41 protein-coding genes (1 of these 41 only partly in view) are annotated in these 43,693 nt (G+C 60.6%); 31 read left to right on the top strand and 10 right to left on the bottom strand.

The window, feature by feature from the left end:
- Nucleotides 1–406 precede the first annotated feature (406 nt).
- Entirely contained in the window at nucleotides 407–3,073 is a 2,667-nt protein-coding gene (gene aceE, locus HU755_RS13495; RefSeq protein ID WP_186633336.1) for a pyruvate dehydrogenase (acetyl-transferring), homodimeric type, read from the bottom strand.
- Nucleotides 3,074–3,248: 175 nt separating this feature from the next.
- Between aceE and HU755_RS13490 the strand changes: the two genes are divergently transcribed.
- The gene (locus HU755_RS13490) at nucleotides 3,249–3,701 is read left to right on the top strand and encodes a MarR family winged helix-turn-helix transcriptional regulator (protein ID WP_186633333.1); all 453 of its coding nucleotides are present in this window, start codon (nucleotides 3,249–3,251) and stop codon (nucleotides 3,699–3,701) included.
- A 246-nt stretch (nucleotides 3,702–3,947) separates the two neighbouring features.
- On the opposite strand, the gene HU755_RS13485 is transcribed toward HU755_RS13490, so the two are convergent.
- The 4 genes from HU755_RS13485 to HU755_RS13470 form a co-directional block, all read right to left on the bottom strand.
- A complete protein-coding gene (locus HU755_RS13485) occupies nucleotides 3,948–5,687 on the bottom strand; it encodes a dipeptidase (RefSeq protein ID WP_186633330.1) in 1,740 nt (579 codons plus the stop codon).
- A 186-nt stretch (nucleotides 5,688–5,873) separates the two neighbouring features.
- Entirely contained in the window at nucleotides 5,874–6,512 is a 639-nt protein-coding gene (locus HU755_RS13480) for a LysE family translocator (protein WP_186633327.1), read from the bottom strand.
- Between the two features lies 1 nt (nucleotide 6,513).
- Nucleotides 6,514–7,284, bottom strand: coding sequence for a 2OG-Fe(II) oxygenase (locus HU755_RS13475; RefSeq protein ID WP_186633324.1), 771 nt, complete (start codon nucleotides 7,282–7,284; stop codon nucleotides 6,514–6,516).
- An 89-nt stretch (nucleotides 7,285–7,373) separates the two neighbouring features.
- A complete protein-coding gene (locus HU755_RS13470) occupies nucleotides 7,374–8,000 on the bottom strand; it encodes an alanyl-tRNA editing protein (protein ID WP_186633321.1) in 627 nt (208 codons plus the stop codon).
- Nucleotides 8,001–8,090: 90 nt separating this feature from the next.
- Here HU755_RS13470 and HU755_RS13465 point away from each other — a divergent pair, with 90 nt between their 5' ends.
- Complete coding sequence (locus tag HU755_RS13465; protein ID WP_186633318.1) at nucleotides 8,091–9,089, top strand: LysR substrate-binding domain-containing protein; 999 nt, start codon at nucleotides 8,091–8,093, stop codon at nucleotides 9,087–9,089.
- Between the two features lie 461 nt (nucleotides 9,090–9,550).
- Here HU755_RS13465 and HU755_RS13460 read toward each other — a convergent pair whose 3' ends face one another.
- Entirely contained in the window at nucleotides 9,551–9,958 is a 408-nt protein-coding gene (locus HU755_RS13460) for a PA2817 family protein (protein ID WP_090285247.1), read from the bottom strand.
- A gap of 88 nt (nucleotides 9,959–10,046) precedes the next feature.
- The gene (locus tag HU755_RS13455; protein ID WP_186633315.1) at nucleotides 10,047–12,494 is read right to left on the bottom strand and encodes an acyl-CoA dehydrogenase; all 2,448 of its coding nucleotides are present in this window, start codon (nucleotides 12,492–12,494) and stop codon (nucleotides 10,047–10,049) included.
- A 247-nt stretch (nucleotides 12,495–12,741) separates the two neighbouring features.
- Here HU755_RS13455 and HU755_RS13450 point away from each other — a divergent pair, with 247 nt between their 5' ends.
- The 4 genes from HU755_RS13450 (at nucleotide 12,742) to HU755_RS13435 (ending at nucleotide 15,909) form a co-directional block, all read left to right on the top strand.
- Nucleotides 12,742–13,401, top strand: a complete 660-nt coding sequence (locus HU755_RS13450; RefSeq protein WP_186633311.1) for a transglutaminase family protein — start codon at nucleotides 12,742–12,744, stop codon at nucleotides 13,399–13,401.
- Between the two features lie 43 nt (nucleotides 13,402–13,444).
- Nucleotides 13,445–14,068: a glutathione S-transferase family protein gene (locus HU755_RS13445; RefSeq protein ID WP_186633308.1), complete on the top strand. Its 624-nt coding sequence runs from the start codon at nucleotides 13,445–13,447 to the stop codon at nucleotides 14,066–14,068.
- Between the two features lie 132 nt (nucleotides 14,069–14,200).
- Entirely contained in the window at nucleotides 14,201–15,133 is a 933-nt protein-coding gene (locus tag HU755_RS13440) for an ABC transporter ATP-binding protein (protein ID WP_186546949.1), read from the top strand.
- Entirely contained in the window at nucleotides 15,130–15,909 is a 780-nt protein-coding gene (locus tag HU755_RS13435) for an ABC transporter permease (RefSeq protein ID WP_039760202.1), read from the top strand. The genes HU755_RS13440 and HU755_RS13435 overlap by 4 nt, the downstream gene beginning before the upstream one ends.
- A 146-nt stretch (nucleotides 15,910–16,055) precedes the next feature.
- On the opposite strand, the gene HU755_RS13430 is transcribed toward HU755_RS13435, so the two are convergent.
- A complete protein-coding gene (locus HU755_RS13430; RefSeq protein WP_186546951.1) occupies nucleotides 16,056–16,574 on the bottom strand; it encodes a DUF2062 domain-containing protein in 519 nt (172 codons plus the stop codon).
- A 135-nt stretch (nucleotides 16,575–16,709) separates the two neighbouring features.
- On the opposite strand from HU755_RS13430, the gene HU755_RS13425 reads away from it, so the two are divergent.
- The 12 genes from HU755_RS13425 (at nucleotide 16,710) to HU755_RS13370 (ending at nucleotide 28,175) form a co-directional block, all read left to right on the top strand.
- Nucleotides 16,710–18,944, top strand: a complete 2,235-nt coding sequence (locus tag HU755_RS13425; RefSeq protein ID WP_186633305.1) for a DNA internalization-related competence protein ComEC/Rec2 — start codon at nucleotides 16,710–16,712, stop codon at nucleotides 18,942–18,944.
- Between the two features lie 101 nt (nucleotides 18,945–19,045).
- A complete protein-coding gene (locus HU755_RS13420) occupies nucleotides 19,046–19,681 on the top strand; it encodes a MotA/TolQ/ExbB proton channel family protein (RefSeq protein ID WP_186546953.1) in 636 nt (211 codons plus the stop codon).
- On the top strand, nucleotides 19,678–20,106 hold the full coding sequence (locus tag HU755_RS13415) for a biopolymer transporter ExbD (RefSeq protein WP_016771006.1): 429 nt from the start codon (nucleotides 19,678–19,680) through the stop codon (nucleotides 20,104–20,106). The genes HU755_RS13420 and HU755_RS13415 overlap by 4 nt, the downstream gene beginning before the upstream one ends.
- Nucleotides 20,106–21,116, top strand: coding sequence for a tetraacyldisaccharide 4'-kinase (lpxK, locus tag HU755_RS13410; protein ID WP_186633302.1), 1,011 nt, complete (start codon nucleotides 20,106–20,108; stop codon nucleotides 21,114–21,116). Before HU755_RS13415 ends, lpxK begins: the two co-directional genes overlap by 1 nt.
- A gap of 22 nt (nucleotides 21,117–21,138) precedes the next feature.
- Complete coding sequence (locus tag HU755_RS13405) at nucleotides 21,139–21,324, top strand: Trm112 family protein (RefSeq protein ID WP_003179363.1); 186 nt, start codon at nucleotides 21,139–21,141, stop codon at nucleotides 21,322–21,324.
- The gene (gene kdsB, locus HU755_RS13400; protein ID WP_186633299.1) at nucleotides 21,321–22,085 is read left to right on the top strand and encodes a 3-deoxy-manno-octulosonate cytidylyltransferase; all 765 of its coding nucleotides are present in this window, start codon (nucleotides 21,321–21,323) and stop codon (nucleotides 22,083–22,085) included. The genes HU755_RS13405 and kdsB overlap by 4 nt, the downstream gene beginning before the upstream one ends.
- Nucleotides 22,085–22,549 (top strand): low molecular weight protein-tyrosine-phosphatase, encoded by a 465-nt coding sequence (locus HU755_RS13395; RefSeq protein WP_186546956.1) that lies wholly within the window; start codon nucleotides 22,085–22,087, stop codon nucleotides 22,547–22,549. The genes kdsB and HU755_RS13395 overlap by 1 nt, the downstream gene beginning before the upstream one ends.
- Nucleotides 22,546–23,565, top strand: a complete 1,020-nt coding sequence (murB, locus tag HU755_RS13390; RefSeq protein ID WP_186633296.1) for a UDP-N-acetylmuramate dehydrogenase — start codon at nucleotides 22,546–22,548, stop codon at nucleotides 23,563–23,565. The genes HU755_RS13395 and murB overlap by 4 nt, the downstream gene beginning before the upstream one ends.
- Before the next feature lie 248 nt (nucleotides 23,566–23,813).
- Nucleotides 23,814–24,284 carry a (2Fe-2S)-binding protein gene (locus HU755_RS13385; RefSeq protein WP_186546958.1) on the top strand — a complete coding sequence of 157 codons (471 nt, stop codon included), beginning with the start codon at nucleotides 23,814–23,816 and terminating at the stop codon, nucleotides 24,282–24,284.
- Complete coding sequence (locus tag HU755_RS13380) at nucleotides 24,281–26,602, top strand: xanthine dehydrogenase family protein molybdopterin-binding subunit (RefSeq protein WP_186633293.1); 2,322 nt, start codon at nucleotides 24,281–24,283, stop codon at nucleotides 26,600–26,602. The genes HU755_RS13385 and HU755_RS13380 overlap by 4 nt, the downstream gene beginning before the upstream one ends.
- Nucleotides 26,602–27,582: an XdhC family protein gene (locus HU755_RS13375; protein ID WP_186633290.1), complete on the top strand. Its 981-nt coding sequence runs from the start codon at nucleotides 26,602–26,604 to the stop codon at nucleotides 27,580–27,582. Before HU755_RS13380 ends, HU755_RS13375 begins: the two co-directional genes overlap by 1 nt.
- Entirely contained in the window at nucleotides 27,579–28,175 is a 597-nt protein-coding gene (locus HU755_RS13370) for a nucleotidyltransferase family protein (RefSeq protein ID WP_186633286.1), read from the top strand. The genes HU755_RS13375 and HU755_RS13370 overlap by 4 nt, the downstream gene beginning before the upstream one ends.
- 191 nt (nucleotides 28,176–28,366) lie before the next feature.
- Here the strand turns inward: HU755_RS13370 and rne are convergent, their stop codons facing one another.
- Nucleotides 28,367–31,612, bottom strand: a complete 3,246-nt coding sequence (gene rne / locus HU755_RS13365) for a ribonuclease E (protein ID WP_186633283.1) — start codon at nucleotides 31,610–31,612, stop codon at nucleotides 28,367–28,369.
- A 699-nt stretch (nucleotides 31,613–32,311) separates the two neighbouring features.
- On the opposite strand from rne, the gene rluC reads away from it, so the two are divergent.
- The 3 genes from rluC to sppA are packed head-to-tail and all read left to right on the top strand — an operon-like array spanning nucleotide 32,312 to nucleotide 34,934.
- Nucleotides 32,312–33,271, top strand: a complete 960-nt coding sequence (gene rluC, locus HU755_RS13360; protein WP_126365426.1) for a 23S rRNA pseudouridine(955/2504/2580) synthase RluC — start codon at nucleotides 32,312–32,314, stop codon at nucleotides 33,269–33,271.
- Complete coding sequence (locus tag HU755_RS13355; RefSeq protein WP_101156199.1) at nucleotides 33,258–33,920, top strand: HAD-IA family hydrolase; 663 nt, start codon at nucleotides 33,258–33,260, stop codon at nucleotides 33,918–33,920. The genes rluC and HU755_RS13355 overlap by 14 nt, the downstream gene beginning before the upstream one ends.
- 24 nt (nucleotides 33,921–33,944) lie before the next feature.
- Nucleotides 33,945–34,934: a signal peptide peptidase SppA gene (sppA, locus tag HU755_RS13350; protein WP_186633280.1), complete on the top strand. Its 990-nt coding sequence runs from the start codon at nucleotides 33,945–33,947 to the stop codon at nucleotides 34,932–34,934.
- A 120-nt stretch (nucleotides 34,935–35,054) separates the two neighbouring features.
- On the opposite strand, the gene HU755_RS13345 is transcribed toward sppA, so the two are convergent.
- Nucleotides 35,055–35,633: a nucleoside triphosphate pyrophosphatase gene (locus tag HU755_RS13345; RefSeq protein WP_186633277.1), complete on the bottom strand. Its 579-nt coding sequence runs from the start codon at nucleotides 35,631–35,633 to the stop codon at nucleotides 35,055–35,057.
- A 105-nt stretch (nucleotides 35,634–35,738) separates the two neighbouring features.
- On the opposite strand from HU755_RS13345, the gene HU755_RS13340 reads away from it, so the two are divergent.
- From HU755_RS13340 to tmk, 10 genes are all read left to right on the top strand, one after another.
- Nucleotides 35,739–36,266 carry a YceD family protein gene (locus HU755_RS13340; RefSeq protein WP_003204262.1) on the top strand — a complete coding sequence of 176 codons (528 nt, stop codon included), beginning with the start codon at nucleotides 35,739–35,741 and terminating at the stop codon, nucleotides 36,264–36,266.
- Between the two features lie 13 nt (nucleotides 36,267–36,279).
- On the top strand, nucleotides 36,280–36,462 hold the full coding sequence (rpmF, locus tag HU755_RS13335; protein WP_003179396.1) for a 50S ribosomal protein L32: 183 nt from the start codon (nucleotides 36,280–36,282) through the stop codon (nucleotides 36,460–36,462).
- Nucleotides 36,463–36,466: 4 nt separating this feature from the next.
- Complete coding sequence (gene plsX, locus HU755_RS13330) at nucleotides 36,467–37,477, top strand: phosphate acyltransferase PlsX (protein WP_186633274.1); 1,011 nt, start codon at nucleotides 36,467–36,469, stop codon at nucleotides 37,475–37,477.
- Nucleotides 37,478–37,600: 123 nt separating this feature from the next.
- On the top strand, nucleotides 37,601–38,539 hold the full coding sequence (gene fabD / locus HU755_RS13325; protein WP_186633271.1) for an ACP S-malonyltransferase: 939 nt from the start codon (nucleotides 37,601–37,603) through the stop codon (nucleotides 38,537–38,539).
- 16 nt (nucleotides 38,540–38,555) lie between these two features.
- Nucleotides 38,556–39,299 carry a 3-oxoacyl-ACP reductase FabG gene (fabG, locus tag HU755_RS13320; protein ID WP_034155354.1) on the top strand — a complete coding sequence of 248 codons (744 nt, stop codon included), beginning with the start codon at nucleotides 38,556–38,558 and terminating at the stop codon, nucleotides 39,297–39,299.
- Nucleotides 39,300–39,494: 195 nt separating this feature from the next.
- Nucleotides 39,495–39,731, top strand: coding sequence for an acyl carrier protein (gene acpP / locus HU755_RS13315; protein ID WP_186546969.1), 237 nt, complete (start codon nucleotides 39,495–39,497; stop codon nucleotides 39,729–39,731).
- Nucleotides 39,732–39,839: 108 nt separating this feature from the next.
- On the top strand, nucleotides 39,840–41,084 hold the full coding sequence (gene fabF / locus HU755_RS13310) for a beta-ketoacyl-ACP synthase II (protein WP_186620762.1): 1,245 nt from the start codon (nucleotides 39,840–39,842) through the stop codon (nucleotides 41,082–41,084).
- The gene (pabC, locus tag HU755_RS13305) at nucleotides 41,084–41,899 is read left to right on the top strand and encodes an aminodeoxychorismate lyase (protein ID WP_186633267.1); all 816 of its coding nucleotides are present in this window, start codon (nucleotides 41,084–41,086) and stop codon (nucleotides 41,897–41,899) included. The genes fabF and pabC overlap by 1 nt, the downstream gene beginning before the upstream one ends.
- 3 nt (nucleotides 41,900–41,902) lie before the next feature.
- Nucleotides 41,903–43,084, top strand: coding sequence for an endolytic transglycosylase MltG (gene mltG / locus HU755_RS13300; protein ID WP_186633262.1), 1,182 nt, complete (start codon nucleotides 41,903–41,905; stop codon nucleotides 43,082–43,084).
- Between the two features lie 19 nt (nucleotides 43,085–43,103).
- Nucleotides 43,104–43,693 carry the 5' portion of a dTMP kinase gene (gene tmk / locus HU755_RS13295; RefSeq protein WP_186546973.1) on the top strand. The gene runs 43 nt beyond the window's last position, so the window shows 590 of its 633 coding nt (coding positions 1–590); the start codon lies at nucleotides 43,104–43,106; its stop codon lies beyond the right edge, outside the window.

Raw genomic sequence — 43,693 nt, 5'->3', positions numbered from 1 at the left:
GGAATAGCTCAGTTGGTAGAGCACGACCTTGCCAAGGTCGGGGTCGCGAGTTCGAGTCTCGTTTCCCGCTCCAATTTCACAAAAACGCCGATCAGTGATGATCGGCGTTTTTGTTTGTGCGCGTTTCCTGGCCCAAGCAATGACTGTAGCGCTATTTCATGCTTCCAGATCCCCTAACGGTAGATGTGAAGTTGGACCAAAGGATGTTTTGCTCTTCGGCAATTCTCGAGGGAACCGCCCCGTCGCCCATCTGCTCGCTTGCGCTCAATTCCAGCATTTGCGAGCAGGCGATTGGAACCAGATCGAGCGACGTGGGGGCAAGAGATCGGGCGGGACTTCCAGCCCGATCAGCGTACATCAGAGGGTCAAAGCAAAGAAACGAAGCCGTAAGCATGATCAAACAGAATCATACCGCTGCGGGATTCTGCTTCTCGGGGTCGATACCATAAAGAACAATCGCCTCGGCCACTTTTTCCCGTGCTATCGCTCCGTCATCGGCCAGCGCCTTCAAAGCCGCCAAGGCAATGAAGTGGCGGTCCACTTCGAAGAACCGACGCAGCGATTCGCGGGTGTCCGATTGGCCAAAGCCGTCGGTGCCCAGGGCCACGAAGCGTCGATTGGGCACGAACGGGCGGATCTGGTCGGCGAATATTTTCATGTAGTCGGTCGCGACCACCACCGGACCCTGTGCACGCTGCAGGCAGCTTTCTACATGGCTGATGCGAGGCGTCTGTTGTGGGTGGAGCAGGTTCCAGCGTTCGGCATCCTGGCCGTCGCGACGCAGTTCGGTCAGGCTGGTGACGCTCCAGACGTCACTGCTGACGTCAAAGTCGCGCTCCAGCAACTGCGCAGCGGCAACGACTTCCTCCAGAATCGAACCACAACCCATCAGTTGCACGTGCTGGCTTTCGGGCTGCGCAGGGTGGCGAAGCCGGTACATGCCTTTGAGGATGTCCTGCTCGACACCTTCGGGCATCGGCGGATGGGGATAATTTTCGTTGAGCAGCGTGATGTAGTAATAGATATCCTCGTTCTCGACATACATCCGCCGCATCCCATCCTGGATGATCACCGCCAGCTCGTAGGCGTAAGTCGGGTCGTAGGACACGCAGCAAGGGATGGTGGAGGACAGAACATGGCTGTGGCCGTCGTCGTGTTGCAGACCTTCGCCCATCAGGGTGGTCCGGCCGGATGTCGCGCCGAGCAGGAAGCCACGGGCGCGGGCGTCACCTGCCGCCCAGGCAAGGTCGCCGACGCGCTGGAAGCCGAACATCGAGTAAAAAATGTAGAAGGGCACGGTCATCACGCCGTGGGTGCTGTAGGAAGTGCTCGCGGCGATCCAGGAGGAAATTCCGCCGGATTCGTTCAGGCCTTCCTGCAGGATCTGACCGTCTCGTGCCTCCTTGTAATAGCTCAGTTGGCCGGCGTCCTGAGGCGTGTACAACTGGCCGACATGCGAGTGGATACCTATCTGGCGGAACAGGCTCTCCATGCCGAAGGTGCGTGATTCGTCGGGGACAATCGGTACGATCAGCTTGCCGATGTTCGGGTCCTTGAGCAGCGTACCGAGGATGCGCACGAACGCCATGGTCGTCGAGATTGCCCGCTCGCCGGTGCCCTTGAGCTGGCTGTCCAGGGTCGCCAGGGGCGGAATCTGCAAGGGCGCCACCGCACCGAAGCGCGCAGGCACGTAGCCGCCCAGTTGGGTGCGTCGGGCTTGCAGATAGAGGGCCTCGACGCTGTCGGACGCCGGTTTGAGGTAGGGCATGTCGCGCAGTTGATCGTCGCTCAGGTCCAGGCCGAATCGATCACGGAACGCCTTGACCGCATCGTCGCCCATTTTCTTCAACTGATGGTTGATGTTCTGGCCTTCACCGGCTTCACCCATGCCGAAGCCTTTCACGGTTTTCGCCAGAATGACTGTCGGTCCGCCAGTGTGGCGCATGGCGGCGGCGTAGGCGTTGTAGACCTTCTCCGGGTCATGGCCGCCGCGGGACAGTTTCCAGATGTCGTCATCGCTCAGGTCACTGACCAATTCCAGCAGTTCTGGGTATTTGCCGAAGAAATGCTCCCGCACATAGGCGCCATTCTGCGACTTGTAGTTCTGATAATCGCCATCAACGCACTCCATCATCCGCTGGCGCAGCAGGCCGCTGCTGTCTCTCTCCAGCAGGGCGTCCCAACCGCTGCCCCAGATCACTTTGATGACGTTCCAGCCTGCCGCGCGGTACAGGCTTTCGAACTCCTGGATGACCTTGCTGTTGCCGCGCACCGGTCCGTCCAGACGCTGCAGATTGCAGTTGACGACAAAGATGATGTTGTCGAGCTTCTCCCGGCCCGCAAGGGAAATCGCCGCCAGCGATTCGGGCTGGTCCATTTCACCGTCACCGAGAAACGCCCAGACTTTACGCCCTTGATGTTCCTTCAGCCCGCGGTTTTCCAGGTAGCGCATGAACCGCGCCTGGTACGCGGCGGTAATCGGTCCGAGTCCCATGGACACGGTCGGGAATTGCCAGAAGTCCGGCATGAGCCTTGGGTGCGGATAGGATGAAATGCCGTCGCGATCCGTCTCGCGGCGGAAATTGTCCAGTTGCTGTTCGCTCAGGCGACCTTCCAGGTAGGCGCGTCCGTAGATACCCGGCGAGGAATGGCCCTGGATGTACACCATGTCGCCCCCGAAATGCTCGGTGCGGCCACGGAAGAAGTGCTCGAAGCCGACGTCGTACAGAACCGCGGCCGACGCGTAGGAGGCGATATGCCCGCCGACATTCGAGTGTTTGCCGGCGCGCAGTACCATGGCCAGGGCGTTCCAGCGAATATAGGCATTGATCCGGCGTTCTACGGCCAGATCCCCGGGATAAGACTGCTGACGGTCGACCGGGATGGTATTGACATAGGGAGTTGTGACGCGCCCGTAAAAATCACCATGGCGGTTGGCGTCCAACTCCAGTATCCGGTCAATAAGGTAGTGGGCGCGAGAACGCCCTTCGACGCTCGCCACCGATTCAATGGATTCGAGCCATTCGCGAGTTTCTTGTGGATCCTCGTCGAGAAAAACGGGTTGTTGTGCCATCGTTGTCGTCTCCTGGACAGTGCAGCAGCACCCAGTCGTCTGGTGCCTGGCGAAGGGGCGTGGATCGACGCCAGCCTTCGAAAACAGTTGTAGTTGCAATTGCAACTACAGGCCAGAACTTAGCCTGTCGCGCGCTACAATTGCAACTAAATCGATTTCATGAAAAAGGTGATGCATGTCTTCAAACGAGCCGGATACCTGGTTCAGATTCGTCAGGGCGCACCGCTGTCTGATCCGCGAAATCGAGCGCCGACTGGCGGCCGCCGGGCTGCCGGCCTACGCTTGGTACGACGCGTTGTGGGGGCTGGAAAGCGGCCCTGACGGCACCCGGCGAATGAACGAACTGGCGGACGTGATGGCCATCGAGCGCTACAACCTCACTCGGCTGGTGGACCGCCTGGAGGCCGAAGGCCTGGTCACCCGCAGTCGCGCTAGCGATGACGGCCGCGGCGCGTATGCAGCCATCACCGGGCAAGGCAAGGCCCTGCGCAAGAAAATGTGGGCGGTCTATGAAGGAGCGGTGGAGGAACTGTTTCTGTCGCAATTCGACGACGCCCAGCAACGGCTTTTCAGCGACGCCCTGGAACGCGCGGCCAGCGCGGCGCGCAGCAGTGGGCGGGCGAAGTAAGGGAACGGCTCATTGGCGCGGGTTGCGATCCATCGCCAGCGAATCGTGGTATGAAGCCGTGACGGGAGTGAGCCGCTCGGACACCAGGTACGCGTCTCTTTGCTCCGCCAATTTAAAAAAAACGCCGATCATTGAATGATCGGCGTTTTTGTTTGTGCGGGTGTTGTAGCGGAAACAGTAAAGGATCCGGTTCTGAGTCCTTCGGCATCTTGAACCCGGTCACAGGCGACCGGGTTCAACAGCGCTTTACAGCTTCGGCAACTGCCCGACACGTCCCATCATTTCCGTGACGATCTGCAAATCGAGCAAGAACTGATCCACGGTTTTGAATTCCCCATCGGTGTGCCCGGTGTATTTGGCCTCAGGCCGAGCCAGGCCGAATTGCACCCCGTTCGGCAATTCGTGAACCGAGGTCGCACCAGCGGAAGTACCGAACTCTGACTTCATGCCGAGGTTTTCGCTGGCCACTGCGAGCAACGCCTTGACCCACTCACCCTCGGGATTGCGATACATCGGTTCGGCCACTGAGTAGTCGAACGCTACAGCGACGCGAGTCTTCTTGCTCCAGGCATCCAGTTTTTCAGCGATCTCAGCCTTGAGTTTTTCTGGAGACTTGCCTTTCGGCACGCGCAGGTTGACCGCCAGCTTGAAGGCTTTGTCATCTTCACCCACATAGGTCAGGGAAGTCGTCAGTGGGCCCATGAACGCGTCCGAGAAGCCCACCGCGAGTTTCTTGCCCAGATAGTCGAGGCCCCAGTTGTCGTCGGCATAGCGCGCGGCGTCGGTGAATTGGTTGTGCTTGAGCGCGACTTTGCCGTCCAGGCTGTTGATGAAGCTCAGCATCCGTGCGACCGGGTTGATGCCCGACTCGGGTTCGGAGGAGTGCGCGGAAACGCCGGTGACGGTCAATTTGACGTCTTTGCCTTCAACTTTTGCAGCAACCTGGAAGTCGCCGCCGTTGGCTTTGGCGTAGGCGTCCCCGGCTTTTTGCAGGCTCGCTGCCAGCTCGGCAGGTTTGTCGGTTACCAGTGTCACCACGGACGCGGACGGAATCTGGTTGGTCGCCTTGCCGCCGGTCATCGACACGATTTCTGCGCCGTTGCCCTCGGCCTTGCGCTTGGCGAAGTTGGCCATGACGGTGCCGTAGCCCTTCTCGGCAATCACCACCGGGTAACCGCCGTCCAGCGCCATGTTGTAGGTGGGCGTCGGGTTACGCTCGAAATAGTAAGGGATGGCGTCGCCCGTGGTTTCCTCGGTGGTATCGACCAGCAACTTGAAATTACGCGCCAGCGGCAGTTTCTCGTCCTTGATCGTTTTCATGGCGTACAGCGCGACGACAATGGCGTTCTTGTCATCCTCGGTGCCGCGACCGTACATGCGATCGCCAATCAGCGTGACCTTGAACGGGTCGAGCCTGGTGCCGTCCTTGAGCACCCAGTTTTCCGGTGTTACTGGCACCACATCGGCGTGCGCATGAATACCGACGACTTCGTCGCCTTTGCCGTCCAGAGAGATTTCGTAGACACGGTTATCGACGTTGCGGAATTTCAGATTGAAGGATTCGGCGAGTTTCTGAATCTCGCCAGCAATCTTGATGAATTCAGGGTTGTCGTGTTGCGCCACGCCGTCCTTGCGGAAGGTCGGAATCTCGACGAGTTGACGCAGGGTTTCCAGCGCGGCCTTGCCGTATTTCACACGGGTGTAGATACCCAGCAGACGATGGATTTCATTCTGCTGTTCGGCATTCAAGGTCTTGTTGTCGAGGAAGGCGCTGACGGACTGGTTGAGGTTGTCCGTTTTGGCCAGGTCGCTTTTCGCCAGGCTGCCGAGGAAGCTGCGGAAGTCCGCTACGGTCTTGCCGTCGAAGGATTTCAGGATCGCTGCGCTCTGCTCGGCAGTGATGTTGGCTTGTGCTGCGCTGGTGAACGAGGCGAGGCTGGCCATGACCAGCGTGGCGGCGGCCAGTTTTTTCAGGGAAAAGACCATGGAACAGGCATTCCTTTGCTAAAGGTTGGAGGAAAATTTCTGACGCTTGCGACAGAAACATTTTGCAACCTAACACCGCGAGGGCGTGAAGAGGGAGCCGGAAATTTGATCTGTCGCACAGAAATGCAAAAGAGGCGCGTATATGAAAAAGCCCCGGCAGGCCATGCCGGGACTTCTTTTTGAGATTTACATCGACAACATCAAGCGCCCGGCGAACAGAATCAGGATCACGCCCATGCTGCGTTCGAACCAGTGGCCCATGCGCATAAACAGCAAGCGCACTTTATTGCTGGAAAAAAACAGCGCGACGATCACGAACCACAGCGCGTTGACGAAGCACATCCACAATCCATAGAACGCCTGGATCTGCAGCGGTGTGCTGGCGCTGATGATCGTGGTGAAGATTGCGAGGAAAAACAGCGTGGCCTTGGGATTGGTCGCGTTGGTCAGAAAACCGGTGCTGAATGCTTTGAACAACGACTGTTCGACCAGCGGCTCGTCAGTGTTTTTTTCGCCTTCGACGCTGCTCTTCGGTTTGCTGCGGATCAGGCTGATGCCCAGATAAAGGATGTATGCGCCGCCGACCACTTTGGCCACCGTCAGCAGCCAAGGCGTGGTGTGCATCAGGGCGCCGACACCGAGCAAGGTATACAACACGTGCACGGAAATCCCCGCGCCGATACCCAACGCGGTGCAAATCCCCACCAGTCGGCCGAAGCGAACGCTCTGGCGAATGGTCACGGCGAAGTCCGGGCCGGGTGCGACCACGGCAAGAAAGTGAATAGTTGCCAGCGCCAGAAACTCGCCCAGGTAGTTGGAAAACATGTCAGCTCCAGAAAGTCAGAGGGGAAGCATTGCCGCGATAGCCGACAAAGAAGGACAGGCTCAAGCGCGGATCCGCCACGCCTGGGGTGACCGAGTGCATACGGCGCGAATTGAACATGATGAAATCGCCGGGCTGCGGTCGCACTTCGAGGGCGGGCGGCCCCAGCAGCGACGGCTCGATGCCGTAGCTGTCGCCACGCATTTCATCGAACTGGTCCGGCGTGATGTCGTCTTCCCACATCTGCAAGGCGCCGCCCTCGGTGGGCATGTTCAGGTAAACGTTGCAGGCGAACTGCGCTTCGAGGCTGCGCGCCTGGAAGCTGTCCGGTGCGTCTTTGGCGAAGATGTCGTGGTGGGCCAGAAAGCACACGCCGGGTTTGACTACGCGGGACAGGCCGACATACATCTTGCGGCCGTAGAGGTTTTCCAGGTGGGCACCGGCCGGCCACGATTCATCGAACATGCAGCGCAGGGTGTCGACCGGGGAAGAGTAGGGCGCGCAGCGATTGCGCAATTCGGCGATATTGCGGGTGGCGCGTTCGAAGTAATCCTCGATCAGTAACGGTTGGTTTTCCGCCTCATAAAATGCCATGCCGATACGGCCGATGCTCGGCGCGTTGATGTAGCCTTCAAAACCCGGCGCGAGAATCTTGTCGCCGAGCTCGATCGCCAGCGGCTCGGGTAAAAAGCTTTTGAGGCGGATGGCGAGGACTTCTTCGTTGGCCAGTTTTTTTATGCACGTCTCATCGAGACGCTCGACGTCTAGCATCATGGTTTAGGTCCATCTATCGATAGTCAACGGAACCTTCGAATGCGGCTCCCCCGGCGTCGGACGCTGCGCGGCGGCAGCGCCCGAAAAGCTCAATCCACGCTATAGTGGACGGACAACGTGCCCTTCTTCTGTGAAAGGGACGCGATCGTGACTGTGCCCAATTCCTTCAGGCTGCGTACATGAGTGCCGCCACAGCCGTAGGCCGGCAGTTCTCCAAAACCGATTTCCCGCGCGCCTTCGCGCAGCGAGGTCAGGCGCGGCAGATCGTGTTCGATCCACTGTTCGATGCCGTGCTGGACGGCTTGCGCCTGTACTTCTTGCGCGGCGTCACCCGGTTTGAACTGGACGCGGCCTTCGTCTGGCCAGTGGTGCGCCTTGACCGGCATCCAGCCCATGGCCTGAATGAAGTGACCGATCAAATGTCCCGCTGAATGCATGCGGGCGTTATAACGACGGCGCTCCTGGTCGACGCGGATCTGCGTCATGCCAAGGCTCACCGGCCGATCGACGTAATGAATGATTCGCTCGGGATCCTGAACCACCCGCAGCACTTCGGCATCACCGATCCAGCCCGTGTCGTAAGGCTGGCCGCCACCCTGCGGATGAAACAAGGTGGCGCGCAGCACCACGGCGAATTCGTTCTCGTAGGGTGTGCAGTCGAGGACTTCGACATTCGCCTTGAGGTCATCGCTATGGAAAAAAAGGCGAAGCGTCATATTCCATGCCCTGATTGAAGTTTCTATTTTTATTATATGAATCGTGCAATAACGTGATAATCCGTTCAAACATCAAAGGACTTGTGCGTTGTGAGCATCAATCTACCGCTGCCACTGCTGGGTGAAATGGCGATTTTCGTCAAGGTGGTCGAGACCGGCAGCTTTTCGGAAGCGGCTCGGCAGATGGGCTCGTCACCCTCGGCGGTGAGCCGCAGTATTTCGCGTCTGGAAAAAGCGCTGGCCACCCGCTTGCTGCAGCGCACCACGCGCAAACTGCGCTTGAGTGACGGCGGGGAAGAGGTGTTCAAGCGCTGCCAGGAAATGGTCAGCGCGGCCCGTTCGGTGATGGAAATCAGTGGCCAGTTCACCCACGAGGCGGAGGGCCTGGTGCGCGTCAGTGTGCCGAAAGCGGTGGGGCGGTTTGTGGTGCATCCGCACATGCCGGAGTTTCTGCGGCGTTACCCCAAAGTGGATGTGGAGTTATTGCTGGAAGATCGCGAGGTCGATTTGATTGACGATCATGTCGACCTGGCGATTCGCATAACCGATCGCCCCCCAGCCGGTCTGGTGGGGCGGCAATTGCTGACCATCGATCATTTGCTTTGCGCCACGCCGCAATATCTGGCCGAACACGGTACGCCGACGCATCCTCACGATTTGCTCAACCACAGTTGTATTTATCTGGGCGAAACGCCGAGCGATGCGCGCTGGAAATTCAAGAAGGGCAGCAAGGCGGTGACGGTGGGTGTGCGTGGGCGATATGCCGCCAATCATACGGGCGTGCGGTTGGGGGCGGTGTTGCAGCATATCGGGATTGGCAGTTTGCCGTATTTCACGGCGCGTTATGCGTTGGAGCAGAAGCTGATTGTGCAGGTGTTGCCGGACTGGACGTTCCTTGCCTCTTACCACGGCGGGTTGTGGTTGCTGCATTCGCCGACGCGTTATTTGCCACCGAAGTTGCGGGTGTTTATTGATTATCTGGTGGAGTGCCTGGAGAAGGAGCCGACGTTGGGCAAGCCTGGGAAATCGGTTAGCGGGAGCAATGCGGCTGTGGCGTATGAGTTGCCTGAGAGTGAGGGATTGCTTTGAGCGTTTTTTTCTGGGGGGCTTGGCGGCCTTAGGGCCGACCAGGCTGCTTGGGTTTTGGGTGAATATCCGTTGCTTCGGGTGGTGCTTCTGGCGGTTTCGCCCTTACGGCGAGTCCCTTTTTCAAACGCCAAAAAGGAACCAAAAGGCTGGGCCCCGGCGTTCGGCCCTTCGCTGAGGCTCAGGGTCCCTTCGTTCCGGGATCGATCCGGGCGCATCGCTTCCGGTTTGCTTCGCTGCACCTCCTTTCGATGTGTACGACTGCGTCGTACGGTCGCTGCGCTCCCACGCCCGGATCAATCCCTACACTCAGCCTGCCGATGGGGCCGGCACGGCAAGATCAAAAGCTACTCGAGCTTGCGCTCATTGTGTTGAGTGGTTAAGAGCGGGCGGAGGGGCTTTTGATTTTGAAAAAAAAGCCCGCATGGGATCTCCATGCGGGCCTTTTCATTGTGTGTTGAATATCAGTGTTTGCTGTCCTGTGCGGACATGGCCATCAGTTGTTTTTCCTGGTTCCAGTCGAAGGGTTCGTCGTTCTGTTCGGCTTCGAAGCGGCGTTCTTCGAGGGCCTGATACAGGTCGATTTCTTCGTCGGACAGGTAGTGCAGGCAGTCGCCGGCGAAGTACCACAGCAGATCGCGCGGGATCAGGTGAGCGATTTGGGGATAGCGGCTGATGACCTGGGTGAGGATGTCCTGGCCCAGGTATTGGCTTTCGATAGGGTCGATCGGCAGGGAGGCCAGCAGTTCGTCGAAGCGCTCGAGGAACAGGGCATGGCTTTCTTCGGGTACCTGTTCGGCCTCACCTACGGCGACCAGGATACTGCGCAGGTGGTCGAGCAAAACAAGATGATCGGCAACGACGTTGGACACGAGATAAGTCCTCAAGAGCAAAACGGGCGCGGGAGTATAAAGCCACCGCGCCCGTTTTTCATAAATAACCGCTAAACGTCAGCACGTCTCAGCGGATTTTTCCTTCGGCCAGCGCCAGCTCCTCTTTGTCGAAATCATCGACGTCGATCACTTTGCGGCGTGCCGCTTCGGCATCACGCAGGCTCTGCGCTTCCAGCGGTTGCAGCACGCCGGCTTCCAGTGCCGCGTCGATGGCGTGTTCGCCCGCAGTCGGTTTGACCTGACCGTTTTTCAGGGCGATGTGGAGTTTTTTGTGCAGCGGTTGTGCAGCATTCAGCAGATCGCTGGCATATTGCAGGGCACCCACCGCATCGTCCGGTGCTTGCGGGCGATAGCAGCCGGCAAGCAATTCTTCCAGCGCGGGATCGCCCTTGGCGCGACCGATGACTGCCGCGACTTCGGCACCGAGTTTGTCGGACGGGCCTTTGTGGCGCCGGCCGAACGGGAACACGATGACGCGCAACAGGCAACCGAACACTTTGTTGGGGAAATTGCCCAGCAGTTCATCCAGTGCCCGTTCCGACTGGCCGAGGCTTTCTTCCATGGCCCAGCGGAACAGCGGCTCCATGTACGCCGGCGAATCCAGATCGTGATAGCGCTTGAGTGCGGCGGAGGCCAGGTAGAGGTTGCTCAACACATCGCCCAGGCGTGCCGACAGACGTTCGCGGCGTTTCAGTTCGCCGCCCAGCAGCATCATGCTGAAGTCGGCGAGCATGGCGAATGCGGCGGCCTGACGGTTGAGCGCACGGAAGTAGCCCTGGCTGATTTTGTCGCCCGGCGCATGTTCGAAGTGGCCAAGGCCGAGGTTCAGCACCAGCGTGCTGGCGGCATTGCTCACGGCGAAACCGATGTGCTTGAGCAGCAGGCCATCGAATTCCTTGAGCGCCTGATCTTTGTCTTCGCGACCGGCGAGGGCCATTTCCTTGAGCACGAAAGGATGGCAGCGGATCGCGCCCTGACCAAAGATCATCAGGTTGCGCGAGAGAATGTTGGCGCCTTCCACGGTGATGAAGATCGGCGCGCCGTTCCAGCTGCGACCGAGGTAGTTGTTCGGCCCCATGATAATCGCCTTGCCGCCGTGCACGTCCATGGCGTGACTGATGCACTCGCGGCCGCGCTCGGTGAGGTGATACTTGAGGATCGCCGACAGCACCGAGGGCTTTTCGCCCAGATCCACGGCGTTGGCGGTGAGCATCCGCGCGGCATCCATCATCCACGCGTTGCCACCGATGCGCGCCATGGCTTCCTGAATGCCTTCGAAAGCGGACAGCGGCACATTGAACTGCTCACGAATCTGCGCGTACTGGCCGGTGACCAGACTGGTGAACTTGGCCGCGCCGGTACCCACCGCTGGCAGCGAGATCGAACGCCCGACCGACAGGCAGTTCATCAGCATCATCCAGCCCTTGCCGAGCATTTCCTGACCACCGATGAGGTAGTCCAGTGGAATGAACACGTCTTTACCCGCGTTGGGGCCGTTCATGAACGCGGCGCCCAGCGGCAGATGGCGACGGCCGATTTCCACGCCGGCGGTGTCGGTCGGAATCAGCGCGAGGCTGATGCCCAGGTCTTCCTTGTCGCCCAGCAGATGATCCGGGTCGTAAGCTTTGAACGCGAGGCCGAGCAGGGTCGCCACCGGGCCAAGGGTGATGTAGCGTTTTTCCCAGTTCAGGCGCAGACCAATGACTTGCTCACCTTTCCATTCGCCTTTGCAAATGATCCCAGTGTCGGGCATCGCGCCGGCATCGGAGCCGGCAAGCGGGCCGGTGAGGGCGAAGCAAGGGATGTCGTCGCCACGGGCCAGACGCGGCAGATAGTGATTGCGTTGTTCGTCGGTGCCGTAATGCAACAGCAGTTCGGCCGGGCCGAGGGAGTTGGGCACCATTACGGTGGAGGCAAGGTCGCCGCTGCGAGTCGCCAGTTTCATCGCCACTTGCGAGTGGGCGTAGGCGGAGAAACCCTTGCCGCCGTATTCCTTGGGAATGATCAGGGCGAAAAAGCCATGTTCCTTGATGTGTGTCCAGGCCTCGGGCGGCAGGTCCATCGACTGGCCGATCTGCCAGTCTGTGACCATCGCGCAGAGTTCTTCGGTCGGCCCGTCGATGAAAGCCTGTTCTTCTTCGCTCAACTGAACCTTGGGATAGGACAGCAGTTTGTCCCAGTCCGGACGGCCGCTGAACAGCTCGCCATCCCACCACACGGTGCCGGCATCGATCGCGTCGCGTTCGGTCTGCGACATCGGCGGCAGGGTTTTCTGAAACCAGTTGAACAGCGGCGCAGTGAAGTGTTTGCGGCGCAGGTCAGGCAGCAACAGCGGCGCGGCAACCACCGCCAGCAGGACCCAGAAGATGAACAGCAGCCAGCCCGGCGCGTGACTGAAAATCCCCATTGCCAGTAAATAGACGGCAACGATGCCCAACGCGGGCAGCGGGGCGATGCGTCGATGGGCGAGATACGCCACGCCGACGATCAAAACCAGTATCCACAACAACAGCATATTCAGTCCTCCGTGAACCAAGGCAAATCGACCCTCCAGAGCTTAGACGGCATCTGTAAAAGCGGGTGGTCAGAGCATGGTGATTGAAATCGTGGGAAACCCCGGATGGTTTTCGTAGGTTCGGTGGGCAACACGTGTGGGAAATCGTTCGTAGCTGCGCAGCTTTGCTTTCAGGTTTGGCCGAAACGTCGTTATCTCTGTGCTCAGGCTGTCGCTAGACTCGTGACTCATCCAGGAGATTGCCGCCATGCACGAGTATCTGAGCCCCGGCCGCTTCATCGATAGTGACCACCCGGCGATGGTGGAGTTCGCCGAGCGGCATCGCGGCGCCAGCCATGATCCGCGTAAGCAGGCGATCAGTCTTTACTACGCCGTGCGCGAGGCGGTGCGTTACAACCCCTACACCTTCAGCCGAGATCCGCAAACCTTGCGTGGCAGCTACGCGCTGGCAGCGGGGGAAAGTTACTGCGTGCCGAAAGCCACGCTGCTCGCCGGTTGCGCGCGGCATTGTGGAATTGCGGCGCGCATCGGTCTGGCCGATGTGCGCAATCACCTGTCGACGCCGCGTCTGCTCGAGTTGCTGAAAAGCGATGTGTTTGCCATGCATGGCTATACCGAGCTGTTTCTCGATGGCCGCTGGGTCAAGGCCACTCCGGCGTTCAATCAGCAACTGTGCGAGTTGTTTAACGTTGAAGCATTGGATTTCGATGGCATCAACGACAGCGTTTTTCACCCGTTCAACCGTGACGGCGCGCAGTTGATGGAGTATCTGATCGATCACGGCCAGTTCACCGACGTGCCGGAAACCTTCTTCTTCGAACACCTGGAAAAGTGCTACCCGCATCTGTTCAGTGAGCAGATGCCCGTGCTGCTGGGTGATATGCAGGCTGATTTGAGTCGCACCTGATCCGGCGTATGCTGGCCGTCCACTCACTTGCAAAGAGGCGGTCATGCTGAAGATCTGGGGACGGAAAAATTCATCGAACGTCAGAAAGCCCTTATGGGCTGCCGAAGAGCTGGGCCTGGCGTACGAGGCCATCGATGCCGGCGGCGCGTTTGGTGTGGTCGACACGCCCGAGTACCGCGCGATGAACCCGAATGGCCGGGTGCCGGTGATCGAGGATGACGGTTTCGTGCTGTGGGAATCCAACGCCATCGTTCGCTATCTGCTGGCCAAACACGCCCCAGACAGCGCTTGGTATCCGGCGGATGCGCAAGCCCGCGCAACGGCGGACAAATGGATGGACTGGACCACTTCCAGTTTCGCCGGGCCGTTTCGCACTGTCTTTTGGGGTGTGCTGCGCACGCCTGCCGAAAAGCAGGACTGGAAGGCGATCAACGCCGCGATCAAGGAGTGTGATGAGTTGTTGAACATGGCCGACCATGCACTGATCAGCCAGCCCTATCTCTCCGGCAATGACATCGGCATGGGCGACATCCCGTTGGGCAGCTTCATTTATGCCTGGTTCGAAATGCCCATCGAACGCGCCGCGCAGCCCCATCTGCACGCCTGGTACGAGCGCCTGAAACAGCGTCCGGCGTACCAGAAAGCGGTCATGACCGCGTTGACTTGATAATTACTATCGACACACTTGACTGTACTTGTGCGGCGACGGCAAGCACCATTGCGCTTCGTGTCGCGGTTGTTTCCCTCGCCGCCCGCCCTTATTTATTCCTTTCCTTCCTTCTTGGTGCGTAAATCAGATATGAGTTCCGCTCTGTCCATCCGGCAGCTAACCAAAACCTACGGCAACGGGTTCCAGGCCTTGAGTGGTATCGATCTGGACGTCGCCGAAGGTGATTTTTTCGCCTTGCTCGGCCCCAACGGCGCCGGCAAATCCACCACCATCGGCATCCTCTCGACCCTGGTCAACAAGACCAGCGGCACGGTGAATATCTTCGGCCATGACCTGGACAAGAACCCGGCGGCGCTCAAGCGTTCGATCGGCGTCGTGCCTCAGGAATTCAACTTCAACCAGTTCGAAAAGACCTTCGACATCGTCGTGACCCAGGCCGGTTACTACGGCATTCCGGCGAAGATCGCCAAGGAACGCGCCGAGCAGTACCTGACCCAGCTCGGCCTGTGGGACAAGCGCGATGTGCCGTCGCGTTCGCTGTCCGGCGGCATGAAGCGGCGCTTGATGATCGCCCGTGCGCTGGTGCATGAGCCACGCCTGCTGATCCTCGATGAGCCGACCGCCGGCGTCGACATCGAGTTGCGCCGTTCGATGTGGACGTTCCTCACCGAGCTGAACCAGAAAGGCATCACCATCATCCTGACCACGCATTACCTGGAAGAGGCCGAACAACTTTGCCGCAACATCGGCATCATCGACCACGGCACGATTGTCGAGAACACCAGCATGCGCCAGTTGCTCAGTCAGTTGCATGTCGAGACCTTCCTGCTTGATCTCAAGGGCGATCTGTCCGCCGCGCCGCAGCTGGTCGGCTACCCGTCGCGGCTGGTTGATGCGCATACGCTGGAAGTCCAGGTCGACAAGTCGATGGGCATCACCGCGCTGTTTGGCCAACTGGCACTGCAGAACATCGAAGTGCTGAGCCTGCGTAACAAAACCAATCGCCTTGAGGAGTTGTTCGTGTCCCTGGTGGAGAAAAATCTGTCGAAGGTGGCGGTATGAGTTCCGAGTTCGGTCCCAACCTTGTCGCCCTGCAAACCATCGTTTACCGCGAGGTCAAACGCTTCATGCGGATCTGGCCGCAGACGCTGCTGCCGCCGGCGATCACCATGGTTCTGTACTTTGTAATCTTCGGTAACCTGATCGGCCGGCAGATCGGCGATATGGGTGGCTTCACCTACATGGAGTACATCGTGCCGGGACTGATCATGATGTCGGTGATCACCAACTCCTACGGCAACGTGGTTTCCAGCTTTTTCGGCAGCAAGTTCCAGCGCTCGATCGAAGAATTGATGGTTTCGCCGGTGTCACCGCACACGATCTTGATCGGCTTCACCATTGGCGGCGTATTGCGCGGTTTGGCGGTGGGTTTGATCGTGACGATTCTGTCGCTGTTTTTCACCGATTTGCAGGTGCATCACCTCGGCGTGACCATTCTGGTGGTGGTGCTGACGGCGACGATCTTTTCGCTGCTCGGTTTTATCAACGCGGTATTTGCGCGTAACTTCGACGATATCTCGATCATCCCGACCTTCGTGCTGACCCCGCTGACCTACCTGGGCGGCGTGTTCTACTCGATCACCTTGCTGCCGCCGTTCTGGCAGACCGTGTCGCTGGCCAACCCGGTGCTGCACATGGTCAATGCGTTCCGCTACGGGATTCTCGGTGTGTCGGATATTCGCATCGGCATTGCCATCACCTTCATGCTGGTGGCGACGGTGGTGCTGTATCTCGGCTGTGCGCGGTTGCTGGTGAGCGGGCGCGGGATGCGCACCTGATTACAGACCGCGTCGCCTTCTTCGCGAGCAGGCTCGCTCCCACATTGGGATGATTTTCTCTGTGGGAGCGAGCCTGCTCGCGAAGGGGCCAGTCCAGGCAGCGTAAAAAAAACGGCCTCCCATCGCGGAGGCCGTTTTGCATTCATTCATTTTTGCCGACTTTTCTTGCGCCGCCGCCATTGCCGCGCCACCCACCAGCGCCAGTACAGCATCACCAGGCAATAGGCGAGGGCGCCCAGCACCAGGCCGACCACCACCGAACCCAGCAGAAACGGCTGCCACAACGTTGACAGTTCACCGCTGATCCATTCCCAGGTCAGCTCATCCGGCAGGTGCCGTGCGGGCACGTCCATCAAGAACGCGCCGGCTTGATAGGTGCAGAAGAACACCGCCGGCATGGTGATCGGATTGGTCAGCCAGACCAGACTCACCGCGATCGGCATATTGCCGCGCACCATCACCGCCAACGCCGCCGCGACCAGCATCTGCGCCGGGATCGGCAGGAAGGCCGCGAACAGGCCAACCGCCATCGCCCGGGCGACCGAATGGCGATTGAGGTGCCAGAGGTTAGGGTCATGCAGCAACGTGCCGAGAAAGCGTAAGGATTTGTGTTCCCTGATGCTCGTCGGGTCGGGCATGTATCGTTTGAATAAGCGCCGGGGCATAAGGCTTCTCGGTCGGTTAAGGCGGCAAGTATGTCTGGATTCTACGAACCACCCATTCAGACTTTGTGACAATTGTTGACGGCGGACGTGCCCGGCACCGGCTATGCCTAGGTGGGGACTCTCAAGGACGGGCATATGCGCACAGGGATGATGGCGCTGGCAGTCGGTCTGCTGGCCCCGGTTTTCATGCCGGCCTTGCCGCCGGTCGGTTTGTTGGTGGTGCTGCCAGTGGTGGCGTTGATGCTGCTGCCCTTTCGCAGCTATCCATTGGCGTGTTTTCTGTTTGGCTTCACCTGGGCCTGCATCGGCGCGCAGTGGGCGCTGAACGATCGCTTGCCGCCGCGCCTGGACGGCGAAACCCGCTGGCTCGAAGGGCGGGTGGTCGGCTTGCCGGAGAGCAGTGACGGGGTGGTGCGTTTCGAGCTGGCCGATGCGCGCTCACGCCATGCAAAGCTGCCGTCGCTGATGCGCCTGGCCTGGTACGCCGGACCGCCAGTGAAAAGCGGTGAGCGCTGGCGCCTGGCAGTGAAGTTGAAGCGCCCCGGTGGCCTGCTCAATCCAGACGCGTTCGATTACGAGGCCTGGCTGTTGGCGCAGCGCATCGGCGCGACGGGTACGATCAAGGACGGCCAACGCCTCACGCCAGCCCGCAATGCCTGGCGCGACAGTCTTCGTCAGCGCTTGCTGGCAGCGGATGCACAGGGACGCGAGGGCGCGCTGGCCGCGCTGGTGCTGGGCGATGGTTCCGGTCTCAGCCGCGAGGACTGGCAAATTCTGCAGGACACCGGCACCGTGCATTTGCTGGTGATCTCCGGCCAGCACATTGGTTTGCTCGCGGCCGTGGTGTATCTGCTGGTCGCCGGGCTGGCGCGCTACGGGTTGTGGCCGCTGCGCTGGCCCTGGCTGCCGTGGGCCTGCGGTCTGGCATTCGCCGCAGCGCTCGGTTATGGCCTGCTCGCCGGGTTCGATGTGCCGGTGCAGCGCGCCTGTGTGATGGTGGCGCTGGTGCTGTTATGGCGCCTGCGCTTTCGCCATCTCGGTGCATGGTGGCCGTTGTTGCTAGCATTCAACGGCGTGCTGTTGCTTGATCCGCTGGCGAGTTTGCGGCCTGGGTTCTGGCTGTCCTTTGCTGCGGTGGCGGTACTGATTCTCACCTTCGGCGGGCGGCTGGGCGCGTGGCGCTGGTGGCAGACCTGGACGCGCGCGCAGTGGTTGATCGCAATCGGGTTGTGCCCGGTGTTGCTGGCCTTGAGCCTGCCGATCAGCGTGAGCGGGCCGTTGGCGAACCTGCTGGCGGTGCCTTGGGTCAGCCTTGTGGTGCTGCCGCCGGCATTGCTCGGAACGTTGTTATTGCCCGTGCCCTATGTTGGCGAAGGGCTGCTGTGGCTGGCGGGCGGCCTGATCGACTGGCTGTTTGTCGGGCTTGCGCTGATCGCCGGACAATGGCCGGCATGGATACCCGCAGCCATTCCATTCTGGGCATTGGCGGTGGGCGGCCTCGGCGCGGTCTTATTGCTTTTGCCCCGTGGCGTACCGCTGCGCCCATTGGGCTGGCCGCTGATGGTGCTATTGGTGCTACCGCCCCGAGAACCAATAGAAGAAGGGCAGGCCGATATCTGGCAACTCGACGTCGGCCAAGGTCTTGCCATCCTGATTCGCACCCGCCACCACACGGTTCTGTATGACGCCGGTCCGCGTGTCGGTGATTTTGATCTGGGCGAACGCGTGGTGCTGCCTGCGCTACGCAAACTGAATGTGCAAAAGCTCGATTTGATGCTGCTCAGCCACGCCGATGCCGATCACGCCGGCGGTGCCCGGGCGGTGAGGCGCGGCTTGCCGGTGGCGCGGATCGTCAGCGGCGATCCGCTAAACCTGCCGGCGGAACTGAACGCCGCAGCCTGTGAAAGTGGCGAGCAGTGGCAGTGGGATGGCGTGCAGTTCCAGCTCTGGCAATGGTTGGACGCTGATGACAGTAATCAGCGTTCCTGTGTGTTGCAAATCGAGGCCAACGGCGAACGCCTGTTGCTCACGGGCGACATCGACACGCACGCCGAACGCCTCCTGCTCGACAGCCCTCTGGCGGTGCCGACGCAATGGCTGCAATCGCCGCATCACGGCAGCCGCAGTTCATCATCGATGGCCCTGCTCAACGCGCTGCAAGCGCAATCGGTACTGATCTCCCGAGGCCACGGCAATGCCTTCGGTCACCCGCATCCGACCGTGCTTGCGCGCTACCGCAAGCAAGGCCTGCGCATCTACGACAGCGCCGAGCAGGGTGCCATTCATTTGCAACTGGGTCGCTTCAAACCACCGTGGACGATGCGTCAACAGCGGCGTTTCTGGCGTGATCCGCCTGCGCCCGGCCGTTGATCGGTGCCAGCATGGATGCCACCTCACGGTCGTCGGGGCAGCGGGTCTTAAACGCCAATCGGTATGGTAAAGTGGCGCACTTTTTCGAGGGGACTGTCACTGTGTGGGAATTGGTCAAATCCGGCGGCTGGATGATGTTGCCGATCATTCTGAGTTCCATCGCGGCCATGGCGATCGTCGCCGAGCGTCTGTGGACCCTGCGCGCCAGTCGCGTCACCCCCGAGCATTTGCTGGGCCAGGTCTGGGTCTGGATCAAGGACAAGCAGCTCAACAAGGAAAAACTCAAGGAACTGCGCGCCAACTCGCCGCTGGGGGAAATCCTCGCGGCCGGCCTGGCTAACTCCAAGCATGGTCGCGAGATCATGAAAGAGTGCATCGAAGAGGCCGCCGCACGGGTCATTCATGAACTTGAACGCTACATCAACGCCCTCGGCACCATCGCGGCCATGGCGCCGCTGCTCGGTTTGCTCGGCACCGTGCTGGGCATGATCGACATTTTCAGTGCGTTCACCGGTTCCGGCATGACCACCAACGCTTCGGTATTGGCGGGCGGTATCTCCAAGGCGCTGATTACCACCGCAGCGGGCCTGATGGTCGGCATTCCGGCGGTATTCTTCCACCGCTTCCTGCAACGTCGTATCGATGAGCTGGTGGTCGGCATGGAGCAGGAAGCAATCAAACTGGTCGAAGTGGTGCAGGGCGACCGTGACGTCGACCTCTCTGAGGGCAAAGCGTGAAATTCCGTCGCAAGCCCCGGGAAACCGTGGACATCAACCTCGCGTCGCTGATCGACGTGGTGTTCATCCTGCTGCTGTTTTTCGTAGTGACCACCACCTTCACCCGTGAAACCCAGCTGCGCGTGGACCTGCCGGAAGCCGTCAGCGGCTCGCCGGCCGAAGACCAGCAGGTCAAACAGCTCGACGTTGCGATCAGTGCCGAAGGCGTGTTCTCGGTGAACAACAAGATTCTGCCGAAAAACGATCTGGCAACGCTGATGGAAGCCATGCAGAAAGAATCCAACGGCGACACCAACATGCCGTTGTCGATCAGTGCCGATGGCAAGGCCCAGCATCAATCAGTGATCACCGCCATGGACGCGGCCGGCAAGCTCGGTTTCAGCCATCTGCGCATGACGACGGTCGAGGCGGCGCCGAAATCCTGATGAGCCTGTCCGATCGTTTGCTCGCTGCGTGGTACCAGGGGCACCCGGCCCTGACGCTGCTGCGGCCGCTGGAAATGCTTTACCGCCGCGTGGTGGTCAACAAGCGTCAGCGCTTTCTCGACGGCGAAGGTGAAATCTATCAGTCGCCGGTGCCGTTGATCGTGGTCGGCAATATCACCGTCGGCGGCACCGGCAAGACGCCGATGATTCTCTGGCTGATCGAGCATTGCCGCCGCCGTGGACTGCGAGTCGGTGTGGTCAGTCGCGGTTATGGTGCCAAGCCATCGCAACTGCCGTGGCGGGTCGAGGCCGGGCACAGCGCCGAAGTTGCCGGTGACGAGCCGCTGCTGATCGTCCAGCGCACCGGCGTGCCGCTGATGATCGACCCTGATCGCAGCGCCGCCGTCAAAGCCCTGCTCGCCAGTGAGCCGCTCGATCTGATCCTCTCCGACGACGGCATGCAGCATTACCGCCTCGCGCGGGATCTGGAACTGGTGCTGATCGATGCCGCCCGTGGCCTCGGCAACAAACGCTGCCTGCCGGCCGGACCGTTGCGCGAGCCGATCGAGCGTCTGCAAAGTGTCGACGGCGTGCTGTTCAACGGTGCTCTGAATGATCGCGACGATGGTTTCGCCTTTCGCCTGCAACCCACCGCGCTGGTCCATCTGCGCAGCGGCGAGCGCAAGCCCCTCGATCATTTCCCGGCAGGCCAGGCCGTGCACGCGGTCGCCGGCATCGGCAATCCGCAACGTTTCTTCAATACCCTCGAAGCGCTAGACTGGCGCGCAGTGCCCCATGCGTTCGCCGACCACGCCGAATACAGCGTGCAAGCCTTGAATTTCACCCCGTCATTGCCGTTGGTGATGACCGAAAAGGACGCGGTCAAGTGCCGTGCCTTCGCTGCGGACGACTGGTGGTATCTGGCGGTCGATGCCGTGCCGTCGCCGGCCTTCGTGGCCTGGTTCGATACACAGCTGATACGCCTGTTGCCGGATCGTCTTTTGCCTTAACTCTTTTTTCCTGGGAATGTTCATGGACACCAAATTGCTCGACATCCTCGCCTGCCCCGTGTGCAAAGGCCCGCTCAAGCTCAGCGCCGACAAGACCGAACTGATCAGCAAGGGCGCCGGTCTGGCGTACCCGATCCGTGACGGCATCCCGGTGATGCTGGAAAGCGAAGCCCGCACCCTGACCACCGACGAGCGTCTGGATAAATGACCACTGCCTTCACCGTTGTCATTCCGTCGCGTTACGCCTCGACCCGTCTGCCGGGCAAACCGCTGCTGGATATCGGCGGCAAGCCAATGATCCAGCACGTCTGGGAACAGGCGAGCAAAAGCAGCGCCAGCCGGGTTGTGGTCGCGACTGACGATGCGCGCATCGTCGAGGCCTGCAAGCGGTTCGGCGCTGAAGTGGTGCTGACCCGTGAAGATCACAATTCCGGCACCGATCGTCTGGCCGAAGTGGCGGCGAAGCTGGGCCTTGAGCCGGACGCAATCGTAGTCAACGTGCAGGGCGACGAGCCGCTGATTCCGCCGAGCGTGATCGATCAGGTCGCGGCCAACCTGGCCGCCCACACCGAAGCGCGGATGGCGACGCTGGCCGAGCCGATCGAAGACGTCGAGACGCTGTTCAACCCGAACGTGGTCAAGGTCGTCAGCGACCTCAATGGCCTGGCGCTGACATTCAGCCGTGCCACGCTGCCGTGGGCGCGCGATGCGTTCGCCAAAAGCCGCGAGCAACTGCCGGAAGGCGTCCCCTATCGCCGCCACATCGGCATCTACGCCTACCGCGCCGGTTTCCTGCAGGATTTCGTTAACTGGGGCCCTTGCTGGCTGGAAAACACCGAATCGCTCGAACAGCTGCGTGCCCTGTGGCATGGCGTGCGCATTCATGTCGCCGATGCGCTGATCGCGCCGCCGACCGGTGTCGACACGATCGAAGACCTTGAGCGCGTTCGCCGCCTGCTGGAGGCGTGATGCGCGTTCTGTTTGTGTGCCTGGGCAACATCTGCCGGTCGCCCACGGCCGAAGGTGTGTTGCGCCATAAATTGCGCGAAGCGGGGCTGGCGGATCAGGTTGAAGTAGCCTCTGCGGGGACCGGCGACTGGCATGTCGGCAATCCGCCGGACAAACGCAGTCAGGCCGCCGCGAAACTGCGCGGATATGACCTGTCGCTGCAACGCGCGCAACAGGTCAGCCGCGCCGACTTCGCCAGCTACGACCTGATTCTGGCGATGGACAACAGCAACCTGCGCAACCTCAAGGCCTTGCAACCGTCTACCGGCAAGGCCGAACTGGATCTGTTCCTGCGTCGCTACGCCGGTCTGGTCGATGAGGTGCCGGACCCGTATTACGACGGCGACCAGGGTTTCGAGCAAGTGCTGGACCTGATCGAAGCGGCTTGCGACCAACTGCTGATCGAAGTGAAGGGCCGGTTATGAGTGTGCAGGTGCAATCGCAGGTTTCCCTGAAGCCGTTCAATAGCTTTGGTGTGGATGTTCGCGCGCGATTTTTTGCCGAAGCCCACAGCGATGCCGATGTGCGCGAAGCGCTGAACTACGCCAAATCCCATGAGCTGCCGTTGCTGGTCATCGGTGGCGGCAGCAACTTGCTGCTGACCGCGGATATCCAGGCGTTGGTTTTGCGCATGGCCACGCGGGGCATTCGCGTGCTGAGCGATGACGGCAACCACGTGGTGATCGAAGCGGAAGCCGGCGAGCCGTGGCATGCGTTTGTGCAACACACACTGGCCCAGGGTTTTTCCGGTCTGGAAAACCTCAGCTTGATCCCCGGCACCGTCGGTGCTGCGCCGATGCAGAACATCGGCGCCTACGGCGTCGAGATCAAGGATGTGTTCGCCGGTCTCACCGCGCTGGATCGCCAGTCCGGCGAGCTGCGCGATTTCAGCTTGCAAGAGTGCAACTTCGCTTACCGCGACAGCCTGTTCAAACAGCAGCCGGGGCGCTGGCTGATCCTGCGGGTGCGCTTTAACCTTGATCGCGCCGCGCATCTGCATCTTGAATACGGCCCGGTGCGTCAGCGCCTGAGCGAGCAGGGCATCGAGCAACCGACGCCCACCGACGTCAGCCGCGCCATTTGCAGCATCCGCAGCGAAAAACTGCCGGACCCGGCGGTGCTCGGCAATGCTGGGAGTTTTTTCAAGAATCCGCTGGTGCCTGCCGCCGTGGTCGCACAGATCAAGCAGCAGCACCCGGATGTGGTGGCTTATGCGCAACCGGACGGGCAGATGAAACTCGCTGCCGGATGGCTGATCGAGCGCGCCGGCTGGAAAGGCTTTCGCGAGGCCGACGCCGGCGTGCATAAATTGCAGGCGCTGGTGCTGGTCAACTATGGCGCGGCGACCGGGCTGCAACTGCTCGACCTGGCGCAACGGATCCAGAAAGACATTGCCGAGCGTTTCAATGTCGAGCTGGAGATGGAGCCGAATCGGTATTAAGGCTACGCTTTGCCAACGCCATCAAAAGCCCTGCACTGATAAAAAAGTGCAGGGCTTTTTTGTTAATGCTGGGTTAACTTAGCGAGCTAACGATACCACCCATTTGCTCCACCAAAGGCCCGGTGCAGACGTCATCGTCGGTACAAGAGAGCCTGATTAGCCTGAGTCGATCTGCGCGAACCCACCGCTGATTTTCCGGCGGCAGATTGCTCGACCCCATAACCTCCAATAACTATGCGGGCGTGCCCATGATTACCCTGAAACTCAACGGTCAAGACCATTCTCTCGATGTCACCGAAGACATGCCGCTGTTATGGGCGATTCGTGACGTCGCCGGTTACAACGGCACCAAATTCGGCTGCGGCATGGGCCTGTGTGGCGCCTGTACCATCCATATCGACGGTTCACCGGCGCGCAGTTGCATCACGCCGATCGGCTCGGTAGTCGGCCAGAACGTCACCACCATCGACAACCTGCACGCCGACCCGATCGGCAAGGTCGTCCAGCAGGCATGGCTCGACAGCGCCGTTGCACAATGCGGTTATTGCCAGGGCGGGCAAATCATGTCCGCCACCGCTTTGTTGAAAACCAATCCGAACCCCAGTGACGAGCAGATCGAAGAAGCCATGGTCGGCAATATTTGCCGCTGCGGTACGTACAACCGGATCAAGACGGCCATTCGTCAAGCCTCCACCCACCTGAAGGAGGCCAAGGCATGAGCCGCCTTCCGAATGATTTCGCCCTGAGCAACCTCAGCCGTCGTGGCTTTCTCAAAGGCGTCGGCGCCACCGGAGCGCTGGTCCTGGCCGCGAGCTGGGGCTGGCAGGATGCATTGGCCGAAGACGCGCCGAAGAAATTTGGCGCCGACGGCATGCCCAATGGCTGGATCGACGACCCCAAGGTTTATGTGAGCATCGCCGCCGACGGCAGCGTCACCGTGGTGTGCAACCGTTCGGAAATGGGCCAGGGCGTGCGCACCAGCCTGACCATGGTCGTGGCCGATGAGCTGGAGGCTGATTGGGCTCAGGTCAAAGTGCAGCAAGCGCCGGGCGATGAAGTGCGTTTCGGCAATCAGGACACCGACGGTTCGCGCAGCATGCGCCATTGGTATGAGCCGATGCGTCGTTGCGGTGCGGCCGCGCGGACCATGCTTGAGCAAGCGGCCGCCGCGCAGTGGAAAGTGCCGGTCGGCGAATGCCACGCGCAGCTACACAAAGTCATCCATAAACCGTCCGGTCGCGAGCTGGGCTATGGCGAACTCGCCGCTGCCGCGAGTGCGTTGGCGGTACCGGCGCGTGACAGCCTGCGCCTGAAGCAGCCGTCGGAATTTCGCTACATCGGCAAGGAAGGCACCAAGGCCATCGACGGTGCCGACATCGTCAATGGCCGTGCGGTGTACGGTGCCGACGTGCATTTCGATGGCATGCTTTACGCCACCATCGCCCGCCCGGCGGTCTATGGCGGCAAGGTCAAAAGCCTGGATGACAGCGCCGCGCTGAAAGTGCCCGGCGTGCTAAAAGTGATTCAGATCGAAAGCCGTCCGTTGCCGTCGGAGTTCCAGCCACTGGGCGGCGTGGCCGTCGTCGCGAGCAATACCTGGGCGGCGATCAAGGGCCGCGAGGCGCTGAAGATCGAGTGGGATGATGGCCCGAATGCCAGTTATGACTCGATCGCCTATCGCAAGGAGCTTGAAGCGGCTTCGCTGAAACCCGGCAAAGTGGTGCGCAACACCGGTGACATCGACAAGGCCTTGAGCGGCGCCGCCAGCACGCTCGAGGCGTCTTATTACTTGCCGCATCTGGCGCAGGCGCCGATGGAGCCGATGGTTGCCATTGCCCGTTTCCAGGACGGCGTGTGCGAAGCCTGGGCGCCGAGTCAGGCACCGCAAGTCACCCGTGAGCGCATCGCCGAGCGCCTGGGCGTGCCGTTCGACAAGGTCACCTTCAATGTGACGCTGCTTGGCGGTGGTTTCGGCCGCAAGTCGAAACCGGACTTCGTGGTTGAAGCGGCAATCCTCGCCAAGGAGTTTCCGGGCAAGGCCGTACGGGTGCAGTGGACGCGTGAAGACGATATCCACAATTCGTATTTCCACACCGTGTCGGCCGAGTACCTGAAGGCCAGCGTCGACAAGAACGGCATGCCGTCCGGCTGGTTGCATCGCACCGTGGCCCCGAGCATCACCGCGTTGTTCGCGCCGGACATGAACCATGAGGCGGCGTTCGAACTGGGCATGGGCTTCACCAACATGGCCTATGCGATTCCCAACGTGCGTCTGGAGAACCCCGAAGCCAGGGTGCACACGCGGGTTGGCTGGTATCGCTCGGTATCGAACATTCCCCATGGTTTTGCGATCCAGAGTTTCGTCGATGAGCTGGCACACAAGGCCGGGCAAGATCCGCTCAAGTACCAGATCAAGCTGCTGGGTCCGGATCGGCAGATTGATCCGCGCACGCTGAGCGAGGAGTGGAACTACGGCGAATCCCCTGAGCGCTATCCGATCGATACCGGGCGCATGCGCACCGTACTGGAAACTGCGGCCAAAGCCGCCGGATGGGGGCGCAAACTGCCCAAGGGCCGTGGTCTCGGCCTGGCGGTGCATTACAGCTTCGTCACCTACGTGGCAGCGGTGATCGAAGTCGAGGTCAAGGACGACGGCACGCTGATCGTGCACAAGGCAGATATTGCTGTCGATTGCGGGCCGCAAATCAACCCCGAGCGGATTCGTTCGCAGTTCGAGGGCGCCTGTGTCATGGGCCTGGGCAATGCTGTGCTGGGCGAAATCAGCTTCAAGGACGGCAAGGTCCAGCAGGACAACTTCCATATGTACGAAGTCGCGCGCATGTCGCTGGCGCCGAAAGAAGTGGCCGTGCATCTGGTCACGCCGCCCGGTGAAGTGCCATTGGGCGGGGTTGGCGAACCGGGCGTGCCACCGATTGCGCCGGCGCTGTGCAATGCGATTTTTGCCGCTACCGGCAAGCGCATCCGCAATCTGCCAGTGCGTTATCAGTTGCAGGGCTGGCAAAAGGCAGAAGCGTAATGGACAGCGTCGATCTCAATGTCTTGCGCAGCGTGCTGGAATGGCGTCGCGCCGGACAGCGGGTGGTGCTGTTCAGCGTGGTCCAGACCTGGGGCACCGCGCCCCGGGCACCTGGCGCCATGCTGGCATTGCGCGAGGATGGTGTGGTGATCGGTTCGGTGTCGGGCGGGTGTGTCGAGGATGACTTGATCGCCCGGCTGCACGACGGCCGGATCGCCACCGACGGCCCGCCGGTACAGATGATCACCTACGGTGTGACCCGCGAGGAGGCCGCGCGTTTCGGCCTGCCTTGCGGAGGCACCCTGCGTTTGACCGAGGAGCGTGTTGGCGATCCGGCGTGGGTGGCCGAACTGCTGCAGCGTTGTGAAAACCATGAAATTGTCGCTCGCGAGCTGAACATCGACACCGGTGAGGTGGTCCTTGCGCCGGCGAATAAAGCCGATTCGCTGGTGTTCGACGGCAAGACCCTGCGGGCGATTTACGGCCCGCGCTGGCGCTTGTTGTTGATCGGCGCCGGGCAGTTGTCGCGCTACGTTGCGGACATGGCGCGGCTGCTGGATTTCGAAGTGCTGATCTGCGATCCGCGCACTGAGTTTGTCTACGGTTGGGAAGAGCAGCACGGTCGATTCGTGGCCGGCATGCCGGACGAGGCGGTGTTGAACATCCAGACCGACGAGCGTACGGCGATTGTCGCGTTGACCCATGATCCGCGTCTGGATGACATGGCGTTACTCACGGCACTGGATTCGCCGGCCTTCTACGTCGGTGCGCTCGGCTCGCGGATCAACAGCCGCAAACGCCGGGAAAACCTCGCTGAGCTAGGCTTGTCGCAAGCGTCGATCGATCGCCTGCACGGGCCGATCGGTTTACACATTGGCAGCCACTCGCCGGCGGAGATCGCCTTGTCCTTGCTGGCGGAGATTGTCGCGATCAAGAACGGTGTAGAGCTGAAACAGAAGAAACCGCTGGAGGGCGTATGAGCCGATCCATCGCAGTGATTGTGCTGGCGGCGGGCGAGGGCAGTCGCTTTCGCCAGGTCGCCGGCCCTGATAAGGACAAATTGCTGGCTGACTGTACGGGGCGCGACGGCGCGGTGCGTTCGGTGATTGAGCAGGTGCTGGTGAATTTGCCGACCAGCCTCGACAAGCGTGTGCTGGTGACCACTGAAGCACGGCCGCAGGCGATGCGCATGGCGCAGGCTTATGGCTGCGACGTCGTGTCGATCGAATCGACCGGAATGGGCGACAGCATTGCGGCCGGTGTTGCTGCGTGTGCCGATGCGGATGGCTGGTTGATTATCCTTGGCGACATGCCGTTTATCCTGCCATCGAGTATTGAACAGGTGGTCGCGGCGATGGCCGATGATGCGGTGAGCGTGCCGGTGCTGGGTGGCGAGTTTGGTCATCCGGTGGGGTTTGGACGTGGGTTTGGCGCGCAGTTGCAGGCGCTGACCGGCGATCGTGGGGCTCGGCCGTTGTTTGCGCAGGGAAGGGTGGTGGAAGTGGCGGTGGAGGATCCCGGGGTGTTGTGGGATATCGATGTGCCTGAATCTCTGGTATTTCCTCAATCCTGAGCCCTGCATAGTTCCCTGTAGGAGTGAGCCTGCTCGCGAAAGCGGTGGTTCAGCTAAAGATGTGCTGACTGACACACTGCTATCGCGAGCAGGCTCACTCCTACAATGAACATCGGTGCGGTCTGGATTGCGTACATAAAAAAGCCCCGCCTGGCTTTTACCAGGCGGGGCTTTTTATTGAGCTTCAGTAATCAGACAAGCGGTTTAGGCTCGTGCTCTTTTTCCTGAGCCTCTTCGCGCTGTTCAACCGCGTCCTGAACGGAGCGTGGTGCTTCAGCGATCACCGCTTCAACCGATGCCTGCTCAGCGACCGGGGCAGGCGCTGCCTCGACCACGTCAGCCGCAGCGGCGGGTTCGGCGGCGACCGGCGCAGCAGCGGCAGCCAGTTCGGCCTCCTTCTGCAGACGCTCGGCTTCACGCTTGCGACGACGCACTTCACGCGGGTCGTTGGGCGCGCGGCCGTTTGGCGTCAGGGCGCTGACTGGAGCCGGCGCTTCAACTACCGGAGCTGGCGCTTCGACAACGGCCGGCGCTTCGACAACCGGTGCTTCAACCACTGGCGCTGGTTCAGCCGCGGCGACTACTGGCTCGGAAACCATGGCTGGCGGTACTTCGGCTTCAGCGACCGGCGCTGGAGTTTCGGTGACAGCTGGCTCGGCAACCCAGTTGAACGCAGTCTGCTCTTCGCGAACTTCACGCACGGTCTCGGTCACTGTTTCAGCTACGGTTTCAACCGCTGGCTCAGTGATTGCCGTTGGCGCTTCAGCGACAGCTTCAGGAGCCGTTTCAACCTGAGGTTGAGCTTCGCGAGCAGGGGCCACTTCGACTTCCGGCGCGGCAGTCACTTGCACCGGGGTAGTCGCTTCGACAACCGGCGCTTCTACTGGAGCGGTTTCCAGAGTAGCAGCGGTGGCGCGTTCAGCCTGCTCGTGAGCCTGGGCTTCAGCCGGAGCGCTGATCGCGCTGCTGGCAACAGCGGCGGTGACTGCCAGGCCGGCAGCCAGATCGGCAGTGCTTGGGGCTTCAGCGTTTTCGCCGGACTCGGATTCTTCCGAACCTTCGATCACGTTGCCATTGGCATCGCGCTGACGCTCGCGACGGTTGCTGCGACGACGCTGACCGCGGGAGCGACGACGTGGACGATCGCCTTCGGCGTTGTCCTGACCATCTTCCGGCAGTTGCTCTTCGTTAGTGGTGTTGACTTCTTCTTCAGCGACGGCAGCTGCGGCCTGCTCGGCGCGCGGTTGGCGCTCTTCACGCGGCGGACGCGGGGCGCGCTCTTCGCGTGGCTGACGGGCCGGACGCTCTTCAGCGGTCACGGCAGCAGCGGCTGCGGCTGGCACGGCGTCCAGTGGCTCGCGCAGTTCACGCACGCGTTCTTCACGCTCGCCACGTGGCTTGCGGTCTTCACGCGGTGCACGCGGTGCACGTTCTTCACGCGGAGCACGTGGTGCGCGCTCTTCACGGGCTGCCGGTGCTTCGCTGCGAGCTTCACGAGGCTCGCGCACTTCGCGGGCTTCACGTGGCTGACGCTCTTCACGCGGCTCACGCGGTGCGCGTTCTTCACGCGGGGCACGTTCTTCGCGCGGCTTGCGTTCGTCATCGCGGCGACCGTTACGGTTGCGGCTCTGCTGACGACCGTTGCGACGCTCTTCGTTGCGGGCCGGACGCTCGGTGGCCGGTTTCTCAACGGCGACCGGTGCAGCAGGCTCTTCCTTGGTGGCGAACAGGCTGACCAGCGACTTCACCAGGCCTTTGAACAGGCTTGGTTCTGGCGCGGCGACCGGAGCCGGGGCCGGCGCAGCGGCGGCGACTTCGGTTGGCACTGGAGCGTTGGCGCGGGCCGGCGCTGTCTTGACCGCAGCTTCCTGGCGAACCAGGGTGCGGGTCGCGGCGGCTGGCTGGACTTCTTCGACTTCGGCCGCGGCCGCAGCAATTTCGTAGCTGGACTGGTTGGTCGCAGCTTCCGGGCTGTCGTCACGCAGGCGCTGAACTTCGAAGTGCGGCGTCTCGAGGTGATCGTTCGGCAGAATGACGATGCGCGCGCGGGTGCGCAGTTCGATCTTGGTGATCGAGTTGCGTTTTTCGTTGAGCAGGAACGCGGCGACCGGGATCGGCACTTGCGCGCGGACTTCAGCGGTGCGGTCTTTCAGCGCTTCTTCTTCGATCAGGCGCAGGATCGCCAGCGACAGCGATTCAACGTCACGGATGATGCCGGTGCCGTTGCAACGCGGGCAGACGATGCCGCTGCTTTCGCCCAGCGATGGACGCAGGCGCTGACGGGACATTTCCAGCAGGCCGAAGCGCGAGATGCGACCGATCTGCACGCGGGCGCGGTCGGCTTCCAGGCATTCGCGGACTTTCTCTTCCACGGCGCGCTGGTTCTTGGCCGGGGTCATGTCGATGAAGTCGATGACGATCAGGCCGCCGATGTCGCGCAGGCGCAACTGACGGGCGATTTCTTCGGCGGCTTCAAGGTTGGTCTGCAGGGCGGTTTCTTCGATGTCGCTGCCTTTGGTGGCGCGCGCCGAGTTGATGTCGATGGACACCAGGGCTTCGGTCGGATCGATGACGATGGAGCCGCCGGAAGGCAATTCGACGACGCGCTGGAAAGCGGTCTCGATCTGGCTTTCGATCTGGAAACGGTTGAACAGCGGCACGCTGTCTTCGTACAGCTTGATCTTGCTGGCGTACTGCGGCATCACCTGGCGGATGAAGGTCAGGGCTTCGTCCTGGGCTTCAACGCTGTCGATCAGCACTTCGCCGATGTCCTGGCGCAGGTAATCGCGGATGGCGCGGATGATCACGTTGCTTTCCTGGTAGATCAGGAATGGCGCGGAGCGATCCAGAGAGGCTTCTTTGATGGCGGTCCACAGTTGCAGCAGGTAATCGAGGTCCCACTGCATTTCTTCGCTGCTGCGGCCAAGGCCGGCGGTGCGCACGATCAGGCCCATGTCGGCTGGAGCGACCAGACCGTTCAGCGCTTCACGCAGTTCGTTGCGTTCTTCGCCTTCGATGCGACGGGAGATACCGCCGGCACGCGGGTTGTTCGGCATCAGCACGAGGTAACGACCGGCCAGGCTGATGAAAGTGGTCAGGGCGGCGCCCTTGTTGCCACGTTCTTCTTTCTCGACCTGAACGATGACTTCCTGGCCTTCGCTCAGGACGTCCTTGATGTTGACGCGGCCTTCAGGGGCTTTCTTGAAGTATTCGCGGGAGATTTCTTTGAGGGGCAGGAAGCCGTGGCGCTCGGAGCCGAAATCGACAAAGGCAGCCTCAAGGCTTGGTTCGATGCGAGTGATACGGCCTTTATAGATGTTGGCCTTTTTCTGCTCGCGTGCACCGGATTCGATGTCCAGGTCGTAGAGGCGTTGGCCATCTACCAGTGCAACACGCAACTCTTCGGGTTGAGTTGCGTTAATCAGCATTCTTTTCATGTAGTACCGTCGGTTTCCGGGCTGCCGGAAACGGCGTTCGGCACACACGACTTCTCACGGTCGGTGTCAGGTGCGTCGGGAGTGGTTGGCCATTCCCGTGTCCAGCGATGTCAGGCCAATTGGGCCGATACCGCGACGTACGCGTCCTGCTTGCTGTGGCTACTTAAGCACTCAGTCAGGAGGAGGAATCAACCAGCGGCTGTGGACGAGATGAAGCGTCTTGATCAAACCTGTTGCTACACAGTCCGGCGGTTGTGCATCTCCACCCTACACGTATCCCTGATAATTCGGGTGCTGCCGCGCGCAGAATCCGCAGCGGGTTGGCATTTACCGTGAGCTCCGAAAGGGGAGGTCACGCATCATGGCTAATTCAGGCGATGTTTCCGAAGTCTTCGCTCGGGGTCATTTGCAGCTGACTGCACTTTGTGAACTGGCCGTGAATATTTGCCTGCCAGGCGAGTGAAAACTCTGCTCGGCGGTGTAATTCAGGCCTCATGTCACCTGCGCTCGTTACAACTGCAGACTCCACCGTTACGTAGCGAAAGCCCCGTAGGACGGCCTCGCGCCCTGGTGAATTGCGTTGGTCAGGGCCGGTCTTTGACCGTGGTTCCGCTGTCCAGGCCGCTTTTGGCGGCGTTCGCGACTATAGCAGCAATGATTAAGTGCTTCAATTCCATAAAAATTGTTATCATCCGCGGCATGACAACTACTGCCCCTTCGACTCCAGGCGTTCAACTGCTTGAAGTCTCGCCGGAGTATGCCGGCCAACGAATCGACAACTTTCTCCTCGCCCGGCTCAAAGGCGTGCCCAAGACCTTGATTTACCGCATTTTGCGCAAAGGCGAAGTGCGCGTGAACAAAGGTCGGATCAAGCCTGAATACAAGCTGCAGGCCGGCGATATCGTGCGCGTACCGCCGGTTCGCGTGCCTGAGCGCGACGAGCCGGTGCCGCTGGCCCAAGGGCTGTTACAGCGCCTGGAAGCCTCGATCGTCTTCGAAGATAAAGCCCTGATCGTGATCAACAAGCCCGCCGGCATTGCGGTTCACGGTGGCAGCGGCTTGAATTTCGGCGTGATCGAAGCCTTTCGTCAGTTGCGTCCCGATGCCAAGGAGCTGGAGCTGGTTCACCGTCTCGACCGGGACACCTCCGGCCTGCTGATGATTGCCAAGAAACGCAGCATGTTGCGTCACCTGCACGAGCAGTTGCGCGGCGATGGCGTCGACAAGCGCTACATGGCACTGGTCCGAGGCAACTGGGCCACCTCGATCAAGCAAGTCCGTGCGCCATTGCTCAAGAGCAATCTGCGCTCCGGCGAGCGCATGGTCGAAGTCAACGAAGAAGGCAAAGAAGCCCTGACCGTGTTCAAGGTGCTGCGCCGCTTCGGCGACTTCGCGACCATGGTCGAGGCCAAGCCTGTCACCGGGCGTACTCACCAGATTCGCGTGCACACCCTGCATGCCGGGCACTGTATTGCCGGCGACAGCAAATACGGCGATGACGATTTCACCAAGGAAATCCGTGATCTGGGTGGCAAGCGCCTGTTCCTGCACGCCTACATGCTGACCGTGCCGCTGCCGGATGGCGGCAAGCTGACCCTGCAAGCACCGGTCGATGAAATGTGGGCCAAGACCGTGGAGCGATTGAGTGCGCCCATCTGATTACAAACTGCTGATTTTCGATTGGGATGGCACCCTCGCCGATTCCATCCATCGGATCGTTGAGGCCATGCACTCGGCGTCCGGGCGTTCCGGCTTCGAGCTGCGCGATGACTTCGCCGTCAAGGGCATCATCGGCCTCGGCCTGCCGGAAGCGATTCGCACCCTGTACCCCGAAATCAGCGACGCTGAAATGCTCGCGTTTCGCGAGTACTACGCCGATCACTACATCGCGGCAGAAGCCGTGCCTTCGCCGTTGTTTGAAGGCGTCGTCGAGTCGATGGCGTCGTTTCGCGAGCAGGGCTATCACCTGGCGGTCGCGACCGGCAAGAATCGTCGCGGGCTGGACCGCGTTCTCAAGGCCAACGGCTGGGACGATTATTTCGATATCACCCGTGCTGCCGATGAAACTGCCAGCAAGCCACACCCTCTGATGCTTGAGCAGATCGTCAGCCACTGCGGCGTGCGCCCGGAGCAGGCGTTGATGGTCGGAGATTCGTCATTCGACCTGCTGATGGCGCGTAACGCGGGGATGGATTCGGTGGCGGTCAGTTATGGCGCGCAATCGATCGAATCCCTGCAGCAGTTCGAGCCGCGCCTGTCGATCGATCGTTTTTCTGAATTGCATGCCTGGCTGGGCCAGCGGGCTTAATAGATTTTTGTTGGGGTAGATGGCATGACCGACGAATGGAAAGCACCGGCCAAGGCAAGTGCCGACGACGGTGACGCAAAAAGCTGGAAGCTGCTGGAAAAGACGCTGCTTGCCGGTGTGCAGGAACAACGTCGCTCGCGGCGCTGGGGGATTTTCTTCAAGCTGCTGACGTTTGTTTATCTGTTTGTTGCGTTGATTCTGTTCACGCCGCTGATGGACATGGAAAAGACTGCCGCGCGCGGCACGAATTACACCGCATTGATCGACATCAACGGCATGATCGCCGACAAGGAGCCGGCCAGTGCCGACAACATTGTCGGCAGTCTGCGGGCGGCGTTTGAGGACAAGAAGGTCAAGGGCGTGATTCTGCGCATCAACAGCCCGGGCGGCAGTCCCGTGCAGTCCGGTTATGTCTATGATGAGATCAAGCGCCTGCGGGGGCTGCACCCGGAGATCAAGCTGTACGCGGTGATTTCCGATCTCGGTGCGTCCGGTGCCTACTACATCGCCAGCGCGGCGGACCAGATCTACGCCGACAAGGCCAGTCTCGTCGGTTCGATTGGGGTAACGGCGGCCGGCTATGGTTTTGTCGGTACCATGGAAAAACTTGGCGTCGAGCGCCGCACCTACACCTCGGGCGAGCACAAGGCATTCCTCGATCCGTTCCAGCCGCAAAAGCCTGAGGAAACTGCATTCTGGCAGAGCGTGCTGGATACCACGCACAAGCAGTTCATCAATAGCGTGAAGCAGGGGCGCGGCGATCGCCTGAAGGATAAAGAGCATCCGGAGCTGTTCTCCGGGCTGGTCTGGTCCGGCGAACAGGCCTTGCCGTTGGGGTTGATCGATGGTCTGGGCAATGCCAGTTCGGTGGCGCGTGACGTGATTGGCGAGAAAGAACTGGTGGATTTCACTGTTGAGGAATCGCCGTTCGACCGCTTCTCGAAAAAGCTCGGTGCCAGCGTGGCTGAGCAGTTGGCGATGTGGATGGGTTTCCACGGGCCTTCGTTGCGGTAAATTGCCGGTAGATCAAAAGATCGCAGCCTGCGGCAGCTCCTACAGGATTAATGTTCAATCGCTTTTTTTTGCGGTGACGCTGATTCTGTAGGGGCTGCCGAAGGCTGCGATCTTTTGCTTTTAAGGAATCTGTACGCCCTCAGCCAGCAACATGTCGATCAGGCGAATCAGCGGCAGGCCGATCAGGCTGGTGGCGTCCGGGCCTTCGGTCGATTGAAACAGGCTTACGCCGAGACCTTCGGCCTTGAAACTGCCGGCGCAGTCGTACGGCTGCTCGAGGCGCAAGTAACGCTCGATGCGTGCCTCATCCAGTACGCGCATATGGACCGTGAACGGCACGCAGTCGACCTGGCAGCGCCCGGTCTGGCTGTTGAGCAGGGCGAGGCCGGTGAGGAAGGTCACGCTGGCGCCGCTGGCGGCCATCAATTGCTCGCGGGCTTTGTCGAAAGTGTGAGGCTTGCCGATGATGCGGTCGCCGAGTACGGCCACCTGGTCCGAGCCGATGATCAGATGAGCTGGGTGACTGTCAGCCAAGGCCCTGGCTTTTTGCTCGGCGAGGCGTTTGACCAGTTCGATCGCGGCTTCGCCTGGACGGTGACTTTCGTCGATGTCCGGCGAGCTGCAGACGAACGGCAGGTGCAGGCGGGCGAGCAATTCCCGGCGATAGGTCGAGCTGGAAGCAAGTAATAAAGGCAGCATGGGTGTCTCCTGAGGCAGGAGCGGATTCTAACGGAGGCACGCAAGTGACGGACAGGGCACAATTTCCTTTGACATGGGTGGGTGCATCCCTATAATGCTGCGCCTATGTTGAATGACCCGATTCCACCTCACGTTGACCCGCGCAAATTGGCTGATCGTGGCACCACCCTTCAAGGTGAACTGCTGCTGGCCGATTTGAAGAGACTCTGCGACCCGCTTTCCGACGATGTCGGTACGGTGCAGGCCAAATTCGTTTTTGAACGAGATGAACGTAAATCTGTGGTCATCCACAGTTTTATCGACACCGAAGTCAAAATGGTTTGCCAGCGTTGTCTTGAGCTGGTCACCCTGCCGATCCACAGCGAATGCAGTTACGCGGTGGTGAAGGAGGGTGCGAATACCCAGTCGTTGCCGAAAGGTTATGACGTGCTGGAACTGGGCGAAGATCCATTGGATCTGCAGTCACTGATCGAGGAGGAGCTTCTGCTCGCCTTGCCCATTGTGCCTGCTCATCATCCGGAAGAATGCCAGCAGCCGGCGGGAGCAGATGAGCCCGAACCGAGCGAGGACGAGGTAACGCGGTCCAACCCGTTCAGTGTATTGGCGCAGTTAAAGCGTGACCCAAACGTTTAGGAGTTAATCAATTATGGCTGTTCAGCAGAACAAAAAATCCCGCTCTGCCCGTGACATGCGCCGTTCGCACGACGCTCTCGAGGCTAGCACCCTGTCTGTAGAAAAAACCACCGGTGAAGTTCACCTGCGTCACCACGTATCGCCAGAAGGCGTATACCGTGGCCGTAAAGTGATCGACAAGGGCGCTGACGAGTAATCACTTGTCTGCTCAAGTCATCGCGATTGACGCAATGGGCGGGGACTTCGGTCCCCGCAGCATTGTTCAGGCCAGTCTCGCTTGCCTGTCTGCTACGCCCTCGCTGCACCTGACCCTCGTCGGTCAACCCTCCCTTCTTGAAGAACTGATCACCGGCCATTCGGCTGCCGATCGCGCGCGCCTGACGATTGTTGCGGCCAGCGAAGTCATCACCATGGATGAAAAGCCTGCCCAGGCTCTGCGCGGCAAGCCGGACTCGTCGATGCGGGTCGCCCTCGAGCTGTTGCGTGACGGCAAGGTGCAGGCCTGTGTCAGTGCCGGCAATACCGGCGCGTTGATGGCATTGTCGCGGTTTGTCCTGAAGACGCTGCCAGGCATTGATCGTCCGGCGATGGTTGCCGCGATTCCGACGCAGACCGGTTATTGCCAGTTGCTCGATCTCGGCGCCAACGTCGATTGCAGTGCCGAGCACCTGTTGCAGTTCGCGGTCATGGGTTCGGTGGCCGCGCAGACGCTGGGCATCGCCCGTCCGCGGGTGGCGCTGCTGAACATCGGTACCGAAGACATCAAGGGCAATCAGCAGGTCAAGCTGGCGGCAACGCTGCTGCAGGCGGCTCGTGGCATCAACTACATCGGCTTCATCGAAGGTGATGGTTTGTATCGCGGCGAGGCGGATGTCGTGGTGTGCGACGGTTTTGTCGGCAATATCCTGCTCAAGTCCAGCGAGGGGCTGGCGACGATGATCGCCGCGCGCATCGAAGCGCTGTTCAAGCGCAACCTCGCCTCCCGTGCCGTCGGCGCCCTGGCCTTGCCGCTGTTGAAGCGCCTGCAGGCCGATCTGGCTCCGGCGCGACATAATGGCGCAAGCTTTCTCGGCTTGCAGGGCATCGTCGTGAAAAGTCACGGTTCGGCCGGCGTTCAGGGCTTTCAGAGCGCGATTTCCCGGGCGTTGATCGAGATTCAGGAGAACTTGCCCGAGCGCCTCCACGGTCGTCTGGAGGATTTGTTGTCTTAGGCGTTTTCGTCGGACAATGCTTAAATGTGACCGCCCGGTTCAAAGGGCCATCCAAACTGTCAGTTTCTTGCGTCCCACGCGGGGCGTCATTTTCCGACGACAAGATCATTAGGGGCTTGTTACATGTCTGCTTCCCTCGCATTCGTCTTTCCAGGACAGGGTTCGCAGTCCCTCGGCATGCTGGCCGAGCTGGGCGCGCAACATCCGCTGATCCTCGAAACCTTTCAAGAAGCCTCTGCTGCGCTGGGCTACGACCTGTGGGCACTGACCCAGCAGGGCCCGGAAGAGCGGCTCAATCAAACCGACAAGACCCAACCGGCCATTCTGACCGCCTCGATCGCCCTGTGGCGTCTGTGGCTGGCTGAAGGTGGCGCGCGTCCGGCATTCGTTGCCGGTCACAGCCTGGGCGAATACAGTGCGCTGGTCGCGGCTGGCAGCCTGACGCTCGCTGATGCGGTCAAACTCGTCGAGCGTCGTGGCCAGTTGATGCAGGAAGCGGTTCCGGCCGGGCAGGGTGGCATGGCCGCCATTCTCGGTCTGGAAGATGCCGATGTCCTCGCGGCCTGCGCCGAAGCGGCGCAAGGCGAAGTGGTCAGCGCCGTCAACTTCAACTCGCCAGGCCAGGTCGTGATTGCCGGTGCCAAGGCTGCTGTCGAGCGCGCCATCGAAGGCTGCAAGGCTCGCGGTGCCAAGCGCGCCATGCCATTGCCAGTCAGCGTACCGTCGCACTGCGAGCTGATGCGCCCGGCCGCCGAACGTTTCGCCGAATCCATTGCCGCCATCGACTGGCAGGCGCCGCAAATTCCGGTGGTGCAGAACGTCAGCGCGCAAGTGCCGGCCGATCTGGACACCCTCAAGCGTGATCTGCTCGAACAGCTGTATAAGCCAGTGCGCTGGGTTGAGTCGGTACAGACTCTGGCGGCCAAGGGCGCGACCACTCTGGTCGAGTGCGGCCCGGGCAAGGTCCTCGCCGGCCTGAACAAACGTTGCGCCGAAGGCGTTGCGACTTCCAACCTCAATACCCCAGACGCCTTCGCTGCCGCTCGCGCAGCGCAGGCCTGAATCAGGAGAAACTTGCATGAGTCTGCAAGGTAAAGTTGCACTGGTCACCGGTGCAAGCCGCGGTATCGGCCAGGCCATCGCGCTGGAACTGGGTCGCCAGGGCGCCATCGTTATCGGCACCGCGACCTCCGCGTCGGGCGCCGAGCGCATTGCCGCCACCCTGAAGGAGAACGGTATCCAGGGCGCGGGTTTCGAACTCAACGTCACCAGCGACGAATCGGTCAGCGCCGTGCTGGCAGGCATTCAGGAGCAGTTCGGTGCGCCAGTGGCGATTCTGGTCAATAATGCCGGCATCACCCGCGATAACCTGATGATGCGCATGAAAGACGACGAATGGTACGACGTGATCGATACCAACCTGAACAGTCTGTATCGGCTGTCCAAGGGCGTTTTGCGTGGCATGACCAAGGCGCGTTGGGGTCGAATTATCAGTATTGGCTCAGTGGTGGGTGCCATGGGCAACGCAGGCCAAGTAAACTATGCAGCCGCCAAGGCCGGTCTGGAAGGTTTCAGCCGTGCGATGGCGCGTGAAGTCGGTTCGCGTTCGATTACGGTCAACTCGGTAACCCCAGGGTTCATCGACACCGATATGACCCGCGAGCTGCCTGAAGCACAGCGTGAAGCCTTGCAGACGCAGATTCCGCTGGGTCGTCTGGGGCAAGCTCAAGAGATCGCGTCCGTGGTCGCTTTTCTTGCATCCGACGGTGCGGCATACGTCACCGGGGCTACAATTCCGGTGAACGGTGGGATGTACATGTAAGTAAAATGTGACGGATTGCTTCAAAAAAATGTCATACGAGCTGTCTAAAATCCGTTATAAAGCTGCAATCTATTTATAGACAGAGGGTCGCAGGGTTTGAGGAGTGAAGCTTTCAGTTGAAAAGCTGAAAAGTCTTTCTATACACTTACCCACTGGCCAGCTGCCTGAATTTGTCCATTAGGAGTGATAAAAGGTATGAGCGACATCGAATCGCGCGTCAAGAAAATCGTTGCCGAGCAACTGGGTGTTAAAGAAGAAGAAGTGGTCAACACTGCTTCCTTCGTAGAAGACCTGGGTGCCGACTCCCTTGACACCGTTGAGCTGGTGATGGCTCTGGAAGAGGAATTCGAGACCGAAATCCCTGACGAAGAAGCTGAAAAGATCACTACCGTACAAGCTGCAATCGACTACGTTACTGCCCACCAGGCGTAATAGTTTGTAATCGTTGCTCGCTGTCATGGAAAAACCGCACTGCCATCATGGCGTGCGGTTTTTTCTTTAGGCCTGATGCAAAATCGTCATCTGAAAAAGGAGAGTGCTGTGTCGCGTAGACGCGTCGTAGTCACCGGTATGGGTATGTTGTCGCCACTGGGCACCACTGTGCTGAGCAGTTGGCAGGGCATTCTGGCTGGCCGCAGTGGCATTGGTCTGATCGAACACACCGACCTTTCTGCCTACTCCACCCGCTTCGGCGGTTCGGTAAAGGGCTTCAATGTCGAGGAATATCTGCCGGTCAAGGAAGCGCGCAGGCTCGACCTGTTCATTCAGTACGGCCTCGCTGCAGGCGTTCAGGCAATGAACAACGCCGGGCTGCAAGTCACTGACGCCAACCGTGAGCGCATCGGCGTCGCCATGGGTTCGGGTATCGGCGGTCTGACCAATATCGAAGAGACCAGCCACGCACTGCATGAGTCGGGCCCACGCAAGATTTCGCCATTCTTCGTGCCTGGTTCGATCATCAATATGATTTCCGGTTGCCTGTCTATCCATCTGAAAGTGCAGGGACCCAACTACGCCATCGCCACGGCCTGTACCACCGGTACGCACTGCATTGGCATGGCGGCGCGCAACATCATGTACGACGAAGCCGATGTAATGATCGCCGGCGGTGCTGAAATGGCCGCATGCGGTTTGGGCATGGGCGGCTTTGGCGCGTCCCGTGCGCTGTCGACCCGCAATGGCGAGCCGACCCGCGCCAGCCGTCCCTGGGACAAGGACCGTGACGGTTTTGTCCTGTCCGACGGTGCCGGAGCGCTGGTGCTCGAAGAGTTGGAGCACGCCAAGGCGCGCGGTGCGACCATCTACGCCGAGCTGATCGGCTTCGGTACCAGCGGCGATGCGTACCATATGACCTCGCCGCCCTGCGACGGCGCCGGGGCTGCACGCTGCATCACCAATGCGCTGCGCGATGCGAAGATCAACGCCGATCAGGTGCAATACATCAACGCTCACGGTACTTCGACCCCGGCTGGCGACCTCGCCGAAGCCAACGCAATAAAGTCCGTGTTCGGTGATCACGCCTACAAACTGGCGGTCAGTTCCACCAAGTCCATGACTGGTCACCTTCTGGGTGCGGCGGGCGCGGTCGAGGCGATCTTCAGTGTGCTGGCAATCAACGGTCAGGTCGCGCCGCCGACCATCAACCTTGATGAGCCGGGCGAAGGCTGCGATCTCGACTTTGTGCCGCACACCGCGCGCAACATGGACATCGATGTCGTGTTGTCCAACTCGTTCGGGTTCGGCGGCACCAACGGCACCTTGGCCTTCCGTCGGTTTGCAGGCTGATGGACTGCTGGGTCGACGGTCAACCGGCTGACAGTCTGTCGCTGAAAGATCGCGGCCTGGCCTACGGCGACGGTCTGTTCGAGACCATCGCCGTGCACGGTGGCCAACCGATCCTGCTGGATCGGCACCTGGCGCGTTTAGCCGATGGCTGCACGCGTCTGGCCATCGCTGCAGACATCGAGCTGATCCGCGCCGAGCTGCTCAGCTATGCGGCAGCGATGAGCACGGGTGTGCTCAAGCTTATCCTCACCCGGGGTGACGGCTTGCGCGGCTATGCACCCGATCCGGCGGCACCGGGCCGGCGTATTCTGCAAGGCAACCCTCCTGCGGTGTATCCCGCTGTTCACGGCGAAGCCGGTATTCGTCTGTTCCCATGCAATACGCGCCTGTCCAGGCAGCCTTTGCTCGCCGGGCTCAAACACCTGAATCGACTGGAGCAGGTTCTCGCCCGTGCCGAATGGCAGGATGACGAGCATGCCGAAGGCTTGATGCTCGATCAGGCGGGGCGAGTCATCGAAGGCGTGTTCAGCAATCTGTTCCTGGTGCGCGACGGTGTCTTGATCACGCCTGATTTGAAGCGTTGCGGGGTCGCCGGGGTGATGCGCAGCGAAATATTGTTTCAGGCCGAGTCGTTGGCAATTCCCAGCCAAATCGCCGATATCAGCCTGGAACAGCTGCAATGGGCCGATGAAGTGTTTGTCTGCAACAGCGTGTATGGCGTCTGGCCGGTGCGCGCCTACGCTGCACTGAGCTGGCCGGTTGGCCCGCTCACCCGTAAACTGCAAACCATTGCCCGCGCGCTACTGGATGCTTGATTCGTGAGACGTAAACTATTGCTGCTGCTGGAAACCGGACTGGTTCTGGCGGGGCTGCTGTTGGGCGCCAGCGCCTGGAAGATTCATTCCGCACTGGAACAGCCCCTGAACATCACGCAGGAAGAACTGCTGGATGTGCCGAAAGGCTCTACACCGACCCGGACTTTTCTGGGGCTCGAAACCGATGGCGTCATCCGGGACGCGTTCTGGCTCCGAGTGTACTGGCGCTTCAATCTTGCCGGCACGCCGATCCACAGCGGCGAATACCGCATGCAGCCGGGCATGACCGTCAACGGTCTGATCGACTCGTGGAAGCGAGGCGATGTGGTGCAATACAGCCTGACCCTGGTCGAAGGCTGGAACTTTCAGCAAGTACGCGCCGCTTTGGCCAAGGATGAGAAGCTCACTCAAACTTTGAGCGGTCTGAGCGACAGTGAGGTGATGGCAAAGATCGGCCACAAGGGCTTGTTTCCTGAGGGCCGGTTCTTTCCTGACACCTATCGTTTCGTGCGGGGTATGTCGGATGCCGAGTTGCTGAAAAAAGCCTTCGATCGCCTCGACGAAGTGCTCGCCAGGGAATGGGAGCAACGTTCGGCCGATGTGCCTTATACCGAACCCTATCAAGCGCTGATCATGGCCTCGCTGGTCGAGAAGGAGACCGGTGTGCCTCAGGAGCGCGGTCAGATTGCTGGCGTGTTTGTGCGGCGCATGGCCTTGGGCATGCAGTTGCAAACCGATCCGACCGTTATCTACGGTTTGGGCGATCGCTACACCGGCAAACTGACCCGCGCGCACCTGAAAGAGCCGACGCCGTACAACACTTACGTGATTCCCGGTTTGCCGCCGACACCGATTGCAATGGTCGGGCGTGAAGCGATTCACGCCGCGCTTAATCCGGTGGCGGGCACCAGCCTGTATTTCGTCGCCCGTGGCGATGGCAGCCATGTGTTTTCCGACGACCTCGACGCGCATAACAACGCGGTGCGTGAATACCAGCTCAAGCGCCGCGCCGACTATCGTTCAAGCCCCGCGCCGGTGACAACGCCGCAAACGGCTCCGGCGGACGATGAGGCGATTCCCGCGGCCTCGCCGAACACCGCGCCCGAAGCGCTGCCGCCAGTGCCGCCGCAGTCACCTGCGCCGGTCGCGGAACCTGAAGCCGATGCCCCGCAAAACGCGCAATGACTTTGATTAAGGACTGCCTGTGACTGGCTTGTTTATTACCCTGGAAGGCCCGGAAGGCGCCGGCAAGAGCACCAATCGCGAATACCTCGCCGAGCGCCTGCGCGCCGCGGGTGTCGAAGTGGTGCTGACCCGCGAGCCCGGAGGCACGCCGCTGGCCGAGCGGATTCGCGAGGTGCTGCTGGCACCGGCCGATGAAGTGATGAACCCGGACGCCGAGCTGTTGTTGGTCTTCGCCGCACGTGCGCAGCATCTGGCAGAAGTGATTCGCCCGGCGCTGGCCCGTGGCGCCGTGGTTCTGTGTGATCGCTTTACCGACTCGACCTACGCTTATCAGGGCGGCGGTCGCGGTTTGTCGCTGGAGCGCATTGCCACGCTGGAAACCTTCGTACAGGGCGACTTGCGTCCCGATCTGACGCTGATTTTCGATCTGCCAGTGGAAATCGGCCTGGCCCGTGCCAGTGCGCGGGGGCGGCTGGATCGTTTCGAGCTGGAAGGCCGGGCGTTTTTCGAGAGCGTGCGTAATGCGTTTCTCAAGCGTGCCGAAGCCGATCCTGCGCGCTATGTGCGCATTGATGCCGGTCAGCCATTGACCAAGGTGCAACAATCGCT

It is taken from the genome of Pseudomonas sp. SWRI111, from assembly GCF_014268555.1.
Lineage (GTDB): Bacteria > Pseudomonadota > Gammaproteobacteria > Pseudomonadales > Pseudomonadaceae > Aquipseudomonas > Aquipseudomonas hamedanensis.
The sequence above is the reverse complement of the archived record's forward strand: the minus strand, read 5'-3'. Positions and strand labels throughout refer to the sequence as shown.

Bases quoted from the DNA above. Each gene is read 5' to 3' on its own strand.
- HU755_RS13485 (WP_186633330.1), bottom strand. From the start codon at position 5,687: ATGGTCTTTTCCCTGAAAAAACTGGCCGCCGCCACGCTGGTCATGGCC.
- HU755_RS13450 (WP_186633311.1), top strand. From the start codon at position 12,742: ATGCACGAGTATCTGAGCCCCGGCCGCTTCATCGATAGTGACCACCCG.
- HU755_RS13375 (WP_186633290.1), top strand. From the start codon at position 26,602: ATGGACAGCGTCGATCTCAATGTCTTGCGCAGCGTGCTGGAATGGCGT.
- HU755_RS13425 (WP_186633305.1), top strand. From the start codon at position 16,710: ATGCGCACAGGGATGATGGCGCTGGCAGTCGGTCTGCTGGCCCCGGTT.
- kdsB (WP_186633299.1), top strand. From the start codon at position 21,321: ATGACCACTGCCTTCACCGTTGTCATTCCGTCGCGTTACGCCTCGACC.
- HU755_RS13445 (WP_186633308.1), top strand. From the start codon at position 13,445: ATGCTGAAGATCTGGGGACGGAAAAATTCATCGAACGTCAGAAAGCCC.
- sppA (WP_186633280.1), top strand. From the start codon at position 33,945: ATGACCGACGAATGGAAAGCACCGGCCAAGGCAAGTGCCGACGACGGT.
- HU755_RS13430 (WP_186546951.1), bottom strand. From the start codon at position 16,574: ATGCCCCGGCGCTTATTCAAACGATACATGCCCGACCCGACGAGCATC.
- HU755_RS13395 (WP_186546956.1), top strand. From the start codon at position 22,085: ATGCGCGTTCTGTTTGTGTGCCTGGGCAACATCTGCCGGTCGCCCACG.
- murB (WP_186633296.1), top strand. From the start codon at position 22,546: ATGAGTGTGCAGGTGCAATCGCAGGTTTCCCTGAAGCCGTTCAATAGC.
- HU755_RS13380 (WP_186633293.1), top strand. From the start codon at position 24,281: ATGAGCCGCCTTCCGAATGATTTCGCCCTGAGCAACCTCAGCCGTCGT.
- HU755_RS13440 (WP_186546949.1), top strand. From the start codon at position 14,201: ATGAGTTCCGCTCTGTCCATCCGGCAGCTAACCAAAACCTACGGCAAC.
- rne (WP_186633283.1), bottom strand. From the start codon at position 31,612: ATGAAAAGAATGCTGATTAACGCAACTCAACCCGAAGAGTTGCGTGTT.
- HU755_RS13370 (WP_186633286.1), top strand. From the start codon at position 27,579: ATGAGCCGATCCATCGCAGTGATTGTGCTGGCGGCGGGCGAGGGCAGT.
- HU755_RS13385 (WP_186546958.1), top strand. From the start codon at position 23,814: ATGATTACCCTGAAACTCAACGGTCAAGACCATTCTCTCGATGTCACC.
- HU755_RS13435 (WP_039760202.1), top strand. From the start codon at position 15,130: ATGAGTTCCGAGTTCGGTCCCAACCTTGTCGCCCTGCAAACCATCGTT.
- rpmF (WP_003179396.1), top strand. From the start codon at position 36,280: ATGGCTGTTCAGCAGAACAAAAAATCCCGCTCTGCCCGTGACATGCGC.
- HU755_RS13490 (WP_186633333.1), top strand. From the start codon at position 3,249: ATGTCTTCAAACGAGCCGGATACCTGGTTCAGATTCGTCAGGGCGCAC.
- rluC (WP_126365426.1), top strand. From the start codon at position 32,312: ATGACAACTACTGCCCCTTCGACTCCAGGCGTTCAACTGCTTGAAGTC.
- fabD (WP_186633271.1), top strand. From the start codon at position 37,601: ATGTCTGCTTCCCTCGCATTCGTCTTTCCAGGACAGGGTTCGCAGTCC.
- acpP (WP_186546969.1), top strand. From the start codon at position 39,495: ATGAGCGACATCGAATCGCGCGTCAAGAAAATCGTTGCCGAGCAACTG.
- HU755_RS13470 (WP_186633321.1), bottom strand. From the start codon at position 8,000: ATGACGCTTCGCCTTTTTTTCCATAGCGATGACCTCAAGGCGAATGTC.
- HU755_RS13455 (WP_186633315.1), bottom strand. From the start codon at position 12,494: ATGCTGTTGTTGTGGATACTGGTTTTGATCGTCGGCGTGGCGTATCTC.
- lpxK (WP_186633302.1), top strand. From the start codon at position 20,106: ATGAGCCTGTCCGATCGTTTGCTCGCTGCGTGGTACCAGGGGCACCCG.
- pabC (WP_186633267.1), top strand. From the start codon at position 41,084: ATGGACTGCTGGGTCGACGGTCAACCGGCTGACAGTCTGTCGCTGAAA.
- fabG (WP_034155354.1), top strand. From the start codon at position 38,556: ATGAGTCTGCAAGGTAAAGTTGCACTGGTCACCGGTGCAAGCCGCGGT.
- HU755_RS13345 (WP_186633277.1), bottom strand. From the start codon at position 35,633: ATGCTGCCTTTATTACTTGCTTCCAGCTCGACCTATCGCCGGGAATTG.
- HU755_RS13405 (WP_003179363.1), top strand. From the start codon at position 21,139: ATGGACACCAAATTGCTCGACATCCTCGCCTGCCCCGTGTGCAAAGGC.
- aceE (WP_186633336.1), bottom strand. From the start codon at position 3,073: ATGGCACAACAACCCGTTTTTCTCGACGAGGATCCACAAGAAACTCGC.
- HU755_RS13480 (WP_186633327.1), bottom strand. From the start codon at position 6,512: ATGTTTTCCAACTACCTGGGCGAGTTTCTGGCGCTGGCAACTATTCAC.
- HU755_RS13340 (WP_003204262.1), top strand. From the start codon at position 35,739: ATGTTGAATGACCCGATTCCACCTCACGTTGACCCGCGCAAATTGGCT.
- HU755_RS13475 (WP_186633324.1), bottom strand. From the start codon at position 7,284: ATGATGCTAGACGTCGAGCGTCTCGATGAGACGTGCATAAAAAAACTG.